Genomic DNA, 55,092 nt, shown 5'->3' with positions numbered 1-55,092 from the left:
CGCGGGGGATGGCGATGGGCGTGGCCCCGCGGTTGCGCCTGCCGCTGCCCATGCCGCCGGCGGTGGACGTGAGCCTGCTGCAGTACGCCGAGACGCACGCGGGGCCGGAGGACGACCGGTATCGCTACCTCGACCTGCCCGAGGGACAGCTCGCCGAGCACGGCGAGGCCCTGCCGCTCGGGGCGGTGGTGCTGCTCGAACGTGACGAGCGACTGACCGAGGCCGAGCTGGTGCCGCTCGCGCCGGGCGACGGATTGACGCGGCTGTTGCGCCAGCACTTTGCCCACGACCTGCCCAGCGAGGCCCTGATGGCGCGCTTCCTGCCGTTGATGCAGTCGCTGCCGTGCCGGTTGCTGCGCTACCCCGAGCCGCTGGCCGCGACGCGACGTCTGCTTGCCGCGATGCCCGGCGTGATCGACGGCGTGGAAGAGGCCTCTCCGGCGGCGGCCGGGGTTTCCGGTCCCCGGCGGCAAACCGCCGCCGTGGACGCCGACGATCGCTGGCAGGCCGCCACCGCCGTGCGCGAGTACGAGCTGGAGGCCGATCGCTTCCTGATCCATGTGCCCAGCGGGGCGATCTACCGCCTGAACGCCACCGGTCAGCTGGTGTGGGGCCTGCTCAAGGAAGAGGCCATCAGTGGCCGGGAGATCGCCGGGCTATTGGGCGAGCTGCACACCACCGTCCCGTCGAGCCAGATCCGGGTGGACGTGCAGGCGCTGCTGGCCGACCTGGTCCATGCGGAGCTGGTCGTGCCCGCGTGAGTTTGGCGGGGAGATGGGGTCAGAACTATTTTTTGATGCGCGATTTCCTATCACGATCAACCGGGTGGCCTACGCTGTCGTCTATCCGCACACATCGGTAACGAGTGGACATGGCACGACATCCCCGGCGTGGTTCCTGGCGGTCGGCTTGCCTCGCCCTGTTGGGTGGGGTGGCGTTGTTGATGGGCGGATGCACGACAACCATCGTGGCGCCTGCGTCGGTGGAGCGTCCGCAATCGGTGTTCGTGCTGGACCACGGTCGTCATTCGAGCCTGGTGCTGCCGCACCCGCAGGGTTTCGTTCGCTATGCCTACGGTGACTGGGCCTGGTATGCCGAGGTGGATACCGGATGGATGCAGGCCATTGATGCAGTGCTGTTTCCGTCACGTGCCGGTCTGGGGCGACGCCAGACCGACCGGCCAGCGACCCGAGAGGGACTGCGTGAGGGGTCGCGGGTCGGTATCCAGGCGATCCACGAGGTCGAGGTGGATGCCGATCGGGTGACCGCGTTGCGGGATTCGCTCGAAACCCATCACCAAGAGAACCTCGCAAGCGTGAAGGAGAACCCCACCTACGATCTCGCCTTCGTCGAGTACCCGGAGCCCTACGCGTTCTGGCACAACTCCAACCACAAGGTGGCCGATTGGTTGCGTCGGCTGGGATGCACCATCGAGGGTACGGCGTTCTGGGCACAGTGGCGGGTGATCAGGTCCGAGGATGGGCGAGGGCGAGTCCTCGGCGACTGAGCGGGTCGCAACGGTATCGTCGGCGGGGTCGGTGAGGCGCGACGGGGCCGCTTTCGTGCTACGGCCTCGTTGGCTCTCGGTCGGTCTTTAGTCAGTCCGACACCATCGCCCGTCCCGGCCGGTGAAAACCCGCTACGCTCTGTGATCGGGACGCCGCCGGCCGTTCCCTGCTCGGAGCGTCGAGGTGTGGCAATGGGAAGACGGGTGCTGATCTACTACGACGCGCGGATGCTGGGTCACGACCCGGCCGGCTGGGACGTCGAGCACCCCGAGTGGAGCGAGGCGGTCAAGGCGATGATCGCGCACCAGTACCCCGATGCCAGCTTGGATACCTACCGTTATCCCGAGGGCCCCAGGCGGTTGACCGCGATCATCGATGCCCTCGAGGACCAGCCACTGGGCGGGCTCGACTGGCGGCCGGTCACGGCCGCCTCCACGACGCAGTTGCAGCGCGTGCACGCCGGCCCGTATCTCTCCTACATCGATTCGCTCGTGGGCCAATCGGGTTGGCTGGCCCAGGACACCACGGCCGTCTCGCCCGATAGCGTGGCTGCCGCACGCCTTGCGGCGGGCGCCGGCGTGGGGGCCTGCGAGGCGGTTGCCGCGGGGGAAGGCCGGTACGCCTTCTGCATCGTCCGCCCGCCGGGGCATCACGCCCTGGTGGACCGCCCGATGGGCTTCTGCCTGTACAACAACATCGCCGTGGCCGCCGCCCACGCCCGGGCCTCGCTGGGCTACCAGCGGGTGATGATCTGGGACTGGGACATGCACCACGGCAACGGCACCCAGGCATTGTTCTACGACGACCCCGCGGTCCTGGTGATCGACAGTCATGTCGAGGCGCCGTTCTATCCCGGGACGGGCCACATCGAGGAGATCGGCGCGGGGGCCGGCCACGGCTACCACCTGAACGTGCCGCTGCCGCGGGGTTGCGGCAATGCAGCCCTGCTGGACGTGTTCGAGCACGTTGTACGGCCGGCGGCACGAGCGTACCGGCCAGAGCTGATCCTGATCTCGGCGGGGTTCGATTGCCATTATCTCGACCAGACCTGCGCGATGGACGAGACCGGCTATGCCGCGCTCGCCGCGCGGGTCAGCGCGCTGGCGGAAGAGTGCTGTGACGGGCGTCTGGTGATGATGCTCGAGGGCGGTTACAGCCCCGAGGGACTCTCGTCGAGCGTCTACGCGGTGATCGATGCCCTGGCCGGGCATGCCGTCGATACCGTCAACGTCCTGCCCGAGGACCTGGGTTGCGCCGCCGTCGCCCGGGCGGCGCGTTTCCATGCCGACACCATTGCGGCTATCGCGCGTCATCCGTAAACGGGGTCAGAACCCTTTCGGGGCGGGCCGTTGATCGACCGACGCCCCACGGCCCGCTAGAGGAGATCATCGCGGTGCCGGCAGGCGAGCGCGAAGCGATGGGAGAACACGACCCTTGCTCGGTGCCGTGATGCCGGGGCGTGGGTGGTGGGTCAGCGCTTGCCCGATAACGCCCCGAGCAGGCCGCGCACCAGGTGCCGACCGAGCTGGGTGCCGAAGCTGCGTGCGGCGCTCTTGAGGAAGGCTACGCCGGCCGAGTCGCCTCGGGAGGTGGATTTCCCCTTGGTCGTCGGCTGGGCGTCGGCCTGCTCGTCCAGGGCCTTCTGGCGTGCCTCGGTGCGCCGTGCCAGCTCCTCGTAGGCCGAATCCCGGTCATTGACCGTGTCGTACTGCCCGGCCAGTGGCGAGCGCGACAGCAGCTCGGCGCGTTCCGCGGCCGACAGGGGCCCCATGCGCGAGCGGGGCGGCACGATCAAGGTGCGTTGCACCGCCTGCGGTCGGCCCTTGGTATCCAGGACCGAGACCAGCGCCTCGCCGATGCCCAGGTCGGTCAGGGTCGCCTCCACGTCGAGGCCCGGGTTGGCCGGGAAGTTCTGCGCCGCCGCCCGGATCGCCTTGCGGTCCTTGGGCGTGAAGGCGCGCAGGGCGTGCTGGAGCTTGAGCCCGAGTTGCCCCAGTACCGCCTCGGGCACGTCGGTGGGGCTTTGCGTGACAAAGTAAACGCCCACGCCCTTGGAGCGGATCAGGCGTACCACCTGCTCGATCTTCTCCAGCAGCGCCGGCGTGGCCTGGTCGAACAGCAGGTGGGCCTCGTCGAAGAAGAACACCAGCTTGGGTAGTGCGGCGTCACCGGCCTCGGGCAATTCCTCGAACAGCTCGGCCAGCAACCAGAGTAGAAACGCGCTGTAGAGCCGCGGCGACTCGCGGTAGAGGCGGGTGGCGTCCAGCAGGCTGATCACGCCGCGCCCGGAAAAGTCCGTGCGCATCAGGTCCTTGAGTTCGACGGCTGGCTCGCCGAAGAAATGGTCGCCACCTTGTTCCTCGAGCACCAGCAGGCGGCGCTGGATGGCCCCGAGGCTGGCCGGCGCCAGGTTGCCGTATTCCTGCGAGAGCTCGCTGCGATGCTCGCCCATCCAGTTGAGCATCGAGCGCAGGTCCTTGAGGTCGAGCAGCAGAAGACCCTCGTCGTCGGCGATGCGGAAGGCCGCGTAGAGAACGCCCTCCTGGGTGTCGTTGAGTTCGAGCAGCGAGCCGAGCAGCAACGGCCCCATTTCCGAGACGGTGGTGCGTATGGGATGGCCGGACTCACCGAACAGGTCCCAGAACAGCACCGGCGAGGCCTCGGCCCGGTAGTCCGGCACCGGGATGCGTTCGACCCGTTCGTCCACCTTGGGGTGGGGCGTGGCGGCGGCCGCCAGTCCGGAAAGATCGCCCTTGATGTCGGCGGCGAAGACCGGCACGCCCAGCCGGGAGAAGCTCTCGGCGAGGATCTGCAGGCTGACGGTCTTGCCGGTGCCCGTCGCCCCGGCGATCAGGCCGTGACGATTGCTCATCCGGCCCAGTTGGTTCACGGCGTGACCGTCGGCCCCGCCTACCAGTACGTGTTCGCTCATCGCCGTGGCTCCCTGTCGACGCCTGCAATGCCATCGAACATACACCAGCGCCCCGGGGCAGGCCATCGGTCTCGATCGCCCTTGCGCCTGCGGCTGACACGGCCGCGACGGGTGCCTAAATGTAGTCGTCTTCGGGGCAAGCCCCGGAATCGCGATGGCTGGAGATGACGTGCCCGCCAACACGGAAAACCGGTTTTCCCCGGGCCTGTGGCGTGCGAAGTGGCCGGGCCGCGCGGCCGTTCTTCACTCGCCTGAGCTGACCCAGACGCTGACTCAACGACAACGGCCGCCGTGCCGAGGCCGGATCAACCGGACGATTGCTCGATCAGATTCCGGAGATCCTCGGTGATATTGGCGGTCTTGGCCTGCTCGTCGATCAGCAGGCGGACCTTGCCCTGCGGATCGAACACGAACACCGCGCCGCTGTGGTTGACGATGTAAAACCCGTCCTCACGCGGCTTTTCGTAGCTGAAGGCAACGCGGTAACGCTTGGCGACGGCTTTGAGTTGCTTCTGGGTGCCGGTCAGGCCGACGAGGTCGGGGGTGAATTCGGTGACGTAGTCGTCGAGCACCTTCTTGTCGCGCTTGGGGTCGACCGCCACGAAGAGGATCTCGACCTTGTCGGCCTGGTCGCCCAGCTCCCGGGTTGCGGCGGCCAGCTTGCTGAGGGCGACCGGGCAGACATGCTGGCAGCTGGTGTAGCCGAAGAACATCAGGGTGATCTTGCCGCGATAGTCTTCGGCGGTGACCGGTTGGCCGGTGTGGTCGGTCAGCTCGAACTCGAGGTCCGGCATGACGCCGGTGATGTCATGACCGTGCCACTGGTTGGATGCCTCCCCGCTGCAACCGAGCAGGAACAGGGGAAGTAGCCAAAGGATCAGGTGTTTGGATTGCGACACGATCTCACCTCGCACAACGAAGGGTGGGGGAAACGGGTTTCTCGACGTGACGGCTCCGGCGGTTCCATCGATGCACTAGCACCAGCCCACCGACAAAGCTCATCATCGCCGCGGGTACCCAGGTAAGCAGGCCGCCGATCGCCTGGTCCGTCAGGGGGGTGATCGGCAGGATGCGGCCGCAGGCGGCGTAGATGCCGAACAGGTCGTGATCGCTCAGGGCGATGTACGCACCGAGGGCGATCTGCGGAAACATCACCAGGAACAGCACCAGCAGGCGGTAGCCGTAATGGCGCATGTCGCTCGCGCCCGGCGCGCGCAGGTTGAAGATCATCCACCAGAACAGCAGCCCGTCGATCGCCATGCCCCAGTTCATCGTGTTGTAGAGCGGCACGTTGAGCATGGCGTAGAAGTGCACCGAGGGGATCAGCCAGAAGTAGATCAGGCCGACGAAGATCGCGCCGGCCACCAGCGGCTCCTGGATCGCGGCGTAGACGTGGCGCAGTAGCCAGTTGCGTCGCAGCGGCGTGACCACGTAACGATGGATGGGCTCGGGCAGGCCGGCTGCCAGAATCGCGGCCGGCGCCGAGACGGCAATCAGGAACGGGGCGACGTGGTGCAGCACCAGGTGCTGCAGGCGATGCATGAAGAAGCTGTGCTGGCCGTAGTAGTCGAACTGGGTCTGCAGCACGACATAGATCGCCACCAGCCCGATCCAGAACATCACGGCCTGGCCCAGCCCGCCGCCTGCCTTGCGCCAACCCCGTTGGTAGAGCAGGCCGGCCCCGATACAGACCAGCAGCACCGTTGGCGAGAAGTCGTACGGCAGGAGGAAGGCGACGCTCTGCTCGAGGATGGTTGGCAGCGTCATGATTTCCTCCCCCGCGGTCGGTCAGGTTAACCAAGCACTGCCGGCAAGGAACCGAGCGGCAGGTAGTGATCGGCCAGCATCAGGGCGAACAGCGCGGTCAGGTAGGTGATCGAGAAACCGAACAGCTTCATGGCCTGCCGGTCGCTGTCGACGTGCAGCAGCCGCCAGGCGCGCAGGATGAAACTGCCACCCAGCAGCGTGGCACCGACCAGGTAGACCGGGCCGCTCATGCCCACCAGCACCGGCAGCAGGCTGACGGGCAGCAGGGCGATCGCGTAGTACAGGGTTTGACGCTTGGTGTACGCCACGCCGTTGGTGACCGGCATCATCGGCACCTTGGCGGCGGCATACTCCTCGCGTCGGGCGATCGCCAGCGGCCAGAAATGCGGCGGCGTCCAGACGAAGATGATCAGGAACAGGGTGATGGCCTCCCAGCCGACCTGGCCGGTGACGGCGGTCCAGCCCAGCAGGGCCGGCGCCGCGCCCGAGGCACCGCCCAGCACGATGTTCTGTGGCCCGATCCACTTTAGATAGCGCGTGTAGATCACGGCGTAGCCGATCAGGGTGAACAGGGTCAGCACGGCGGTGAGCGGGTTGACCACGAACCACAGCAGGGTCAGCGACGCCGTGCCGAGCAGGCTGGCGAAGATGGTCGCCGCGCTTCTCGAGATGTCGCCGGTGGGTAGCGGCCGGGCCTTGGTTCGGCCCATTTCCGCGTCGATCTCTCGGTCGGCGATATGGTTGAACGCCGCCGCCGAGAAACCGGCGAGGGTGATGCCGGCGGTGCCGGCCAGGAGCAGCGTCCAGGGCAGATCTCCCGGCGGCGCGGCCAGGAGCATGGCAACCAGTGCCGTGAACACCACCAGCGAGACGACCTTGGGCTTGCACAGCTTGACATAGCTGTGCCACGGGAAGGCGCCGATCGCGGCAACCGTCTGGGCTCGAACGTTCATGTGCACACTCCCTTCGGTGCCTGACCCATCGCGGGGGTCAGCGGATGATTGAGGTGGTGATTGAGCGCGAGAACCGCCAGCAGCAGTAGCGCGGCGACCGCGTTGTGGGCGTCGGCCATCACCAGGGGCAGGCCGAACAGCACATTGGCCACGCCGATGGATATCTGCAGCCCCAGCAGGGTGCCGATGGCCACGGCCACTCGCGGCGCCACTGGGCTTGCCTTGATCGTCAATGTCAGCAGGGTGATGAACACCACCAACGCCCCGAGTCGATGCAGCCACTGGGTGGCGATCAGGCCGGGGCCGTGCAGGTCGTTCACTTCGTGCAGCCCGAAGACCGAGCCGTAGTCCGCATCCGGCCACCACTGGCCGTTGCAGGTGGGGAAGCCGCTGCAGGCCAGCCCGGCGTAATTGGTCGAGGTCCAGCCGCCCAGGAAGATCTGGCCAATCAGCAGCACCAGGCCGATCGCGGCGAACCAGCGCATGCCGGGGCTTATCGTCGTTGACGGCAACGGCGTTGCCCCGGCCTCACGCAGACATCGGTGGCGGTTGTCGAGCCATATCCACCAGAGCATGGACAACACGGCCATGCCGCCCAACAGGTGGGCGGTTACCACCACGGGCTTGAGCAGCATGGTCACGGTCCACATGCCCAGCAGGGCCTGGAACACGACCAGCGCGGCGAGGGTGGACAAGAGGGCCCGATGGCGCTTGTACCACCAGCCGATCGCCACCAGCATCACGATCAGCAGGCCGAGGGTCCCGGCGGCATAGCGGTGCACCATTTCGTTGAGGGCCTTGCCGGCCTCCAGGGGCTGGTCGGGGTAGAGGGCGTTGACCTGGCTTTCATTGGCCTGGGCCGAGCTGACCGTCAGATGGCCGTAGCAGCCTGGCCAGTCCGGGCAGCCCAGGCCGGCATCGGTCAGGCGCACGTAGGCGCCGAGCACGACCACCACCAGGGCCAGCACCGTGGCCAGGTAGGTCAGGCGACGGTAGACGTGGCCGGAACCCGTGCTGTTCACACGTTGCTTTACCGGTTTGAGGTTCATCCCGTTAACCCTCCCCGGCCAGTCGCAACAGGCGTTCCAGGTCTTTCAGCAGCCCCTGCGGATCGAATCCGGCGTCGTAGCGCAGCACCAGGTAACCCTGTCGATCGACGATATAGACGGACCCGCGTGCCAACGGCCATTGGTTGCTTTCCAGCACCTGCAGGCCCTGGTCGAAATCCGCGGGTCGGCCTGTGCCTGCCGGTTCCAGCAGGACCCGTTGCACGGCCCGCATTCCCTCGTCCTGCGCCAGGCGAACCCGGCGGAGGGTGTCCATGAGCGCGCGGCAATCCGCGTCGCAGCCGGCCTGGTTCTCGCCGGCGGGCACGTGATAGAGCAAGGTCCATTTTCCCTGGAAAAGGCTGGCGTCGACGGGCTCACCGTCGAGCGTGCTCAACCCGGCCACCGGCACCTTCTCGACGGGGGTGATCAACTCCCCGTGTTCGAGTCCGCCCCGTTTCTCGAACGGCTGCAGGGTGTACATGGTCCACGAAGCGGCCAGCGGCAGGATGAAGATCGCCGCCAGGTTCAGAAGAATGATCCATTGCCGTCGATTGGCATTCGTCATTACTGCGTCCAATTTGCGTTTCTCCCTTGTTTGCCCCGGTGCAGGCCGTGCCACAGGTAAACAATCATCAGTATCACCGCGAATCCGAACCACTGTGCCGCGTAGGCGTGATGCCGCGACGGGCCGAACTCATGCATCGCCTCGACCCGGTGCGCCGCGACCTCCGAGCCGTCGGGATAAAGCACGACCGGCCGCAACCGGTAGCCCAGTTCCTTTTCCAGCGTCCCGGGTAGCGCGGTCTGCACCACCTTGGGCCAGCCGGCGGCGAAGGTCTCGCGATCGGACAGTTCGAACGGTGGTGGCTGGGGCGTCATGGCCAGACCGGTAACCTGCACCGTTCCGGTTGGCGTCCCGACCGTGGGCAGTTGCCCGCGGCTTTCGCCTTGCGCTACCCAGCCCAGGTTGACCAGTACCGCCTCGTCGTCCGTGATGCGCAACGGTGCCAGCACCTCGTAGCCGGCGCGGCGATTCCGGACCCGGTTGTCCAGCAGGAACAGGTGCTCGTCGTACCGGCCGCTGGCCCGGGCGTGCAATGGCACGCTGGTGGGGCCGAGTGAGCCGACTGGCACCGGCGAGGCTTGCGTCGCCGCCGACTCGGCTTCGAGCAGTTGCTGCTTTTCCGCTGCCCGCTGTACCTGCCAGGTGCCCAGGCCGAGAAAGACCGGCAGCAGGACCAGGGTCGCGAGGCTTTGCACCAGGGCAGGTCGGAATCGAGGCCCGCCGGGAGCGGCGCCTTTCGCCGATGCAGCCACTTCGCTGAGGTCAGCCGTTCGGTTGTCCCTGGCCGTTGCCATTGTCGCGCCTCGCCTTGTCGTGCTGCCGCGCGCGTCTGTCACTGGTGACGAGATTCCGTTCATGGCGCGCTGCGGCCGAGTCGTCTCACGTTCGCCTCAGTGGTAGCCGTGCGGGCCTTCCTCATGAATCGTCTGGCGCGACGGTGGCTCGGTGAACGTGTGGTACGGCGGCGGAGAGGACAGGGTCCATTCCAGGCCTTTTGCACCATCCCAGGGGCGGTCGCCCGCCTTCTTGCCGCCACGGATCGTCTGGATTACCAGCCAGATGAACAGCAGCTGGGAGAAGCCGAAGACGAACGCCCCCACGGTCGAGATCATGTTGAAGTCCATGAACTGCAAGGGGTAGTCGGGAATCCGGCGAGGCATGCCGGCCAGCCCGGCGAAGTGCATGGGGAAGAACGTGACGTTGACCGAGATGGCCGACAACCAGAAGTGCCACTGGCTGAGCTTCTCGTTGTACATGTGGCCGGTCCACTTGGGCAGCCAGTAATAGACCCCGGCGATGATGGCGAACAGCGAGCCGGTCACCACCACGTAGTGCAGGTGCGCCACGACAAAGTAGGTGTCGTGGTACTGGTAGTCGGCCGGCACGTCGGCCAGCATCAGTCCGGAAAAGCCGCCGATCGTGAACAGGAAGATGAAGGCGAGCGCCCAGAGCATCGGCGCCTCGAATGTCATCGACCCGCGCCACATGGTGGCGACCCAGTTGAATATCTTGATGCCGGTGGGGATCGCGATCAGCATCGTGGTGTACATGAACAGCACTTGTGCCTCGACCGGCAGGCCCACGGTGAACATGTGATGCGCCCAGACGATCGCCGACAGGAAGGTGATGGCGATCACGGCCCAGATCATCGACGTGCGCCCGAAGAGCGGCTTTCGGCTAAACGCCGGCACGATCTCCGAGACCACGCCGAAGGCCGGCAGGATCATGATGTACACCTCGGGGTGACCGAAGAACCAGAAGATGTGCTGGAATAGCACCGGGTCGCCGCCGTTCGTGGCATCGAAGAAGGCGGTGCCCAGGTGCCGATCGGTCAGGAGCATGGTGACCGCGATGGCCAGTGTCGGCATCGCCAGCAGCAGCAGAAAGCCGGTGATCAGCCAGGTCCACGTGAACAGCGGCATGTCCCAGAGTCTCATCCCCTTGGCGCGCATCTTCAGGATCGTGAGGATGATGTTGAGTGCCCCGAGGATCGAGGAGATGCCCATGATGTGGATCGCCATGATCACCCAGTCGATCGACGGCGGGGCGTAGGTCGACGAGAGCGGCGCGTACAGGGTCCAGCCGCCGCCGGGCGCGCCCTGGGGCATGAAAAAGCCGATCCACAGCATGATCGCCGCCGGCGGCAGCATCCAGAAGGCCCAGTTATTGACCCGCGGCCAGTACATGTCGTCCGCGCCGACCTGCAACGGCACCATCCAGTTGGCCAGCCCCGTCAGCCCCGGCATGATCGCCAGGAAGATCATGGTCAGGCCGTGCATGGTGGTCAGGGAGTTGAAGAACTGCGGCTGGGTCAGTTGCAGCCCCGGCTGGAACAACTCGGCCCGGATGACCAGCGCCATGACGCCGCCGACGAGCAGCGCCACCAGGGCGAGCACCAGGTACATGGTGCCGACGTCCTTGTGATTGACGGTCAGCAGCCAGCGCAGCGGGCCTTTTCTCGGCCCGTGATGGCTGTGCTCGTGTTCGATCTGATCGACTACAGAATCCGCTGTTTGATTCATCGTGCCGCCTCCACTGCTTCCGGGGTGACCAGGTCACCGGTGTCATTGCTCCAGGCATTGCGCTCGTAGGTGACCACGGCCGCGATCTCGCGATCGCTCAGCTGGTCGCCGTAGGCCTGCATGACCGGGTTCTTCTCGCTGCCGTGGATCACGATGTTCAGGTGTCCCTCGACAGGACCGGTGGTGATCTCGCCGCCTTCCAGCGCGGGGAAGGTGCCCTCGATGCCCTGGCCATTGCTCTGGTGGCAGGAGGCGCAGGCCGATTCGTAGACCTTCTTGCCCTGCGACATGGCCACCTCGCGGCTATACGGGGCGGAAGCCTTCTCCGCCTCCTGCGCCGCGGCCTGTTTCTGCTGAGCCACCCACTCGGTGTAGGCCTCGGGCGATACCGCTTCCACGACGACGGGCATGTAGGCATGCCCCGAGCCGCATAGCTCGGCGCACTGGCCGCGGTAGGTACCGGGTTCCCCGATGTGGACGTCGATGTTGTTGAACTGGCCGGGGACCGCGTCTTTCTTGAAGCCCAGCTGCGGCACCCACCAGGCGTGGATTACGTCGTCACTGGTGATGCGTAGACGAACGTCCTTGCCTGCCGGTACAACCAGCGGGTTGTCGACATCCAGCAGGTAGTTGGGGGCATCGGCGGGGGATTCCTTGGCGCCCAGCTGACTCGCATCGCGGCTGGCCGACGACAGGTTGCTGAAAAAGGAGATCCCCTCATCGGGATAGACGTATTCCCACTTCCACTGTGAGCCATGGACATCGACCACGACGTCAGGATTGGGCGACTCCGCATTGGTCTTCAGGAGGAGTGCCGTTGCCGGAACGGCCACCCCGACGAGGATCAGTACCGGGATGACGGTCCAGACCACTTCGACCACCGTGTTTTCCGAGAACTTGGCGGCCTTTGCGCCGCGAGATCGTCGGTGACGGATAAGCGACCAGGTCATGACGCCGAACACGCCAACGCCGATTGCCACGCAGATCCAGAAGAGCAGCATGTGCATGTCGTAGGCGTCGCGGCTGATCTCGGTGACACCGCGGGTCATGTTGAAGGCGCTTGGTTCTTCCTGCGCAGCGGCAATGACCGCCGTGGACAGGGTGGTCAGAGCCAATAGCAGTTTTTTCCAGATCATCACGGCCCTCCTTGGCTTGAAAGCCTTCGGTATGGGATTGGCGGAATCAGAAACTGTTTCTGGTAATTTAGAAGTCCATGAAATACTTAAATGTTTGGTTTTCTCGAAAAGCGTTCGTTACAGAAATAGCACAGTTATTGGTTATTAGTACAACAGACGTTCCACGGCCACAAAATCCCCGACCGTTTTTCGTGGTTTCAGAAGCCCGGATTGGCGTGACGCGATGATCACGGCAGCCCGGTGAGAGTGCGCTTGCGGGGTGGGGCGTCGGTCCGGTTCGGATCGGCGCAGTACCGTGCTGGAGCCATCCGTCTGGCCAACAATGGCGGTGAATCCGGCGTGAATTTTCCCTGTTGGAGCGCGTGGCGGTGATGGGTTGTGACTAAAGGTCGGGAGTGGATGGTTGGTATTTCGCGAGAAACCGCGTGGTTTATGAGGTCTTTTGCCCCGGGAAATTCCACGCTGTCATTGGGGGTATTTGCCCGAGTGCCGCATGGGTATGACGATTGGTCTTTGGGAGAGTACGCCTGGTTTCACCTGGCATGGCGAAACGACGTGTCGATTTATTCGGATAATATCTGAGGCGGGTTATGTTCCCGCTGGCCGAATCGGTTTCCCCGATTGCTGTGGAGCGTCGAGCGCCTTTGTGCCCGGAGGGCGAGGGGGCGTCAATTGCCGGTTTGGCGTCTGTCCCTTACGAGAGAATACGGGTTCATGTGCCCGGGTCCTGGGACGCCCTGTCGGCGGACTATGCTGCGGGAATAGACAGGGCCAGATTGGCTGGTGGGTGGCCGGAGTATGCCCCGGCTCGTGAGGGAGGGGCGGCGCTCTTGAGCAGGGACGTGAGTCAATCGAGCCGCGGACGAGAGCAGGAGCGGAAGGCGGTAGCGCACTCAGAGCGTGTGCTCGAACGCCTCGACCTGCTTGCGTGCCTCGTCCTTGCCGATGCCGTATCGCTCCTGCACCTTGCCGATCAGGTAGTCACGGTGACCTTCGGCCTCGTCTAGGTCGTCATCCCTCAGATCTCCCCATTCCTCCTTGATACGGCCCTTGATCTGTTTCCATTTGCCTTTGATGCGGTCCGAATCCATGAGAATTCCTCCCGGTGAATATGAAAAGGCCTGCCAAGCGCGCTCGCGTCGCGGAGCGCCACATGAACGTAGTATGGATTTCGCGTGGCGATCACACGCGGCAAGAACGCGCTATCGACGAGCTGCGCATCCGTCTCCTTTGTGCCACCCATACACGTCGTTGCCGTTGCATGTTTCAACTCGGGAGAGACTGAGCCATGACCGCCAATCTGTTTGAAAACCTGCCCGCGCATCTGGCGGAAGAATGCTTCGACACGCTGCTCGAGGCCGAGCACGTGACGATCGAACGGATCGTCTCGCATGGTCATGTCTCGCCGGCCACCGGCTGGTACGACCAGCCCCGCCACGAGTGGGTGGTGGTGCTCAAGGGCAAGGGCATGGTGGCATTCGAGCACGGCGAGGACGTCCCCCTGGGTCCGGGCGACCATCTGACCATCCCCGCCCACACCCGGCACCGCGTGGCCTGGACCGATCCGGATGAGGACACGGTCTGGCTGGCGGTGCATTACGACTGAGCCCGGAATGGGCCCGCCGAGGAGGCTGCCCCGTGAACCCGGAATCGATCGAGATTCGTGCGGCTCGCCCCGATGATCGGCCGGCCATTCACGCGCTCCTGACGGCCGCGTTCGGCGCCGAGGAGGCGCCCCGGATCGTCCAGCTGGTGGACGAGGCGCTCGAAGATCCGAGTGCCCGGCCGCTGTTGTCGCTGGTGGCCGTGGACGGGACACGGGTGCTGGGCCACATCCTGTTCACCCGCGCCGAGGTCGACACGGGGGGCGAGCCGCTCGCGGCCAGCCTGCTCGCGCCGATGGCGGTGCATCCCGAGGTGCAGGGCCAGGGCATCGGAGGGCGCTTGATCGCCGCGGGCCTCGAGGCACTCGAGGCCATGGACGTCGGGCTGGTGTTCGTTCTCGGCCACCCCGGCTACTACCCGCGTTCGGGTTTCGAGCCCGCCGGCCGGCATGGCTTGTCCGCCCCGTACCCGATTCCCGACGAACACGCCGCGGCCTGGATGGTGAAGGTGTTGCGTTCCGGCCTGCTGGGGCAGGTAACGGGGCGCGTGCGTTGTGCCGCGGCGCTCGACCACGGCGATCTTTGGGTGGAGTAGGTCCGCCGCAGAGGCGGCGGTAGACGGGGTGTCGCATCGACTGATGCAACGCGCCCGTCGGGTTCGGTGGGTCGGCCGCCGCGCTGATCACGAACGCAGGCGGAAAAGGCGGGTCCCGGTTGTTTCCGGGGCCGCGCGGCCTATGCTCGGTGATGGGCAGGGTGGCGCGAGACAGGGGTGATCAGCCGCAAGACCGCACCACGATGCCGGACGCATGGACCGTCGTGGAGGGTCAGTGCCATGAAATCGAGTTGGGCAGCGTTTGCCACCGGCCTGGTGGCGTCATTGGGTGCGATTGGCCTGTGGGGGCCGTGGTCGGCGGCAATCGCCGGTGAGCCGACCTTCGAGCAGGGCCGGACGATATTCATCGAGACGGGGGTTGAGGCCCCGGATCGCGAGCCGACCTGGTACGCCTCGATGGTGGCCAAACCGCACGCGCCGGTGTTCGAGATGCTGGCCACTCGGGGCACGCAGGGGCGCTACTACCCCTACACCTACCCGGTCACGCTCAAGGACCTGGTGCGCTTTCATGGCCACGACTGCGAAGGCACCACGCACGCGGCCAACGCGGCCTGGGTGGCCTTCCAGACGTTATTCCCCGACGGGATCATCGATCGCAGCGTGCTGCGGGGCATCAGCGGTACCTCGCCGTGCTGGTCGGACGCGGTGGCCTACCTGACCGGGGCGCGCCTGCAGTACGGCACGCTGGGCTTTTTCAAGGACACGCGCTACAGCCACGCCATCCTGCTGTACCGCGAGGACACGGACACGGCCGTGCTGGCAACCTGGAAGCAGGGCATCAACAACATCCCGGGCGAGCCGGTCATGCTGCCGGGCACGATCGACTGGGAGCCCACGGTGTCGATGGAGAAGGTCAATGCCCTCAAGGCGGTGGTCAAGCAGGCCGGTGGCAACCCGACGCCCTACCAGGTCGACCTGATGCGCCACTACCAATGGCAGCACATCAACGACATCCTCGAGCACCCGCTCGAGCAGAGCTACCAGGCCAAGGTGATCGAGGACTTCCGGTGGGAGGAGTGGGTCGACCCGGGGAAGACCATTGCCGAGCCGCACCCGCGCGGCGACACCAGGCTGAAGAACTATCCCTACCGCAGCCGGCCGGTGGTGCCGGAAGACGAGGCGGCAATGCCGGAGTAGGGCAGATCACCTTCCCTAGAAAAAGTACTTGCGGATCTGGCGCTCGAGCAGCTCGCGTGAGCGGCGGGCGTCACCGCCGAAGTGCTGCTCGTGCAGACGGCGGGCGATGGGGCGAAAGGCCTCGACCACCGCGGGATCGAAGTGGCTGCCGGCATCGTCGCGGATGATGCCCCAGGCCGTCTCGAAGGACATGGCCTCCTTGTAGGGGCGCGGCGAGCACAGGGTGTCGAAGACATCGGCCACGGCGAAGATGCGCGCCGTCAACGGGATGGCCTCGCCGGCCAGCCCGCGCGGGTAGCCGCTGCCGTCCCATTTCTCGTGGTGGCAGGCGATCACGTCGCGGGCCTGGTCGAGCGAGGGGATGCCGGCGACGATGTCCTCGCCCTGCGGGACGTGCGAGCGCATCAGCGCCATCTCGTGGTCGTCGAGCCGACCGGGCTTTAGCAGGATGCGATCCGGCACGCCGATCTTGCCCACGTCGTGGAGCAGGGCGCCGGAGAGCAGGCCGCGCATGGCCGTCTTGCCCAGGCCCATGCGCCCGGCGATCGCCATGGCGATGTCGGTGACGCGGTAGTTGTGATCGCCGGTGTCGGAGTCGCGCTTGGCCACCGCCTTGCCCATGGCCTCGAGCAGGGCGACGTGGGAGCTGAGCAGGTCGCGGGAGTGGTGATCTTGCGCGTCGTTCAGGCGTACCACGAACGGGTAGATCAATGCGCCAGAGGCGATCGCGGCCAGTGCGGCGATCAGACCGGCGCTCAGCGCACCATCGCCCGGCACGGTCCACCACGCGACGATACCCGCGACGAGGGCAAGCGTGACGCTCACCACGGCGATCAGGATGGCTGCCTTGCGTCGGTAGGAATTCATGCCGCTTCCGTTGCGAAAAGACCCGTCTGGGGCAGGGGGCTATCTTCGCATGTCTTGGTCGTGCCGTGGATGCGTGGTCGGCCGGCATCGGCCGGTATGCCTGTGCCACACTGCGCCTCGGATCGAACCGGATTCGTTCACGAGGACCTCTAGATCATGGCCACAGCCGGACTGCTCGCGCTACTCGACGACATCGCCACGCTGCTCGATGACGTGGCCGTCTATTCCAAGGTCGCCGCCAAGAACACCGCCGGCGTGCTGGGCGACGACCTCGCCCTCAATGCCCAGCAGGTCAGCGGCGCCGGCACGAGCCGCGAGTTGCCGGTGGTCTGGGCGGTGGCCAAGGGCTCGTTCCTCAACAAGTTGATCCTGGTGCCGGCGGCCTTGCTGATCAGCGCCTTCCTGCCGTGGCTGATCACTCCGCTGCTGATGCTCGGCGGGCTGTTTTTGTGTTTCGAGGGCGCGGAGAAGATCGCTCACAAGTGGCTGCACAGTCCCGAGGAGGACGAGGCGCACCGCAAGGAAGTCCTCGAGGCCGCCGTCGACGGGAAGAAGGACATGAAGCAGGCGGAGAAGGCGCAGATCAAGGGCGCGATCCGCACCGATTTCATCCTTTCGGCCGAGATCATCGTGATCGCGCTGGGCGCGGCGAGCGCGGCGGGCATCTGGACGCAGACCGTGGTGGTCTCCCTGGTGGCGCTGGTGGCGACCGTGGGCGTTTACGGGCTGGTCGCGGGGATCGTGCGCTTCGATGACTGGGGGCTGGCGATGGTGAAGGGTGCCGGAGGCGATGCCTGGGGACGGTTCAAGGAGGCGGTCGGGCGCGGCATCCTGGTGGCGGCACCGAAATTCATGCGCGGGTTGTCGGTTGTCGGCATGGTGGCGATGTTCCTGGTTGGTGGCGGCATCCTGGTCCACGGCCTGCCGTTCCTGCACCACCTGCTCGAATGGATCGACCCCGGCGTCGAGGGGGGCGTCGGGTGGCTGGTCCCGATGCTGTTCAACGGGATCGTGGGGCTGATCGCGGGGGCGATCGTGCTGGCGGGCGTGACCGGTTTCCAAAGGGTTCGCCAAGCGTTGTAAGGCTGGACCCTAGGCCCTGACGCAAAACGCCCGCCGTGATGGCGGGCGTTGTCGTTCGATCGCGGTGAACGCGGTCGGCGTCAGTCGGTCGGCATCATCGAGGAATGGTGATGCACGATCAGCCAGCGGCCGTCGCGGTTCTCGTAGACGAAGGTGTAGCGGGCCGGGACGTCGCGGGTCTCGTCGCCGTCGGTGACGCGGAAGGTGTAGGTGCCGGCGTCGGTCAGCTTGTTGCAGCCGAGCTTGACGTTGCGCGTGTTGATGGTGCCGACCGGGTGCTTTTCCAGGAAGTGCTCGAAGTAGTCCTGGATTTCCGCGTGGCTGGTGCGCGGCACGTTGGAGACGGTGGGCAGCAGCACGCCGTCTTCGGCGTACAACTCGGTGACCTTGGCGGCGTCACCGGTCTGCAGGGCCGCGTTCCACTGGTTGAACAGGTCTTCGGCCAGGCGTCGGGTCGCCGGGGCGCAGATCACGCAGCTCTCGTTGGCGGGCACGTCGATCGCGTCGTAATGGCTGCCGGTGCCGGTGACCGAGCGGTAGGCATCGCGGTGGGACGAGCCCAGGCTCAGGCGCGAGTTCGGCGCATCGTCGGCGCTGAGAAAGCGGGTGCCGCTGATGCGCGGGCGATTGCTGTTGGTCACTGGTCGGTCTCCGTCACGAATCGTTGGGCCGGTGGAGCGCTCGGGGGCACGGCCCGGAAAGGGCGTCATTGTAGGGATTTGCATCGGTCCTGTCATGCCGGGAGGGCATGGCGTCGCTATCTCGTGATCCGTTGCGCTTCGATCATTTCGAAATCTCCGCCCGGCCCGCTTGCCCGCATGTGGGCGGGGCTCGCGACGGCGGATCCACGCCGCAATCGCAAGCTCGGCCGCTTCGATATTTTTCCATGACATATCGATGACGACTGGCCTACAGTGGACGAGTGGGCGCCCCGGGGTTCTCCGGGGCTGTCACTCACCACGGCCGGCCGCCGTCCCGCGGCCCGGCCCGATCACGACAAAGGTGTGATGCTCATGGCAGAGAAGATGGACGCGGAACGCGGTTTCTACCGCAACGGCAACATCCTGGTTGAACAGGCCACCGACGGCATGTACCTCGTGCAACGACCTGCCCGTCGCCCCCGCAAGGGATCGACCAACGGTCGCATGACGGTGCCGGGTGACATGGAGACCCTCTACGAGACCACGGTGTTCGATGACGCGGTCGATCGCGCCCGCGACCTGGCCCGGGACCTAGCCAGGGCAAGCTGACGCCCCTTCGGGTCGCCTTCGCGGCCCTAGGACGACGAAGCCCGGATCGATCGATCCGGGCTTTTTCGTGGGCTCCGAGACGTGGGACGGTGAGTCGCCACGGGAATCAGCGCATCTTGCGCGTCTTGTCGACCATGCGCAGGGTCGAGCGGCTGTTGTTGAGCCGCGTGACCATGGAAACGGGGACCCAGCGCAGCTCGAAGGACTCCTCGTTGCCCGGCACGGGCACGTTGTCGTCGATCTCGACCAGGTAGCGCACGTCGATGTGGTGGTGCGGCTGGGCGTCCGGGTGCGGCTCCTGGGTGGCGTGGATATCGACGTCGAAGATCTCGTCGCAGACCAGGCGAATATGCTCGGGCGAAACGCCGGTCTCCTCGACGCACTCCTTGAAGGCCACCGCGCGCATGTCGGTGTCGCCGTCGGCGTGACCGCCGGGTTGCAGCCAGCAGTCGAGCTTCCGGTGGTGCATCAACAGCACCGCCGTGCGCGAGGGGTTGACCACCCAGGTGGACGCCGAGACGTGGGCCGGCAGGTGGTCGCGGTAGAAGGTGTCGGGGTGAGTGGCGACGAACTGCCGTGCGCGCTGGACGAAGGCGGCCTCGTCGAGGTAGCGCGTCTCGTAGCGGGCAAGTTGTTCGAGCAGGTCGTTGCGATGCATGTGCTTAGGTGAACGCGGGGTTCTTCACGGCAGCGATGGCCGCGCGGGCGGCCTCGTCGACGTTGCCCTCGGTGCCGGCGATCGTCAGGCGGCCGTACTTGCCCACCGCGCGGACGTCGATCAGCGAGATGTTGGCTGCCTTCTCCGCCTGATTGGCCGCGTAGACCACGTAACCGGCCGGCTCGACCTCGAGGATGAACATGCTCTGGTCGGGCAGGATCATGTTGCCGCGGCGGTTCTGACGGTTGATCAGGACGGTGTGATCCGGCGTCATGCCGCGGATGATCTCCTGCCAGGCGATCTCGCAGGGCTGGCGCTCGGTCTGCTCGCGGCCGAGGTATTCCAGGATGGTGTTGCCGGCCTGGACCACGTCGCTCTGCACGCGGTGGTGGATGACCATCGAGCCGAAGGCCCGCTCGACCACCTGCTGGGCCAGGCGCACGCTGGAGGCCTTGAGCGCGATGTCGGTCAGCCGGTGGACGGCCATGCCCGGCGAGACCTCGACCCACAGGCAGGCGTCGCCCGGGACCGGCAGAAAGCCCTGGGACGCCGTCGCCATGTACTCCGCCACCTGGGGCTGGAGCGAGTCGATAAAGACGTACGTCCGGAGTTCGATCATCGAGCGGGGACCTTGGCGCGGGCCATTTCAAGTATCAGGAAAGGTCGAGTGGCGGCGAGTCTACCATCAGGAAGAACCGGGAGGAATTGCGATCCCTTATGGTTGCCATACGGTCGAGCGTAGCGCGGCTTGATGAGCCCGGCTGGATGCATGCGAATGAGATGCGCAGGGCGTAAGCTTGACCGCTACACTCGGGATTCCGGTCGAATGGTCAACCATCGACCCGTGTCAAAGGCTGAGGGCCTTGATCCATGACCAATGATGCCGCCGACGTCCTGCCGTTCGGGGATTTCGATGCCGCCTGCCGGGCCGTGCTGGCGCACTTGAGCGAACGCACGGGCCTCGGCTTGTGGATGATGACGCGCACCGAGGGCGAGGACTGGATCGTGCTGCAGGCCGAGGGCGATGACGAACGGTACTCGGTTGCCGGCGGGGACGTGCTGCGCTGGGCCGATTCGTTCTGTTCGCTGATGGTGGGGGGCAGGGGGCCGCAGGCGGCACCCCGGGCCGCCGAGGTGGCCGCCTACCGTGACGCCCCCATCGGTCGTCAGGTGCCGATCGGGGCCTATGTCGGCGTGCCCGTCATGCGCGCGGATGGCGAGTTGTTCGGCACCTTGTGTGCGATCGATCCCGACCCGCAGCCGGAGGCGCTCAACGCCGAACTGCCCCTGGTGCGCCTGTTCGCCCGCCTGCTGGGCAGCATCCTGGAGACCGAGCTGCGTGGCGTGGAGCTGGCGCGCACCCTCGAGACCGTCCGCGCGGAGGCGAGCCTCGACCCGCTGACCGGGTTGCTCAACCGCCGAGGCTGGGAGGAGCGCGTCGAGATCGAGGAGCGTCGCGCGCGGCGCTATGGCAGCCCGGCAACCGTGTTCATCATCGACCTGGACCGGCTCAAGGAAATCAACGACAGCCTCGGCCACGATGCCGGCGACGACTTGCTCATCCGCGCGGGCCAGGCCCTGCGGACGGCCATGCGGGAGACCGACGCGGTGGCGCGCATTGGCGGCGACGAGTTTGCCGTGCTGTGCATGGAGAGCGGGACGGACGGTGGCCGATCGATCGAGGCCAAGGTACGCCGGGCGCTGGCCGAGGCGGGCGTCGAGGCGTCCGTGGGCTGGGCGGCCCGCAACCCGCGCCAGGACATCGAATCGGCCGTGGTCGAGGCGGACCGAGAGATGCTCGACGAGAAACGGGCCGGACGAAAGCAGGAAGCCGACGAGTGATGCAGGGGGCAGGGCGAGTGATTCGATGGCTGCTGGCCGGGGTTCTGCTGGGCCCGGTCGTGCTCGGTCTGGCGGGTTGTGGCGAGCCGGCACTGGAGCCCTTGCCCCGGGGCGCGATCATTCTCGCCTTCGGTGACAGCCTGACCGAGGGGGTGGGGGCATCGGAGGAGGCGGCCTATCCCGAGCAGCTGGCCCGGCTGACGGGGCGGGAGGTGGTCAATGCCGGTGTGGCTGGCGAGACGACCGCCGATGGCGTCGAGCGCCTGCCCGAGGCGCTGGAGCGTCACGCCCCGACGCTGATGATTCTGCTGATGGGCGGCAACGACGTGCTGCGCAATCAGGATCTGGCGGAGGCCAAGCGCAATCTCGCCCGGATGATCGAACTGGCGCGCCAACGGGACGTGGCCGTGTTGCTGGTGGGCGTGCCGGAAAAATCCCTGTTCTCGCAGTCGGCGCCCCTCTACCGTGAATTGGCCGACGAGCACGACGTGCTGCTGGTCGACGACCTGGTCGCCGGGCTGCTGCGCCGGCCGAGCTACAAGTCGGATGCCGTGCACCTGAACGCCGAGGGCTACCGCGCCATGGCCGAGCGGCTTGCCGAGGTGTTGCGCGACGAGGGGGCCCTGTAACGGCTCCGGGCGGCTGAACGGTGGACATTGCCGGGTCCGCGCGGCACGATCAATGGCAGGTAACCGGTCGTCGAAACAAGGAGCAAGACATGACCTTCCATATCGAAATCGTTCCGCTTCTCTCCCTGGTCGCGGGCATCGCGATCCTGATCGTGCCCAAGCTGCTCAACTACATCGTGGCGATCTACCTGATTGCGCTGGGCGTGCTGGGTCTCTTGGGACACGGTTTTTAACCCTTTGCCGATTTCATGGAGGCAGGTATGTACGACTGGGGTTACGGCTGGATGCCGCATGGCGGCATGTACGGTCTGGGATGGGTGCTGATGGTGCTCTTCTGGGTCCTGCTGATCGTCGGCATTGTCGTGTTGATCAAGTGGCTCATTTCCTCGGGCCAGCCGCGGTCATCCGAGCCGCGTGAGGGTCGGCGCACGGCACTGGACATACTCAAGGAACGCTATGCGCGTGGCGAGATCGACCACGAGGAATTCGAGGAGCGTCGACGACGACTGGATGATTGAGCCCGGTCACACCGTATTGATCGAGACAAAGTAAGAAAGGCCGCCCGTTGCATGGGCGGCCTTCTGGTTTTCGGTCGGCGTGGTTGGCCTCGGGCTTACTCCTGTTCCAGGGCCTCGCGCATGCGCCGGTGCATCTCGATGCGCTCCTCGGCCATCTCCTGCTGGAGCTCGCCGATTTCGCGCGATTTCTTCTTGATGGCGTCGTAGTCCGGCTCGTCGGCCAGTTGCAGGCGCTGGAGTTCGCGCTGGCGTTCCTGCATTTGCTGCATGCGCTCCCAGTGCTCCTTCTGCTCTTCCTGCTGAAGCTCACGCACCCGTTCGCGCTGCTTTTCCGAGAGCGGCTGGCCGCCCCATCCCGGGCCGGAACCGTTCATCATCGGTCCGTAGCCAGCGCCGGGGCCCATCATTCCAGGGCCCATCATTCCGGGACCCATCATTCCGGGGCCGTAACCGGGTCCCATCATGCCCGGGCCGTAACCGCCTCCGTATCCGCCATAGCCGGGCCCCATCATTCCGGGTCCCATCATGCCGGGACCATAACCCGCACCTGGCGTACAGGGCGCGCCGTTGGCCATGCCGTAGCCGTGGCCGTATCCCTGGCCATAACCGTAGCCAGGGCCATACGGGCCGGACCCATCCATCATGCCCGGGCCAACCATGCCGCGGCGCGGCTGGTCGTCGTCGGCGGCGAGGGCCGCGGGCGCGGTCGTCACCATGGTGGCGGCAAGACCGCAGGCGGTCAGTTCTCGCAAGAGTCGTTTCCTGATCATGGCGCTTCTCCTCCCTGGTTGGAATGAAGGCCTCGGACCACGGGTTCGATCCGCGCGTCGGAAACAAGCCGATGCCGCGCGGCATTCCCCGTGGTCCGTTTCGAGGTGCGTCGGGCGGGGCTGGTGTCGACCCGCTCGGCGAATTCCCCGTGTTGCGATTCATCCGCTGCTGCGGATGTCCCGGAACGCGGTCGACTCGGGCGAAGGCGATGCCCACAGCGATCGGTAACCTCATCACTGGGGCTTGCTGCTTGAGCCGGCCCCGGAGCCGAGTGATCCACGTTCCAGTGAAAACATAGCACAGCGAACCACCTCCTTATCGTTCGCAACCTACTGTTTGGGCGTGAAAAATCCGCTCCTGGGGCAAGCGTTCGGGCACTGAATGGCTATAGTCATGTCAGGTGCGACGAGTGGATTGCCGACACGGGGTGTGATGGGAGGTAGCCATGCGGTTCAGCGATCGACGTGAAGCCGGCCGCCAGTTGGCCGAGGCCCTGGAGCGCTTTCGGGGGCAGCCGGGTGTGGTCTACGCGCTTCCCCGCGGCGGGGTGGCGCTGGGGGTGGAAGTGGCGCGGTACCTCGACATGCCGCTGGACGTGCTGATCCCGCGCAAGATCGGTCACCCGATGCAGCCGGAATACGCGATCTGCGCGGTGCCGGAGCAGGGCGAGCGCGTCTGCAACCCGCGCGAGGAGGCCGCCGTCGATCCCGGCTGGCTGGCGGATGCCGAGTCGCGCGAGCGGGTCGAGGCCTCCCGGCGACGGGCGCTGTACGGGCGCGCCGACGCCCCGTCGGTGGACGGCAAGCTTGCCATCATCGTCGACGACGGCATCGCCACCGGCCTGACAATGCGCGCGGCGATTCGCGATGCCGATGCACGCGATCCGGCGCGGGTCGTGGTCGCCATCCCGGTGGTGCCGGCTTCGACGGCAGCGACGCTGGAACGGGAGGCCGACGAGCTGGTCGCCCTCGAGATCACCGACCAGTACCTCGGCGCCGTGGGGGCCTACTACGACCATTTCCCGCAGGTCACCGACGACGAGGTGATCGGCATGCTGCAACAGGCGGTCGGCCGGGAGGCGGGCCGCGGGGCGATGGGTCATGGGGGAACGGACCATGGGTACTGATACCGAGTGCAACGTCGAGATGTGGCTGGGCGGGACGATCCACGAGGGCATCCTCGGGATGCCGGCCGAGCCACGCGGCCTGGTGGTGTTCGCCCATGGCAGCGGCAGCAGCCGTCACAGCTCGCGCAACCAGTTCGTGGCGCGGCAATTGCGCGAGGTGGGACTGGCCACGCTCTTGTTCGATCTGCTGAGCGAGGCCGAGGACCAGGTCTACGAAAACCGCTTCGACATCGACCGGTTGGCCGAGCGCCTGGTGCAGGCCTCCGACTGGGTGGCCGGTGAACCGGAGCTTGCCGACCTGCCGCAGGGCTATTTCGGCGCCAGCACCGGGGCCGCGGCGGCGTTGAATGCGGCCGCCCAGTTGCCCGACACGATCCGTGCAGTGGTCTCGCGGGGCGGTCGGCCGGATCTTGCCGGCGAGGCGTTGCCCCGCGTGGCGGCACCCACCCTGTTGATCGTCGGCGGGGCGGATACCCAGGTGCTCGGGCTCAATCGTTGGGCCCGCGAGCGCATGCAGGCGCCCACCGAGCTTGCCGTGGTGCCCGGCGCAACCCACCTGTTCGAGGAGCCGGGCACCCTGTTCCAGGCCGCTCGGCTGGCCGCGGAATGGTTTAGCCGCTGGCTTGGCCGGCCGTGAGTGTGGTCGAGGCGTTGCATGTCAGTCGAGCCGCTTGTCGAACCCCTTGATACGCCCATTGCTCAGCATGTTTGGGCCAGTCGCTATCGCTATGGTGACGAGCCGGGTATCGACGCCACCTGGCAACGGGTGGCCCACGCGCTTGCGACGGTCGAGGCCGAGCCGGCCGTCTGGGAGCGACGCTTCGCCGAGCTGCTGACCGATCTGCGCTTTCTGCCCGGTGGCCGCATCCTCGCCGGCGCGGGCACTCCGCGCCAGGTGACGCTGTTCAACTGTTTCGTCATGGGCGCGATCGAGGATTCGATGGACGGGATCTTCGAGGCGCTCAAGGAAGGCGCGATCACCATGCAGCAAGGGGGTGGCGTCGGCTACGACTTCTCCACCCTGCGACCGGCCGGCGCGGTGGCGCATCATGCCGGCACGATCGCCTCGGGGCCGGTCTCGTTCATGCGTATCTGGGACAGCATGTGCGCGACCATCCTGTCGACCGGTGCCCGCCGTGGCGCGATGATGGCCACCCTGCGCATCGATCACCCCGACATCGAGGCGTTCATCGACGCCAAACATCGCTCCGGCGAGCTGACGCATTTCAACTGCTCGGTGCTGGTCACCGATGCCTTCATGGCCGCGGTGCACGCCGATGCCGACTGGCCGCTGGTCTTTCCCGCCTCGGCGATGGACGGGGCAGTCGACGGGGCGAGCGGAGAGGGCGAGACGCTCCGGCGCGACTGGCCCGGCCACGAGGCGCCCGTGGTCTGCCGAGTGGTTCGGCGTGTGCGCGCCCGCGAGCTCTGGGAGCACCTGATGCGGGCCACCTACGATCACGCCGAGCCGGGCGTGCTGTTCGTCGACCGGATCAACCAGTGGAACAACCTCGGCGATCGCGAGCGCATCACCGCCACCAATCCCTGTGGCGAGATCCCGTTGCCGCCTTACGGGGCCTGCGATCTGGGCTCGATCAACCTGACGCGATTCGTGGCCGACCCGTTCACGCCGCGCGCGAGCCTCGACCGGGACGGGCTGGCCGCCACGACGCGGCTGGCGGTGCGTTTTCTCGACAACGTCATCGATGCCTCGTCCTACCCGTTGCCGGCCCAGGCCGAGCAGGCGCGTGGCAGTCGGCGGATCGGACTGGGCGTGACCGGATTGGCCGACGTGCTGGTGATGCTGGGACTGCACTACGACAGCCCCGAGGCACGCGAACAGGCTGGAGCGGTGATGCAGACGATCACGCATGCCGCCTACCGCGCGTCGATCGATCTGGCACGGGAAAAACGACCGTTTCCGTTCTTCGAGGCCGCCCGTTTTCTCGACCGACCGTTTGTCCGCGCCCTGCCGGGCGACATCCGCGCCGGGATTGCCCGCGATGGCATCCGCAACAGCCACCTGACCGCGATCGCCCCCACGGGCACCATCAGCCTGCTGGCCGGCAATGTCTCCTCCGGGATCGAGCCGATCTTTCGTCGCGAGCTGTGTCGCTCCGTGCTGACGGGGGGCGGTGAGCGCGAGTCGTTTCGCCTCGAGGATCACGCCTGGCGCCGGTGGCGGGGTCGGCACCCGCACGGGACGCCGCCCGACACCTTCGTCGAGGCCGAGGCCCTGTTGCCCGAGGCCCACCTGGCCATGCAGGCCGCCTTGCAGCCCTTTGTCGACAGCGCGATCTCCAAGACCATCAACGTGCCCGAATCGATGCCGTTCAACGACTTCGCGGCCATCTACCAGCGCGCCTTCGAGCTGGGCCTGAAGGGCTGCACCACCTACCGGCCGAACCCGGTCACGGGGGCGGTGCTTGAAGGGGTGGACACGGCGACGCCTTGCTGCGGGATCGAGCGCGAATCGGATTGAGCGGGCGCTTACTCCTCCCAACGGCAGGTCAGGTGGGCGCCGGAATCGATGACCCGTCCACCAAAGCGTTGCGCCTGTCGGTCGATCACGCCCAGCAGCCAGTCCCGGTCCGGTGGTATACAGGCCTGCAACTGCAGGCGGCGGATCGCGAACGGATCGAGTTCGAGGCGCTCCAGGCGTCCGCGGCGCAGGGTGGGCCGATAGAGCAGGGCCAGGTCGGATCGATACGGGGTGGTCTCGCCGATGCCCTCGTAGTCGTTGATCAGATCGCCGCAGCCGTAAAGGATCAGGCGATCGTGGTGCACTTCGAACGCTCGCGGGTGGTGCGAGGAGTGGCCGTGGACCAGGTCGACGTGCGCCTCGTCGACCAATGCGTGGGCAAACCGCCGATGCGCCTCGGGGATCGAGTAGCCCCAGTTGCTGCCCCAGTGGATCGAGAACACCACCGTGTCACCCGGTTGGCGATGGGCGTGGATGAGGCGCGCCAGTCGCTCGATCGCCGCCTCGTCAAGCGCGGGCAGGTATTGCACGCCGGGGTTCGATTCGCCGGCCGCCCAGTCGGCCGGGACGCCGCTGTCGCCGTGACCGGCGGCGAACACGAGCAGGCGTGCACCGTGTCCGTCGGAGAGGATGGCGGGACGCTCGACCTCCGCACGGTCGCGGCCGGCGCCGACCGAGGCAATGCCGGCGGCATCCAGGGTGTCGAGCGTCTCGACCAGTCCAGCGCGCCCCCAGTCGAGCACGTGGTTGTTCGCCAGCACGAGGCAGTCGGGGGTGATCTCGGTCAGGCAGCCGATGTTTGCCGGATTCAGACGATAGTGGATGCCTTTCCCCGGCCACGGCGTGTCGTTGGTGGTGATCGCGTTCTCAAGGTTGAGGATGCGTCGTCGCGCCCTGTCGGCGAGCATCTCCCGCGCCGCGCCCCAGACGTAGCGGGCGTCGACGCCACGGGGCACGGGGCCGTTTTTCCGCTCGGCCAGCCGGACGTACTCGCGCGCGTCTCGCACGTAGCCCTCGAACAGGATGGGATCGGAGGGCGTGGCCAGGATCTGGTCGATGCCGCGCCCGAGCATGACGTCCCCGCCCAGCAGCAGCGGCAAATCGGCAGGCGCATTCGTGGAGGATGGATGGCTCATCGTGACACGTGACCGACCTCCTCGAGCGGCAGGAAACGGTTCGGCCGGTCAGGCAAGTAACACCCTTGGCCGGCTCGAGGTCGACTCGTGGATACTCTCTCAGGCGGCCAACGCCGCCGGCCGCTCCTAGCGGCAGAGTTTGCTGGTGATCTCGGCCACGTGCCGGCCCTGGTAGCGAGCAATGGTGAGTTCGCGTTCGCTCGGCTGACGGCTGCCGTCGCCGCCGGCCAGTGTGCCGGCGCCGTACGGGCCGCCGCCGCGAGCCTCGGAGATATCGAACATTTCGGGGATGCCGTAGGGCGTGCCGACGATCACCATGCCGAGATGGGCCAGCGTGTTCCAGGTGGAGGTGATGGTGGTCTCGTTGCCCGCGCCGGTGCCGGTGGAGGTGAACACGCTGCCCACCTTGCCGATCAGCTTGCCCTCGGCCCACAGGCTGCCGGTCTGATCGAGAAAATTGCGCATCTGTGCGGCCATGTTGCCGAAGCGCGTGGGCGTGCCGATGATCACGGCGTCATAGTCATCCAGCTCCTTGGGGTCGGCGATCGGGGCGAACTGGTCGAGCTTGGCCCCGGCCTTCTTCGCCGTCTCCTCGTCCATCAGCTCCGGCACGCGCTTGATGGTGACGTCGGTGCCGTCGACGTCGGCGGCGCCGCTGGCAACCGCCTGCGCCATGGTCTCGATGTGGCCGTACATGGAGTAGTAGAGAACGAGAACCTTGCTCATGCATTCACCTCGGTTGGTGGTTGACGTGGAGGACGGTTCATCGACAGCCCGGCGACGGCTTGAACCGAATGTCCGCAAGGGTAGACCACGAGGACGCGCCCTGGGTGATGGGGTTGGGTGCAGGGATTGGCCCGGGCGCTTATTTCCGCGCAGATCAAGGGGTTATTAATCCATCACGGCATGCTAATGTTCCGCGTCAAAACGCATATAAGGACGGGAACAGGGATGAGTTTCTACCGATCAAAGCATGTCTTTCGCGCGTTGGCCTGGGGCATGGTGTCCTTGGGGGTTCTCACCGGCGCGATCTTTCCGCTGGTGGCCGTTGAACTGGGCGTGTCGGCCGAGCTGGCACTGTCGCCCACCTTCGTCGGCACCACGTTGGCGGCCGGTCTGATCGTCGGCGGGCTGAACTTCGCGCTCGCCAGTCGGATCGTCCGTCCCCGCCTGCGTCGGTTGACCGGCAAGATGCGCCAGGTCCGGTCGGCGATGGATCAGGCCACCTACACGGGCGACTGGTCCGAATGCGACCCGGCCGTCTGCCAGTTGAAGGAGCAGGCCGAGGATGAACTCGGTGACGTGGCCGACAGCTACAACGCCCTGTTGCAGGCGCTTCACGCGGCCCACCGCGTCGAGGAGCGCATCCAGAACTTCAACAACACCCTCTCCAGCCAGCTCGACCTGCATGATCTCAGCGAGCAGGCCCTGTCGCTGTTGATCGAGCATTCCGAGGCCGACGGCGGCGCGATCATCCTGGAAAAGCAGGGCGAGTGGACCATTCCCGCGTCCACCGGCCTGATCGAGCCCGAGGCGATCCTCAAGAGCCCCGCCTTGCAGGCCGCCCACGAGCAGGCCGAAGTGCGCCGTTTCGACCTGCCCGAGGAGGTCCGGGTCGATGCGGTGCTTTCGCACTTCACGCCCAGCGATGTCCTCCTCTTGCCGATCAAGCACCATGGCCTGCTGCTGGGCTGGGTGGTGCTGGCCGCAGCCTCGCCGTTCAGCGACAAGACCACTCGCCTGCTGCCCCTGATGATCCAGGGCCTGGGCCTGGCGCTGAACAACGCCCTGCTGCACGACGACCTGCAACGCGTCGCGGCGCTCGACCCGCTGACCGGTCTCTACAACCGCCGTTTCGGCATGAAGCGACTCGAGGAAGAGCTGGCCCGCATCCAGCGCAACCAGACGCCGCTTTCCCTGATCATCGTCGACCTGGATCACTTCAAGCGTCTCAACGACACCTATGGTCACCTGGCGGGCGACAAGGTGCTGGTCCGCGCGGCAAGCGTCATCCGCGACATGCTGCGCAAGGGCGACGTGGTCATGCGCTACGGCGGCGAGGAGTTCATCGCCATCCTGCCGGGCTCGGATATCGAGGACGGCGCGGACATCGCCGAGCGCATTCGCTTTGCCCTGGCGCAGAGTCGGGTCGAGGTCGCCGGCCATACCCTGTCGGTGACCGCCAGCATCGGCATCGCCTGCACGGCCGATGACCGTCTCAGCAGTGCCGAGCCGCTGATGAAACTGGCCGACTCGCGTCTGTATGCCGCCAAGTCCGGCGGTCGCGACCGGGTCATTGCCGAGGGGGCCGGCGAGGCGCTTGCCAGTTAGGGAAGCTCTGCGCGATGCGATGGCATCCCTGGCTGGCGGATTTGTTCGCAATCAAGGCGCCGGACCGAAGACGGGCCCAGGGTAATCACTCGGGCCCGTCGCGGGGCGGAAACGCCGAGTGCGAGCAACCCCGCGAGCCCCGTTCGGGCGGGCCACCAAGGGCCATTTTCGGCGTCGCGGGTTTCGCCCGTGAACCCCGCCCTTCGGGTCGGCTCGCGCCGGCCGGATCGGCGTCCTGCCGATCCGGTTCAGTCCTTGCAAAGGGCGACGGCCCTTCACGGCGGGCTGCGCCTTGCATCTGGAGCCCTTGGAGGTCCCGCCGAGACGCCATCGAATCGTGCAGCGCTTCCTTGGGTTTCTTAGGTTCGGACACGACGGCCCTAATCACGCCCCATTCCCGTCACGGGGGTGGGGCGCTTGCGTTCGTGCCCGAGTCCCGTTCGACCCGGTGACGGTTGGCGTGGCCTCCTGGTCGATGCGAATGGCGTCGCGTTGCTCGATCAGCCAGTAGACCGCCCCCAGTGCCACCACCCCCACCGACAAGGCCAGCAGCATCATCGGCGTCGTACTCGACATGTCGAGAATGATGAACTTGCGGGCCAGGGCGAGCAGGGCGATCAGGATGACGATCTTGGTCTGGATGATGTGCTCGCGCCTTTCAATGACCTTGATGATCGAGTGTTGGAATTCCATCGCGATCAACAGGGTCAGGATCGCGCCGAACAGCTTCTGGAACACGCTGTGATCCAGCACGTTCTGGTGCTGAAGCACGAGCGTGTTCACCACGAGTCGCAATAACTCCCAAAGCGCCAGCAGGATCACCACCGCAACGATCACGCCCAGTACGGCGGCGATGACCTGTTCGAATCGCTCGGACAAGGTCATGACCTTCCAGTAGCGCCGCAGGTCCGAGGTGTGTCGGGTTCGACGAAGGTGAATATGCGCCATGTGATTACCCCCTGGCGGATCGATGAGGAGAGCCTGGCGATTCCACGCCTATCTCACCGCGAACAGTGGGGGCGTGTCGTTGTCGATTCAAGGTCGTCTACCCTCGAACGACACGCAATCGACGAGGGCAAGGCATGGCGCTCTACATCGGCACCTCGGGATGGAATTACCCGCATTGGCGTGAGGCGTTCTACCCGGCCGGGTTACCCTCGACCGACTGGCTGGACTTCTACGCTCAGCGGTTCTCCAGCGTCGAGATCAACGCCAGTTTCTACCGCCTGCCCAGCCCGACAACCGTGGATGCCTGGCGTGAGGCGGTCGGCCCGGACTTCCGGTTCGCGGTAAAGGCCAGCCGATACATCACCCACCTCAAGAAACTCAACGACCCGGCGGCGAGCACGGCCGACTTCGTCGAGCGCATCGATCGCCTGGGAGAGCGACTCGGGCCGATCCTGTTCCAGTTGCCGCCCCACTGGCACGTCAATGTCGAGCGTCTCGCCGCGTTTCTGGAGGCGTTGCCCAGCGGGTATCGCTACGCCTTCGAGTTTCGCGACCGCAGTTGGTGGGACCCGGCCGTCACCGACCTGCTGGCCGCGCACGGGGCCGCCTTCTGCGTCTTCGACCTCGACGGGCGGACCACCCCGTTCCTGGAAACGGCCGATTTCGTCTACCTGCGCTGGCACGGGGCCGACGGGGCGTATCGCGACGGTTACGGCGAGGCCCGACTCGAGGCGCTGGCCCGCCGGATCCGGGCCTGGCGCGATGACGGGCGGGATGTCTACGCCTATTTCGACAACGATGCCGACGCACAGGCACCGAGGGATGCCGCCCGGCTACGCGAGCTCCTCGGTTGCGATCGGGCGTGATGGTCGCCTCATCGCCCCGGGTGAGGCCGGAGACGACCCACGCGTAGCGTGAGTGGCCATTGCACCGGTCTCGGCTTCGAGGGAGGTCCCCATGGCGGGGCGATCCGTTCGGCCAGGTCGGTGACGGGGTCGTGACCGGTCGCCTGTCGGTAGCGTGCCGTGGCCGACCAGCTGCGCAGGTAACCCAGCAGATCCTCGAGGGTCCATGCCGCTTCCATCGAGAATGCCGGTGCGGGCGTGCGCTCGAACGGGAAGTGCAGGTCTCGATAGCCGGTTTCCACGTGGCGGCGTTCGGGTGGCCAGTATGGACCGACCACGTCCCGGTAAAACGTCGAGATTTCGGCGTCGATCGACGCCACGCCGGTTTCCATCCCTCCGTAGCACCACTGCGCCATCAGCCCGTCGGGGCGAAGCACGCGCTGTGCTTCCCGGTTGAAGGCCTGCACATCGAACCAGTGCAACGCCTGTGCGACCACCACCAGGTCCACGCTCGCGGTGGCCAGCCCGGAGGAATGGGCAGGGGCCCGGCGAAAGGCCACCCCGTCGAGGGCGGGCGCCTGGGCCAATTGCGCGGGGCTGATGTCGGTCGCGACGACCTGATCGACGTGCGGCGCCAACAATCGGGCCACCTGTCCGTTGCCGGTGCCGCAATCCCAGGCAAGCCTGCGGCCCGGTGCGCGATCCACCAGCCAATGGATCAGCGTCTTCGGGTAACCGGGGCGGTGACGCGCGTACGTCGACGCAATCGGGTCGAAGTGGCCACGCGTGGACGATGTCGGTGGCGAATCAGGGGGGGAGTTCCGCGTCATTCTGCACTCCGTATAAGCCAGAACACATTGAAATCAAAAGATTCAATATAAGAAACGCCGCTTTTCCATCGCCGTGGGGTCTATAACCATGATACTGAGTCCAGAAGAGGGGCGACATTTATGAGTTTGGTAAGCGATCTGATGGGCCAAACCGGGGTCGTGGCGGCCGGCAACTTCGCCTACCGTGGTGACCAGTATTACCACCACAAGGGCGATCTGTCCGAAGTGGAGACCAAGCTGGTCTCGACCCTGTGCCGGGCGAATACGGCGGCCGTGCGCATGGAAGGCGACATGCTGGCGTTGTTCTCCCGCGTCTGTCAGCCCAGTGCCGGCGGCTGCGGTTTCGAGCCGACCAAGGGCTGGGTGGTACACGGCAAGTCGCGCAGCATCTGCGTAATCTCGAACGTCTATTGCGTGCTCGACAACGAACGGGCCTCGTTGACCAAGGTGCTCGGCCTGATGCGCGAGCGTCTGGCGAATGCCCCCGATGTGCTGATCTGATGACGGCGGGCGACCGTCCCACCAAGGAGGAATGACCATGTCCGATCTCAAGACACTCAGTTCGATGCCCGGCGCGGTTGCCGCCTTTCAGTTCGACGATGACGGCCGTCTCGAGGACGCCGTGATCACCGACGAGGCCGCCATCGATCGAGACACCCTCGACCTGCTGGGTCATCTATGCATCGCCAACATGGCCATCGGTGCCATGCAGGCGCGTGGCTGGGAAGGCATGAGTGACGTCAAGGGCTTCTACCCGGTCGAGGGCTTCACCTTCGTCGGGCTGGATTGGTCCGCCGTTTCGCGAGGCCGGCAAGGTGTCGTGTTGTCCAATGACCGGGCCGACTACGACGCCGCCTACAAGGCCCTGGCGGGGTGAGGAGGATGTCATGCTCAAGCAACTGCTCGATATCAAGGGCGTGGAGGCCGTGGCCCATTTCCGCGAGGAATCCGGCGAGCCGTGGCAGGTGCACGGCGACTTGTCCGAGGCCGAAGCCAACCGCCTGACTCGCCTGGCGCACGACTTCAAGCGCATGACACAGGGGCATGCTGACCAGCTGGCCCTGTTCGTCAACCAGCCGGGCTGGACGCCGGCCAATGGCTGGATCGTCCATGGCGGCCAGCGCACCGTCTGCGGCGTGGCCAGCATGGTCGCGGTGGTCGACAGTGCCGAGGCCAATCTCACCGAGGTGATGAAGGGGCTGGCCCGCGAGGCCTTCTTCCTCTGACGCCCAGGCGACGCCCAGGAGCTTGCTACCGGCTCGACGTGATAACAAGAAACCCCGTGCATCGCTCGATGCACGGGGTTTCTTTGGTCAATGACGTTCCGACCGACAGGGGGTGTGTCAGTGATTCCGGGTCAGGTGTTCTGGCGGATGCCGGCGATCAACCAGTTGGCATCCTCCTCGTCGAGGTGGCGGGTCACGAGCCAGGTCTCGTCGAGTGCCTCGGCGCTTGCGTCACGCGCCTCGCGCACCTGCCCGGTAAAGCGCACGGCGGCGACCAGCTCACGGCCTTCCTCGCCCAGGTCTTCCAGCGAGACGTCGAGGTCGACCACCTCGGTCACGTTCTCGGCATCCCCCAGGGCGGCGCGTTCGCGGACCAGCTCACGGAACAGCTCGGGCGTGACGAATTCGCGGATCTCGTCCATGCGGTTCGCGTCCCATGCCAGCTGCAGGTTGGTGAAGTGGGTGCGCGCCGCGCCGAGAAAGCGGGTCTCGTCGAACCAGGCGGGCGGCTGGTAGTCGCCCGATCCACCGAAACGGAACTCGTCCATCAGCGATCCCGGACGCACGCCTTGCGTGCCCGTGCTCGAACGATCGAATGCCTCGTTGCGGGTCCGGGCCTGCGCGAGTGAATCGTCGGTCGGCGCCGGGTCGTTGCCGCCGGCATAGGCAGGACGGCCGCGCGCCATTCCGTTGGCCCCGCCACGCAGGTGACGGATCAGGAGAAACGCGCCGACGGCCAGCAACAGGATCAGCAGGAAGTCCATCGGCTGAAGCCCCTCGAAGGCACCGCCCATGAACATCCACGCCAGCAGGCCGCCGGCGGCCAGCCCCGCGAACATGCCGCCCAGGCCGGCGCCCGGGCTGCGGGTGGCCTTCTGGTCGGTCGTGGCCTGACGCTGCGTGGTGGTCTGCGAGCTCTTCTGGCCCTGGAAGCCGAAGCTCTTGCCGCCACCGAAGCGCTTGGCCTCGGCCGGCGAGCTGAGCGTCACGGCCAGCAGGGCGCTGACCGCGAGCAGAACCAGGGTGCGGGCGAGGGATTGGCTGGACGTCATGGGGTCTCCTGCGATCCGGGTGATGGGCCGGGGATGAGCCGGGGGTGTTGGTCACTGACTCACGCGGCAAGGCCGCGTGTCGGCAGCAGGGGATGCTACCACGCGGCTTGTCGGTCGGTGCCCGGTTTGCGCGCCGCGACGAGCCCTATACCGGGGCAGACGGGACCAGGATCACCGGATGGTGGATGTCGGCAATCAGGTCGGCCAGCGGTCGGCCAATCGTCGCACCGGCGTCAGCGGCGAGGACCACCACCGACGCCCGGGTTTGCTGCAGGGTGCGCAGCAAGGTTGGGTCGGGTGCCGATTCGACATCGGCCGATGGGGCATCGATCAACTCCAGGACCAGCGGCGGTTCGCCCTCCTGGCGCCAGGCAACCAGCGACGGCAGGGTGGCCGGGTCGATGCCCGGGTGCATGAACAGGTGGCAGGGGCGGTCGGTGGCCACGGCGATGGCGTGCGCGGCGAGGACTACGGTCTCGGCGGCCGATTGGGAGGTCAGCAGGGCGACAACCGGCGCACGTCGCTCCTCGGTCCGTTGCGGGGCGCGGGCGGTTGTCGATCGGCCTACCGGGTGGGCGGCGGGTCGGACGATCCGCCGGACCGGTTTCATCTCGCTCTCGGTGGTCGCCTGCCAGAGCAGCAGCCGGCGACACCCGCTTTCCAGCAGGCGCCGGGCAACCGAGCCCAGTCGTGCCCCGTGGCCGGCCGACCAGCCGGTCTTGCCCATCACCACCCAGTCGGCGGTCTGCGCGGCGGCGCGGACGCTCTCGAACACCGGGCCGGTGACCACGTCCAGGCGCCAGCGCAACGGGGCATCGCGGTCGAGCTCGGTCAGCATCGTCTCGATCTGGTGGCGCTGCTGGGCCAGGCGCGTAAGCAGTGTCTCGCGGTCGAAGGGACGCGACTCACCCGACAATGCGCTGATCTCGCGGGTGAACGGGTGGCCGGCCGAGGCGTGCAGGTCCTGGTCCTCGACGAACAGGGCGATCAGTTCGCCGTGCTGCTGCCGTGCCAGTCGGGCGGCGCTGGTCAGCGCCGCCCGACTGGTCGGCGAGGCGTCGATCAGTAACAGGACTTGCGGGCTGCTCATCCCGGCCCGGTCCCGTCAGGCTCGTGTCGATCCCGCCCGCGATCGTGACGCGTGGCGCGGGCGAAGCGAGCGAGGCGTTCGACCACGCGGCCATTGAGGCTCTCGGGCGGGAAGTTGCCGTGTGTATCGCGTTCCCCCGGCTCCAGCCCGGTGAGTAAGTCGAGGGCCTGCTCGACGTGCTCGATCGCGTGGATGGCGAAGCGACCGGCCCCGACCGCGCTACGCACCTCCGGGTCGAGCATCAGGTGCGGCCGGTTGCTCGCCGGGATAATCACCCCGTGCGAGCCATCGAGCCCTCGGTCGCGGCAGATGCGGAAAAAGCCCTCGATCTTCTCGTTGACCCCACCGATGGCCTGCACCTCGCCGAGCTGGTTGATCGAGCCGGTCACCGCGAATGACTGGCGGATCGATACCCGAGCGATCGCCGAGACCAGGGCGGCGACCTCGGCCACCGAGGCCGAATCGCCGTCGATCGAGCCGTACATCTGTTCGAAGGCGAGGCTGGCCGACAGGGACAACTCGCCGTCCGGGGCGTAGCGGCTGGCGAGATAGCGCGAGAGGATCATCACCGCCTTGGCGTGGATGTTGCCGCCGAGCTTGGCCTCGCGTTCGATGTCGACCACCTGGCCGCGGCCCGGGCGGGCGGTGGCGGTGATGCGCGTGGGCAGCCCGAAACGGAATCCCCCCAGCTCGCTGACGGCAAGCCCGTTGACCGCGCCGACCCGTTCGCCCTGGGTGGGCACGTTCAGCGTGCCGCGCAGGATCGCCTCGACCGCCCGCTCGCGCAGCCGCTCGGCGCGCTGCTCCTGGCGGCGGATGGCCATCTCGACGTGGTGACCGGCGATGTGGTTGGCGTGACTGGTGCCGGCCAGGTGGTTGGCCTCCGCGAGCAGGTCGGCCATCGGGCGGGTCCCGGCGGCGAGCTTGTCGCGATCGTCGGCCAGGCGGCTGGCGTGCTCGATGCTGCGGGCGACAGCGCCCCGGTCCAGCGGCTTGAGACCGTCCCGTCGGGCGATCGCGGCCAGCGTGCGGGCGTAGTCCATCTCGCTCTCGGCGGCGCGGGGCAGGGTGTCCTCGAAGTCGGCCTGGACCTTGAACAGCTTGGCGAAATCCGGGTCGTACTCGGCCAGCAGGTAATAGAGCAGGCGGTCGCCGATCAGCACCACCTTGACGTTGAGCGGGATCGGGTCCGGCTCGAGCGTGATCGTGGTGAACACCGCGTAGAGCTGCTCCAGCGACTCGATCCGGACCTGCTTGCCGTAGATCGCCCGCTTGAGCGTTTCCCAGGCGAATGGCTGCATCAGGATCTGGCGGGCGTGCAGGATCAGGTACCCACCGTTGGCCCGGTGCAGGGCGCCGGCCCGGATCAGGCGGAAGTCGGTGAGCAGCGCGCCTTCCCGGAAGTAGTGCTCGATGCGCCCGATCAGGCGTGCGTGGGTAGGTAGGTCCTCGTAGATCACCGGCGCGCCGTGCAGCTCGGCGTTATCGACGATCAGGTTGATCTGGTACTGGTTGAGGATCTCCTCGGGAACGGCGCTGCTGTCGTCCTCGAGGTCGTTGACGTGCGAGATGATGTCGTCCCGGATCGAGCCGATGAACCGGGTCACGTCGGGCAGGCGCGCCCAGCGTTCCTCGAGGGCCTGCAGTTGCTGACCAACCGCCACGCGCAGCATCTCCTCGTTAAGCGCCTGCAGGCGCTCGCGCGCCTCCTTCTGCCATTTCGGGATCTGCTGCAGCGTCTGTTTGAGTTTGACCTCGAGCTCGTCGATGGCCGCCTGCCAGGCCTTCTGCTCTTCCTCGGGCAGCTCGCTGAACGCCTCGGGGTCGAGGATCCTTCCGTCTCGATAGGGACCCAGCGTGAAACCGTTGGGGGTGCTGACCATCGCGATATGCCGCGCCTCGGCCTCCTTGCTGATCGCGGCGATGGCCTCGTGCTGGCGGCGCTTGTAGGTTTCGCGCAGTTCCTGGATGCGGTTGTGGTACTCGTCGCTCTCGAACACCGCCGGAATGGCCGTGCGGAACTCGTTGACCAGGTTGTCCAGCTCCGTTTGCAGGTCGCGCCCGGCCCGGGCGGGCAGTTTTAGCAGGCGGGGCTTGTCCGGGTCGTCGAAGTTGTACACGTAGGCCCAGCTCGGCGGCGGGGCATCCCGGCGCGCGCGCTGCTCGAGGAAGTCGCGCACCACGGCGTACTTGCCGCTGCCGGTCGCGCCGAGGGCATAGAGGTTGAAGCCCCCGTCAGCGATCTCGGTGCCGAAGGTCAGGGCCTCGAGCGCCCGCTCCTGGCCCGGCGGGGCGGCCGGCGGATCGAGCTCGGCGGTCGTCTCGAACGGCAACGAGCTCGCCGGGCAGGGGCGGTAGAGTTGATCGGCTTCCAGCCGGGTAGGCGCGTCGGCCATGAGTGCCTCTCGAGTCCGTGGGGACGATGCAACCGAGACTAGCATGCGCTCGACACCGTGGTAGCGGTCAAACGGGCGTCAGGTGCCCATCGCACTGGCATATCGGCGGGAAAACCGGTTAGGGTTTGCAGCTATTGCGCGCGAACCACCCACGCGAAATCACCAAAGGGAGTGAGCAGACACGATGGACGCAGTGACCGAGTTTCTTGGCAGCATCAGTGGATTCGTCTGGGGGCCGGTGATGTTGGCCCTGTTGCTCGGCACGGGGGTGTATCTCACCGCCGGGCTGCGCGGCATGCCGATCCGTCGCATCGGCTACGGCTTTCGCCAGCTGTTCCGTGGCCGTCACGCGGGCAAGGACGACCGGGGCGACATCACCCCCTTCCAGGCCCTGGCCACGGCGCTCTCGGCGACCATCGGCACGGGCAACATCGCCGGGGTGGCCACCGCGATCGCCCTGGGCGGGCCCGGCGCGATCTTCTGGATGTGGCTGACCGCGCTGGTGGGCATGGCGACCAAGTATTCCGAGGCCGTGCTGGCGGTGCGCTATCGCGAGGTCGACGAGCGCGGTCGCTACGTGGGCGGGCCGATGTACTACATCAAGAACGGCATGGGCGCGAAGTGGAAATGGCTGGGCGCGGCCTTTGCCCTGTTCGCCATGATCGCCGCCTTCGGCATCGGCAACACCGTGCAGGCCAACTCGGTGGCCGACGTGCTCGAGTCCAACCTCGCCATTCCCGACTGGGCCACCGGTCTGGTGCTGGCCGCGCTGGTGTTCGTGGTGATCATCGGCGGCATCCGCCGCATCGCGCACCTGGCCGAGTACCTGGTGCCGTCGATGGCGATTCTCTACGTCGGCTTTGCCCTGGTGATCATCCTGCTGAACATCACCGACGTGCCGGCGGCCCTCGCGCAGATCGTCAGTGACGCCTTTACCGGCACGGCGGCGACCGGCGGGTTCGCCGGGGCGGCCGTCTGGGCGGCGATCCGCTTCGGGGTCGCCCGCGGCATCTTCTCCAACGAGGCGGGCCTGGGCTCGGCGCCGATCGCCCACGCCGCGGCACAGACCAACGACCCGGTCCGCCAGGGCACCATCGCGATGCTGGGCACCTTCATCGACACCATCATCATCTGCACCATGACCGCGCTGGTGATCGTGCTTTCCGGTGTCTGGGAGACTGGCGAGAGCGGCGCGGCGCTCACCTCGGCGGCCTTCGCCCAGAGCCTGGGCGGGGGTAACTGGGTGGTCACCGGCGGGCTGGTCCTGTTCGCCTTCACCACCATCGTGGCCTGGAGCTACTACGGTGAGCGAAGTGCCGAGTACCTGTTCGGCGTGAAGGTGATCAAGCCATACCGCTACGTCTGGGTGGGGGCGTTGTTTATCGGGGCGATCGCCAACCTCGAGCTGATCTGGCTGGTGGCCGACATCCTTAATGCCCTGATGGCCATCCCGAACCTGATCGCGTTGATCGCCCTGTCGGGCACCGTGTTCGCCATCACGCGCGAGTACTTCGCCCGCGCCGAAAACCGGGAGACGAAACCATGAATCGAGTGGTGACCGGCCGCCTAGCCGTCAGAGGGGCGATCCTTGCGGGGTTGGTGTTCCTTGCCGGCTGTGCCATGACGGGTCCGGGAGGCGATCAACGCACGGTCATCATCCACCCGGGCGGTGATCCCTCGCTCACCCCGGTGAGCATCCCGGCCGGCCATCTGCCGCCACCGGGCGAATGCCGTATCTGGTACCCGGATCGCAGCCCGGGCGACCAGCCGCCGCCGGGCAATTGTCGCGATCTTCAACACCACGTGCCGCCCGGCGCCGTGCTGGTGCGCGGCTGATCGGGGGTCATGCACGGGTTCGATGAGCCATCACGTCAGCTGGCCACCGGGCCCGGACGGGGCGGCGCCGATTGACTCGCCCCCGTGGAGATCGTGTAAGGCCGAATCGTCCGCGTGTCGCGACGTTGCAACGGTTGCTTAACAACCTAATCGACATTTCACCTCATCAGGCGTATCTAAGTGGGCATACAGGCGAGTGATCCATGAAGGGATCCGTCATCTCGACCGCCTGCGCAGAAGGAGGTCTGCCATGTCCACACGCCTTTCCCGGTCGATTGCCATCGCCCTCGGCGCGGTGTCCGTCGGTCCGCTGACCGTTTATGCCTAGGACGCGGCTCCACTACCGGCCAAGCCCGGTGCGTCGGCAGCGGAAAACGCGTCGAGTGAAACGCCGTCCAGTGGCCACGCCCTGGGCGGTTTTCTGTTCTTCCCCCAGCTGACCGTGACCACGCTGTACGACACCAACATCTACGGCGTGAACGGGTCGGTGCCGGTCGACAAGGACGACCCCCGGGGCCCGATCGAGGACGAGACCGCGGATACTGTCGGCATCCTCTCGCCCAGCCTGGCGGTGCGTTCGGACTGGGACAGCCACGAGCTGAACTTCAACGCCGGGGCCGACCTCGCGCGCTACCGCGACAACAGCGACGAGAACTACGACGACTTCTGGCTCAATGCCGATGGGCGCTACGACATCAACACGGTGTCGAACGTCTTCGGTGGCCTGGGCTATACCCGGACGCACGAGGATCGCACCTCGCCGGAGGGCGCGGCCGGGATCGAGCCGGTGACCTACGACAGCCTGGATGCCCACGGCGGTTACGCCCGGCGCATCGGCCGGACCGTGCTGCGCCTCGGCGGCACCGCCCAGCGCCTCGACTACGACAGCGGTATCACTGTCGACGGTGTACCGATCAACCATGACGACCGCGACCGGGATATCTACGCCCTCGGCGCGCGACTGACCTACCTCCACTCCCCCCGGGTGCAGCCGTTCGTCCAGGCCTCGACGGAGACCCGCCGTTACCGGGATTCACGCGACGACCTGGATTACCGCCGTGATTCGGATGGGCAACGGCTTGCCGTGGGTGCCACCTTCGATTCCGGTTCGGGGGTCAGCGGCGAGGTATACGGCGGCCTGCTTTACCAGGATTATGACGACCCGCGTTTTTCCTCGATCACGACGCCCGACGTCGGAGCGCAGGTGAACTGGCAGGTCACGCCATTCACTCGCCTGCGCGGTGCGATCGATCGGTCTCTCGAGGAGACCACCTACTGGCAGATCGAGGATGGGGTGCCGGTGGTGTCGTCTGGCTACCTCTACAGCCGCGCCGAGGCCAGTGTCGAGCACCGCTTGACGCCCCGCACGACCCTCTCCGCGCTGGCCTCCTACGGTCAGGTGGACTACCAGGAGGTCGATCGCACCGACGACCTGATCAGTGCCGGGGTGGGTGTCGAGTACCGGCTGACCCGGAACCTCCTGCTGCAGTTCGACTACCGCCACTTCCAGCGCGACTCCGATTTCCGCGCCCCGTTCAATGAAAAGCAGGATCAGTTCAACGGCGACCTGTTCGACGGCAACTACCAGCGTGACCAGTTCTACCTGCGCTTGAAGGCATTGCTCTACCCGGTGCGTGAGCCGGCGGTCGTTGCGGGCACGTTCTCCGGGTTGGCCGACACGCGCGGTTCCGGACTCGGCGGCGGTTTCTACGCCGGTGCGCAGGCCGGGGTGAGTGGCATGGCTACCGACACCACCGGCCCGCGCGGCGAGCAAGGCACCGATACCGCCACCATGGTCGGCAACGGCTGGAACACCGGCTTGTTCGCCGGCTGGGGCCTGACGACCGCCAACCACTGGTATGGCGGTATCGAGATCGAGGGCGCCCGCAGCGGTGCCGACTGGGATCATGCCAAGGACAAGTCGACCAGCCGCACCTTTTCGTTGGACATGAACGACAGCTGGGGGGCGAGTCTCCGCGGCGGTCGAGTGCTGGCCAACGGGGCGCTGCTTTACGGGCAGCTCGGCATGGTCCGTAGCGAGTTCGACACCTTCTACCAGGCCAACGACGCCCCGCAGAACGCCGCGGACGAGTCGGACGACCAGACCGGCACCAGCTACGGGGTGGGTGTCGACGTGCCGGCGGGCAAGCACCTGTTCTGGCGCATGGGTTACAGCATCACGGATTACGATGGCTACGACGTGGTCTACAACACCACGCCCGACGGCGTGGAGCGGTTCGAAACCCGGGAAGGGCTGTTCCGCCTCGGCCTGGGTTGGCGCTTCGGCGCCCAGGACTACGCACCGGTTGATCCGACGGAGGGCGATATTGGTGGCTTCTACGCCGGTGCACAGGTCGGGCACACCCTGCTGCGCTCCGATCTCGATGCGATTCATAACGACGGTGGCTCCAACCCGGGCCGCTCTCGCCTGCAGGCCAGCTTTGGCAACGACGGCGTAAGCACCGGCGTGTTTACCGGTTACGGCTGGCAGTGGGATCGGATCTATCTCGGCCTGGAACTGGACGTCGAGAACAGCGGCGCGGAATGGGAGCACCTACGCGAACCCACCGGTCGCGATTTTTCCGTGGAGCAGAAGGGCGGCCAAGCGCTATCGGCGCGGTTGGGTTACCAGCTGGACAACGGCACGCTGCTCTACGCCCGGCTGGGCAAGGCGCGTAGCCAGTTCAACTATCGCTATCGCAAGGGCGAGAACCCGGACAACGACATCAATCGCGATGTCAGCGAGATCGGCACGCGCATCGGCCTGGGTGCCGAGCTGCCGCTGACGCCCAACACCTTCGTGCGGCTGGACTACAACCGCACGGACTACGGTGACATCCGGTTCGCGACCACCCACGACAATACCGACACGGTGAAAGTGGACAACGAGATCGATCAGTTCCGGCTCGGGGTAGGCTTCCGTTTCTAGCCCGTTTCCGCCCTGGGGCGGTTCCATTTGACCGCGCAAAAATAACCCCGCCGTCGAGCGGGGTTTCGTATTTCCGGGGGATGTTGGGCGCTGAGTCCTCAGGTGAAAACGGCGGTGGAGGGCCCAAATGGCGCCAGTCGCGCGATCAGGTAACCGACTGTTTTTCTGTGGATTTATTCGGTAGTTGGTTTGATAAATCCGTGTTGGTCTGGTCTGTAAAATTTGATGGGCTTGCCACCTTGTCACAAGAAGTTTATGGGCATATGAGTGAATTGGGAAAGCTGAGAAAGGAGGCTCCCTCATGAACACGAAATCGCTTTTTAATACCAACCGCAAACGCCTGACCGCGAGCCTGGTGGCGGCCGGTGTGTTGGCAGTGCCGATGCTGGTCGGTAACACCTACACGCACAACCTCATGCCGATCTCGTCGGTTCATGCGGCTTCCGACCACGGTCAGGGTGGCCAGGGTGCCGGTGGCGCCATGAAAGGTCAGGGTGGCATCGGTGGCGCCGGGGGTATCTCCGGTGGCCAGCAGAGCATGGATGTCAACGACGTGCTGCGTGGTCAGGGGGCTGGCGGTCGTGATGCCGTCGGTGGAAGTGGTCGCCCGGACGACAAGGGGCCGCCGGAAGGCGATGGTCCGAGCACGGACATGGGTGGAGGCAACCCGAACGCCGGTGACCGCATGGGTGACTTGTACGGGGATCTGTACGTCGTCCTGCGCGACCCGCTCACGGGGGCGCCGATTCTGGATGACGAAGGCCGCGTGCAACTCCTCGATGCCGAGGGCAACGTGATTCCGTACCTCTCCGATGATCCGGAAGACGAGGGCTTCACGGAGGTGGCCGACGAGTCTCTGCTTCAGGAAGTCGCGTTTGACCGCCTGAACCTCGCCCGGTCTCCGCAGGCGGTGCTGAGCCACTCGCTTGACACGGCACTCGAGACGATCGCGCTGGATGCCGATGGTGTGTTCGAGTTCGACGCGGCCGGTCGCATCGTGATCGAGGACGCTGACGGTGTGGTTTACACCATCGACTCCCCGCTCGAGAACCTGGCGCTCTACCAGGACGCGATTATCCGCCTGAACGACGACATCGATGGCAACGAGACGTTCACCCTGGACCAGACCGACTCCCTGCTGGCCGCCGCGGCGAGCAAGTTCGGCAACGTGACGCTCGACATGGTGGTCTACCTGAACACCATCCTCGGCCTGAACCAGGAGGTCACGGATCCGGACACGGGCGCCACCACCATGGATTGGGTCGACCTGGCGAGCTTCACCTACGATCGCCTCGAGGCGTATGACGGTGTCATGGTGAGCTACCTGACCGATCCGGAAGGTGACGGGACCTACATCACGGTCACCGAGCCGCTGGTCGATGCCGTGTTCGATGGCGAAGCCGCCACTGGCGAGGGCGCCACGGGCTACGCCTTGTCCACGGACGACGCCGTGCAGGTCATCGAGTTCATCCACGAACCGATTCACTGATTCGCCTGGTGAGGTGGAATGGCTGGTAGCCATCTTGAAGACCCCCGTACACCGGGGGTCTTTTTTCGCCATTGCTCTCAAGAAAGACGAGCAATCAGCACAAACGGGTAATCCCGAGGGGATTCAAATGACGATCACGAATTCGGTCAAGACCACGTATCGACCGTTGTTTGCCAGCCTGGCCGTCGCCGGGCTGGTTTCGGGGTCGATGTTCATCGACAGGGGGCCTGCCGCGCCGTTTACCGCCGTCCCGGCCGTTCAGGCGGCCGAGGGCGGTCATTCCGGGGGGCATGCCGGTGGCGGGCATTCGTCCGGCGGCGGCCACGATACCGGCACGACGCACACCGATGACCACACGGACGATCACGCCGACAGCGACCATGGAAAGAAAGGTCCGGGCGGCAAGGGTGGCACCGGGGGCAAGGGCGGCGGCCATGCCGGGTCCGGAAGTCAGCACCTGGTCGATAGCGTGTTCCGCGGCCAGGGGCGAGACAGCCTCGATCGCATTCAAGGCGGTTCGGCGGGCAAGGGCAGCCTGTACGGGGATCTCTACGTGATCCTGCGGGAACCCGACGGCTCGCCCGAGCTGGACAACCTGGGGCGGGTGCAGTTCGTGGATGCCGACGGCAACGTGATCCCCTACGCCTCCGACGACCCCGAGGCGGAAGGCTTTACCGAGGTGGTCGACGAGAACGCGTTGCAGGAAGTGGAGTTCGAGCGGCTAAACGTCGGCCGTGCCCCGCCATCCGTGCTGGACCACGCGTTCGAGGAGGCGCTACGCACGCTGTCGCTGGATGCCGATGGCGAGATCGAGACCGATGCCGCCGGTCGGTTCCTGGTGGTGGATGCCGATGGCAATGAACTGACCATCGACTCGCCGCTGGCGAACCTGTCGCTGTACCGGGCCGCGCTCACCGAGGGCAGCTGGACGTTGCAGGAGGCCGCCGCGTTCCTGGGGGGCGCCGCGTCCAAGACGAAAGCGATCACGGTCGATACGGTGGTCTACCTCAACACCATTCTCGGTATCAACAATGCCGAGGACGGCTATTACGATCTATCCGGGTTCGCCTATGATCGAACCGCGATTCACGGCGGCAGCGTGACCTACCTGACCGACCCGGACGGCGACGGCGTCTTCGTGGAGCGGACCGAATCGATCATGGATGCCGTGTTCGGTGGTTCGACCTACAGCGGTACCGGCGCCGATGCCTTTGCCCAGGCAGCGGATGACGCCCGCGCCGTGATCGAGTTCACCCACGAACCGATCCACTGAGAACGGCGACGACCGCCAAGCCATCGTGCCCCGTAGGAGCGCCTTCAGGCGCGATAGCTTGATGTTGCCACCTGTGCGTTTCGCGGCCAACAGCCGCTCCTACGGCGACGGCTGGCCTTCCAGCCGCCGAATCCGTTCGTCGAGCGGCGGGTGGGTGTCGAACAGGCGGGCGCCGCCGGCGCGGAACAGGAAGGCGTGGTTCATCTCCGCGGCGGCGTCGGACTCCACCCGGGAGGAGGCGCCGCCCTTGAGTTTCTCGAAGGCGCTTTTCAGGCCGTCGGGATAGCGGGTGAACTGCACGGCGGAGGCATCCGCGAGGAACTCGCGCTGGCGGCTGACGGCCGCTTGCAGGATGCGACCGAAGAACACGGTCAGCAGCCCCACCAGCGCGATGGCCGCCGCGCCCACCAGCATGGCGATGCGCAGGCGGGCGTCCCGCCGGCCCGGGCCCACGCCGACGTGGAACCACCAGCGGGCGACGAAGAACAGAAAGGTAAAGCCGAACACCATCGCCGCCACGCGCACGGAGAGCTTGATGTCGCTATTGGCGATGTGGCCGAACTCGTGGGCGACCACCCCGGCCAGCTCGTCACGACTCAGGTTGTCCAGCGCGCCCTGGGTCACGGCCACGGCGGCGTTCTCCGGTTTCGTGCCGGCGGCGAAGGCATTGATCCCGGCCTCACGGTCGAGCACGAACACGCGCGGCCGGGGCAGGGCGGCCGCGATCGCCATCTCGTCGACCACGTTCAGGTACTGGCGTTCGGCCGGGCTGAGATTGGTTTCGCCCGCGCCGGTGAGCTCTCGCCCGCCGAGCGACTGGGCGACCTTGGCGCCGTCCGAGCGCGTGAACCACCGAAACAGGGTGACCAGGAGGATGCCGCCGCCAGTCAGGCCGGCCGCCCAGGCGACGGCCTGCCACGTGGCGTCGGTCGGCAGGCTGGATACGGCACCCGGCTGGTTGGCCTGGGCCTGCTCGCCGAGTGTCAGGGCGAGCCAGACCAGCCCGCCCACGGCCGCCGCCGCGACGATCAGCAGGAGCACGTACAGTCCCACGAGTATCCGTGTCTGTCGCCGCGCCAGGTCCTGTTGTTCGCGAAAATCCATCGTCGGTCGACTCAGAAGCTGACCTCAGGGGCCTTCTGGATGGCCTCGCTGTCCTCGAACTCGAGCAACCGGGCGTCTTGGCCGTGGCCGACCAGCTTGCCGATCATCACCGGCGGGAAGGAGCGGCGATACTCGTTGTACTTCTGCACCAGGTCGTTGTAGGCCTGGCGGGCGTAGGCGACCCGGTTTTCCGTGGTGGCCAGTTCCTCGGAGAGCTGGCGCATGTTGGCGTCGGCCTTGAGATCCGGGTAGGCCTCGAAGGTGGCGTTCAAGCGGCCCAGACCGCTGTTGAGCGCGGATTCGGCCCGGGAGAGCAGGTCCATGGTCTCCGGGTTGCCCGGGCGGTCATGCGCGGCCTCGACGGCCTTCTCGGCCGCGGCGCGCGCCTCGGTCACCTCCGTGAGTACCGAGGCCTCGTGCTCGAGGTAGCCCTTGGCCGTGTTGACCAGGTTGGGAATCAGGTCGTGGCGGCGCTTGAGCTGGGTTTCGATCTGGGCGAAACCGTTCTCGTACTGGGTCTGGTACGAGGTCAGCTTGTTGTAGACGTGGATGACGTAGACGACGGCGATCGCCACGATGCCGATCACGATCCAGGTTTCAGTTCCCATGGCGGCAGTCTCCCTGTTGAGCGCGACGCGGGTCGCGGGCCGTGTGGATCCGGGGTGGATGGACCCGCCCGAGTGTACCTGTCTCGCGGGACGGTTGGGATGGGATTCGGGCATCGATCCGCCCCGCCGGGCGGGGGTGGCATGTCAGCGGGACGTCGGAACCTGGGCGGTGGCAGGACCAGGCGCACTCGTTTTTGGCACACTGCACGTTCGGTTCACTAATGGGATGACGCATGTCCTGGATTGGAAAGCTGGCGGGGGCCGGCATCGGCTACTGGATCTTCGGGTGGATTGGCGCAGGCATCGGGCTGTTGCTGGGGCACTTTCTCGATCGTTTCGTCGGCCGGATCAAGCGCGTCGGCGGGCGACTGCTCGAGGTGCAACAGACCTTCTTCGAGACCACCTTCACGGTGCTCGGTCACGTCTGCAAGGCCGACGGCCAGGTCACGCAGGCGGAGATTCGTGCCGCCGAGCAAATCATGACGCAGATGCGCCTGACCAAGGGGCGTCGCAAGCGGGCGATCGAGGCGTTCAACCGCGGCAAGGCGCGTGACTTCGACCCCGACGAGAGCATCCGTCGCTTCGTGCGCGTTTGTGGCAGCCAGCCGACGCTGCTGCGCGTGTTCCTGGAAATCCAGATCCAGGCGGCGTTCGCCGACGGTCAGATCGCGCCGGCCGAGCGCGAGGCTTTGTTGCGCATCGCCCACGCCCTCGGCGTCTCGGATGCGGACTTCTCCCGGCTCGAGGCACTGTTGGCCGGACATTACCAGCGTGGCCCGGGGGCGCCGACCACGGCCGCGGCGCTGGAAAACGCCTACCAGGCGCTAGGCGTGACGCGCTCGGCGACCGACGCCGAGGTCAAGCGTGCCTATCGGAAGTTGATGAGCGAGCATCACCCGGACAAGCTGATCGCCAAGGGGCTGCCCGACTCGATGGTGGAGCTCGCCAAGGAGCGCAGCCAGGAAATCCAGAACGCCTACGAGACCGTCCGTCGGTCACGACAGGCCAACACCTGACACGACCCCATAAACGCAGAGGAATGACGACATGACCGGTTTGCTCAAGGTAATCCATCTGTTGGCCGCGGTCCTTTGGATCGGCGGCGTGTTCTACGCCTACGTGATTCTGCGCCCGTCGGTGGGCTTTCTCTCCGGCCCCGAGCGGGTCTCGCTCTGGGATCGGGTGTTCACTCGTTTCTTCCGCTGGGTGTGGGTGCTGATCGCCGCCCTGTTGATCAGCGGCTACGGCCTGCTGTTCTCCAGCTTCGGCGGGTTTGCCTCGCCGGGCTACCTGCACGGCATGCAGCTGTTCGGCTGGCTGACCATCATCGCCTTCGTGGTGCTCGCCTTCGGGCCGTACCGGCAACTGCACCTGGCCGTGGCCGCCGAGGACTGGTCGCGTGCCGGGGAGATGATCCCGCGGATCCGCCGGCTGGTGCACATCATCATGTGGCTGGGTCTGGTGAGCATCGCGATCGGCGGGGGCGGTGCGTACCTCTAAGGTGGCGCGTGGCGCGTGGCGCGTGCCGGATTGAAAAACCGGCCCGCGAGGGGCTATTGTCTCGGGAAACTCTTCACGATTCGATGACGTCTCTGCGGGACCTCCAAGGGCCCAGATGCAAGGCGCAGTCCGCCGTGAAGGGCCGTGGCCCTTTACAAGGGCTGCAACGCCGCAGATGGGCCCTTGGAGGCCCGCCCGGACGGGGCTCGCGGGTTTGTTCGCACTCGGCGTTACCGTCCCTCGACGGGCAACGAGCCCGTCTTCGGTCCGGTGCCTTGATTGCGGACAAACCCGCAAGCCAGAGATGCCATCGAATCGTGAAGAGTTTCCCTAGGGCGGTCACTTTTCACGACACGATTTCATTCACGGAATCAAGGAGTTCGCGCATGACCATGTATCGTCCCGAGAAGGCCGACGAGTTGATCCAGACAGCCAAGGCGATGGTCGCCCCCGGCAAGGGCATACTGGCCATCGACGAAAGCAACGGCACCTGCAACAAGCGCTTCGAGGCCGTCGGCATCGAGCCCACCGAGCAGAAGCGGCGAGAGTACCGCGAGCTGCTGCTGACCACGCCGAACCTCGAGGAATACGTCAGCGGGGCGATCCTCTACGACGAGACGATTCGCCAGTCCACGGCGGACGGCAAGTCCTTCATCGACGTGATGCGCGAGCGAGGCCAAGTGGTCGGCATCAAGGTTGACACCGGTGCCAAGCCGCTCGCCGGTTCGGACGGCGAGAAGGTCACCGAGGGCCTCGACGGGCTGCGCGAGCGCCTCGCCGAGTACTACGAGATGGGCGCGCGCTTTGCCAAGTGGCGTGCGGTGATCGCGATCGACACGGCGAAGGGCCTGCCGACCCGTGGCTGCATCGAGGCCAACGCCCACGCCCTGGCGCGCTACGCTGCGCTGTGCCAGGAGGCGGGGGTGGTGCCGATCATCGAGCCCGAGGTGCTGATCGACGGCGATCACGACATCACCACCTGCGAGCGGGTCACCGAGGAGGAGCTCAATGAGGTCTTCCGCCAGCTCTATCACCAGAACGTCATGCTCGAGGGCGTGATCCTCAAGACCAGCATGGTGATCTCGGGCAAGGGCGCCTCGAACCGTGCCGGCGTCGACGAGGTGGCCGATCGCACCGTCGAGACCCTGCGTCGCACCGTGCCGGCCGCACTCGGTGGCGTGGTGTTCCTCTCCGGTGGTCAGGGCGTCGAGGAATCCACCGCGCACCTGAACGCCATGCACACCCGCCACGGCGATCGCCTGCCGTGGCCGCTGACCTTCTCCTATGCCCGAGCCATCCAGGGCCCGGCGCTCAACTACTGGAAGGGCGAGCCGGGCAACGTGGCCGAGGCACAGCAGCGCGCCTTGACGCGGGCGAAGTACAACGGCCTGGCGAGCCTCGGCAAGTACAGCGAGGACATGGAAAGCGCCTGATACGGGCGGTCCCTCAACTCAATACGACAATCCCGCCATCTGGCGGGATTTTTTTGGTCTGCGCAACGGCTTTCCTGCGCGTGTCTGGTGGGGCGGTCAGGGGTGCGCCTCGACCGGCCGCTCGCGGATCACCACCAGGCCCGCGGCAACGATGATCAGGCCGCCGAGGATCGTGAAGGCATCCGGCCATTCACTGAAGATCAGCCAGCCGAGCAGGGTGGCGCCGAAGATCTCGAGGTACTGCAGCGGCGCGAGCAGGCTGGCGTCGCTGCGGGCGAAGGCCATCGCGATCAGCACGTGGGCAAAGGCCGCGAGCACGCCGGCGGTGGCCAGCCAGACCCATTGTGAGGGGCTGGGCATCGCCCAATGGGTGAGCGACCAGTCGAAGCCCTGGCCGAACAGGATGAAGCCCAGCATGATCGCTGATGCGGCCGCGCCCACCCAGAATTGCAGCACCAGGGCATCCCGCGGGCGAGGGGCGCTGGCCCAGGCGCGGGTGGCGGTCAGATAGCCCGCATAGCAGGCCGCCGCCGCGATGGGGAGCAGGGAGGCCAGCCCGTAGGCGCTCCAGTTCGGACGCAGGATGACCACGGCACCGGCCAGTCCGCCCAGTACCCCGATCCAGCGCCGAATGGTGATGCGCTCGCCCAGGAACAGGGCGGAGAAGATGACCAGGATCAACGGCTCGACAAAGAACAACGCGATGTTGTTGGCAAGCGGCAGGTGGGCCAGCCCCCAGAACAGAAACAGGATCGAGGCGGCAATCAATGTGCCGAGCAGTAGATGGAGGGCCCGAAGGCGACCGCCGGCCCGATAGATGGCGAGGAACGGCAGCAGGAAAAGGGTCTGGAACACGAATCGCAGCCAGGCGATCTCGCCGACCGACAGCTCGGCCGAGAGCCACTTGGCGATGGTGTCCGACATCGGGATGGTCAGGACGGCGAGGGCCATCAGGATCAGGCCCAGCCGATGGTGGTGTTGTGTTTCGGTCATCGTGCACCTCGGTGTACGGAGAGCGGCACGACTTCAATATCACTGGGGCCAACGAAGGGAATGAGTGGCCGCGTCGTGCCGCAATTGTTTAGATAGCTATACAAACTAACACGCCGTGTCGAATAAGGACAGCGATGGACGAGGGCACTGCCGTTGCCTACAGTCCGGTGACGTTGTTGCCGCCCCGAATTGGGCGGCGCGTCCCGAGTTTCGACGTCGACGAGGTAAGAAACGCATGAGCGAACTGGCAGCGAACCACTGCGAGGCCTGTCGGGCCGATGCGCCCACCCTGGACGACAACGAGATCGCCTCGTTGCAGAAGGAGTTGCGGGATGACTGGCAGGTGGTCACACGCGACGGGGTACGGCAGCTCGAGCGCGTGTTCCGTTTCGACGACTTTGCGAGCGCCCTGGCGTTTACCAACGCCGTGGGCGAGATCGCCGAGTCGGAGGGACACCATCCCGCGTTGCTGACCGAGTGGGGCCGGGTGACCGTCACGTGGTGGAGCCACAAGATCCGCGGCCTGCACCGCAACGATTTCATCATGGCCGCGCGCACCGACAAGGTGGCCGCCGAACAGTAGGGCGGTGGAGGGCCTGATCGACGCACGAAAAAACCGGCCCCCAGTGCGCAGGGCCGGTCGGTCCTTTCGCTTCGCCTTTTCGCTCAGTCGAGCTCGAAGGTGATCTTGGCGTTGATCCGGTACCTGGTGATGCGGTTGTCCTCAACCTTGGCCTCGAAGTCCTTGATGTAGATCGACTTGATGCCGTGGATGCTGCGGCTGGCCTTGGCGATCGCCTGGTTGGCGGCGTCTTCCCAGGACTGCTCGGATTCGGCCAACACTTCGATGACCTTCAGCATGTCGTTGCTCATGGCTCACCTCCTTTCATGTGGGTTTGGCGAGTACCATCAATAGCTTAGACGACAAGGCGGGATCACGTGCGTGGCCGGTCGTCGTAACGCGTCGGGCTGCTCGGCTATGATGTTGACGAACTAGGGGAGGGATCGGATGCGCGGCGAATGCCGGTGTGAAACCAATGCAGGGCAGACGGTGTGATCGACTGGCTTCTCGCGCCATGGCAGGCCTTTCTGAACGCCTCGCCGATCATGCAGGCCCTGGTCGCCACGCTGTTCACCTGGGGCATGACCGCGGCCGGCGCCTCGCCGGTGTTCTTTACCGACCGGGAAAACCGGCGTTTGCTCGACATCCTGCTCGGTTTCACCGGGGGGGTGATGATTGCCGCCAGTTTCTGGTCGCTGCTGGCGCCGTCCATCGAGATGGCGGGCGAGCTTGCCGTGCCGGCGTGGTTTCCGGCGGCGGTCGGCTTTGCGCTGGGGGCGGCGTTCCTGCGTGGAGCCGACTGGATCCTGCCCCACCTTCACCTCAACGCCCCCATGCACGAGGCCGAAGGCGTCCCCACCACCTGGCGGCGAACGACCCTGCTGGTGCTGGCGATCACCCTGCACAACATCCCGGAGGGGCTGGCGATCGGCGTGGCCTTCGGCGCGCTCGCCCACGGACTTGACCAGGCCAGCCTCGGTGGTGCGATTGCCCTGGCCGTGGGCATTGGTATCCAGAATTTCCCCGAGGGCATGGCGGTTGCCATGCCGCTGCGCCGCGAGGGGATGAGCCGGAGAAAGAGTTTCTGGTACGGGCAGCTGTCCGGCGTGGTCGAACCCATCGCGGGGGTGATCGGCGCGGCCGCGGTGCTGTTCTGGCAGCCCATCCTGCCGTACGCGCTTGCCTTTGCCGCCGGGGCGATGATCTTCGTGGTGGTCGAGGAGGTGATCCCCGAGGCGCAGCGCAGCGGCCACGCCGATGCCGCCACGCTGGGCGTGATCGGGGGGTTCATCGTGATGATGGTGCTGGACGTGGCGCTGGGTAGCTAGTAGGGAAACTCTGCACGAATGGCACGCCGCTCTGCGTGCCTTGATCCGGCCAGATGCAAGGCGCGCCCTATGGGGCCTGTCGAGCCGCCATTTTCCGCGTTGCGTCGCCTCGATGTGGCCACGGAGCGTACCGGCGACGACTCGTCTTGTTCTTACAACGGCTCGCCAGGCCAGAGTGGTATGGCATTCGTGCAGAGGTTCCCTAGAACCAGCGGCGTCGCTTGAGCCACACGCCCAGCCCGACCCCGATCGCGGCGATCAGCAGCACCACCCACCAGAAGCCCATCGGGGTCTCCACCCAGGGCATGCCGCCCACGTTGATGCCGAACAGCCCCGTCACGAAACCCAGCGGCAGGAAGATCGCCGCCACGATCGACAGGATGTACATGCGGGTGTTGAGCTGATCGGACAGCCGCGTGAGCAGTTGCTCGTGGATCATGGCGCCGCGCTCGCGGGCCATGTCCAGGTCCTCGACCAGGCGCGTGAGCGCGTCGGCCTGTTCGCGGATGCGGCCGCGATCCAGCGAGGCGAGAAGGGGCCGGTTGATGGTCGACAGGCGGGCCAGCGCGTCCCGCTGCGGCGCGAGATAGCGGCGGATGACGATGATGCTGCGGCGGATCTGGCCGATCCGGCCGCGCAGTTCGCGGTCGGCGCCGTCGAGCAGTTGCGCCTCGAGATCGTCGATTTCCTCCTCGATCGACTCGATCAGCTCGTCCGTGCGCTCGGCCAGGCCCTCGACCAGTTCCATCAGCAGGTCGGCCAGCGTCGTGGGCCCGGTGCCGCGCTCGAGCTGGTCAATGATCCCCTCGACGGTGCGCAGCGGATAACGCGAGGTGCTGATCAGCCGCTCGCCGTCGAACCACAACCGCAGCGAGATCATGTCCTCGGGACGGCTGCCGGCATTGAGGTTCACGCCGCGCAGGATCAGGATCAGGCCGTTGTCGTGCTCGACCACGCGCGGGCGCGTGTCCTCGGCGAGCAGGCTGTCGGCGACCAGCTCGTCGACACCGGCCTCGTCCTCGAGCCAGGCCCGGTCGTCGGCGTCCTCCCAGTTGAAGCGCACCCAGGTGCCGGCCGGTTGCTGCTGCGGGCCGGCCCGACCGCCGCTGCCATCGAGGCGAATACTCTGACGCGTACTCATCGGCGTTTCTCCCGAATGCGCGAGGGG

Annotated in this window: 57 protein-coding genes (1 of these 57 cut by a window edge); 30 read left to right on the top strand and 27 right to left on the bottom strand. The window is 66.3% G+C overall.

The genetic code is table 11. The features are described 5' to 3' along the window. From LV475_RS11110 to LV475_RS00775, 3 genes are all read left to right on the top strand, one after another. On the top strand, positions 1-761 hold the 3' portion of the coding sequence (locus tag LV475_RS11110; RefSeq protein ID WP_136867176.1) for a PqqD family protein. It extends 469 nt beyond the left edge of the window; only the last 761 of its 1,230 coding nucleotides appear in the window; the start codon falls outside the window, past its left edge; its stop codon occupies positions 759-761. 110 nt (positions 762-871) lie between these two features. After that, entirely contained in the window at positions 872-1,507 is a 636-nt protein-coding gene (locus tag LV475_RS00780; RefSeq protein WP_250105551.1) for a DUF2459 domain-containing protein, read from the top strand. Between the two features lie 192 nt (positions 1,508-1,699). Continuing rightward, positions 1,700-2,827: a histone deacetylase gene (locus LV475_RS00775; protein WP_136867175.1), complete on the top strand. Its 1,128-nt coding sequence runs from the start codon at positions 1,700-1,702 to the stop codon at positions 2,825-2,827. Positions 2,828-2,979: 152 nt separating this feature from the next. On the opposite strand, the gene LV475_RS00770 is transcribed toward LV475_RS00775, so the two are convergent. The 10 genes from LV475_RS00770 to LV475_RS00725 form a co-directional block, all read right to left on the bottom strand. After that, positions 2,980-4,440, bottom strand: a complete 1,461-nt coding sequence (locus tag LV475_RS00770; protein WP_250105550.1) for a helicase HerA-like domain-containing protein — start codon at positions 4,438-4,440, stop codon at positions 2,980-2,982. A gap of 305 nt (positions 4,441-4,745) precedes the next feature. Continuing rightward, positions 4,746-5,339, bottom strand: a complete 594-nt coding sequence (locus LV475_RS00765; protein WP_247709512.1) for an SCO family protein — start codon at positions 5,337-5,339, stop codon at positions 4,746-4,748. 4 nt (positions 5,340-5,343) lie between these two features. Continuing rightward, complete coding sequence (locus LV475_RS00760; protein ID WP_136867173.1) at positions 5,344-6,207, bottom strand: cytochrome c oxidase assembly protein; 864 nt, start codon at positions 6,205-6,207, stop codon at positions 5,344-5,346. 26 nt (positions 6,208-6,233) lie between these two features. Beyond that, the gene (cyoE, locus tag LV475_RS00755; RefSeq protein ID WP_136867172.1) at positions 6,234-7,160 is read right to left on the bottom strand and encodes a heme o synthase; all 927 of its coding nucleotides are present in this window, start codon (positions 7,158-7,160) and stop codon (positions 6,234-6,236) included. Then, positions 7,157-8,209 carry a COX15/CtaA family protein gene (locus LV475_RS00750; protein WP_156574255.1) on the bottom strand — a complete coding sequence of 351 codons (1,053 nt, stop codon included), beginning with the start codon at positions 8,207-8,209 and terminating at the stop codon, positions 7,157-7,159. Before LV475_RS00750 ends, cyoE begins: the two co-directional genes overlap by 4 nt. Before the next feature lie 4 nt (positions 8,210-8,213). Then, positions 8,214-8,774 (bottom strand): hypothetical protein, encoded by a 561-nt coding sequence (locus LV475_RS00745; protein ID WP_250105549.1) that lies wholly within the window; start codon positions 8,772-8,774, stop codon positions 8,214-8,216. Then, complete coding sequence (locus tag LV475_RS00740) at positions 8,774-9,469, bottom strand: SURF1 family protein (protein WP_250105548.1); 696 nt, start codon at positions 9,467-9,469, stop codon at positions 8,774-8,776. The genes LV475_RS00745 and LV475_RS00740 overlap by 1 nt, the downstream gene beginning before the upstream one ends. A 195-nt stretch (positions 9,470-9,664) precedes the next feature. Then, positions 9,665-11,296: a cytochrome c oxidase subunit I gene (gene ctaD, locus LV475_RS00735; RefSeq protein WP_136867168.1), complete on the bottom strand. Its 1,632-nt coding sequence runs from the start codon at positions 11,294-11,296 to the stop codon at positions 9,665-9,667. After that, positions 11,293-12,432, bottom strand: coding sequence for a cytochrome c oxidase subunit II (coxB, locus tag LV475_RS00730; protein WP_250105547.1), 1,140 nt, complete (start codon positions 12,430-12,432; stop codon positions 11,293-11,295). The genes ctaD and coxB overlap by 4 nt, the downstream gene beginning before the upstream one ends. Before the next feature lie 893 nt (positions 12,433-13,325). Then, on the bottom strand, positions 13,326-13,523 hold the full coding sequence (locus tag LV475_RS00725) for a CsbD family protein (protein ID WP_136867166.1): 198 nt from the start codon (positions 13,521-13,523) through the stop codon (positions 13,326-13,328). Between the two features lie 197 nt (positions 13,524-13,720). Between LV475_RS00725 and LV475_RS00720 the strand changes: the two genes are divergently transcribed. From LV475_RS00720 to LV475_RS00710, 3 genes are all read left to right on the top strand, one after another. Then, positions 13,721-14,038 carry a cupin domain-containing protein gene (locus LV475_RS00720; RefSeq protein WP_136867165.1) on the top strand — a complete coding sequence of 106 codons (318 nt, stop codon included), beginning with the start codon at positions 13,721-13,723 and terminating at the stop codon, positions 14,036-14,038. Positions 14,039-14,070: 32 nt separating this feature from the next. Continuing rightward, positions 14,071-14,631 (top strand): GNAT family N-acetyltransferase, encoded by a 561-nt coding sequence (locus LV475_RS00715; protein ID WP_247709511.1) that lies wholly within the window; start codon positions 14,071-14,073, stop codon positions 14,629-14,631. A gap of 240 nt (positions 14,632-14,871) precedes the next feature. Then, positions 14,872-15,789, top strand: a complete 918-nt coding sequence (locus LV475_RS00710; RefSeq protein ID WP_136867164.1) for a formylmethanofuran dehydrogenase subunit E family protein — start codon at positions 14,872-14,874, stop codon at positions 15,787-15,789. Positions 15,790-15,804: 15 nt separating this feature from the next. On the opposite strand, the gene LV475_RS00705 is transcribed toward LV475_RS00710, so the two are convergent. Then, positions 15,805-16,656: an HD-GYP domain-containing protein gene (locus LV475_RS00705; RefSeq protein ID WP_136867163.1), complete on the bottom strand. Its 852-nt coding sequence runs from the start codon at positions 16,654-16,656 to the stop codon at positions 15,805-15,807. Between the two features lie 156 nt (positions 16,657-16,812). On the opposite strand from LV475_RS00705, the gene LV475_RS00700 reads away from it, so the two are divergent. Beyond that, a complete protein-coding gene (locus tag LV475_RS00700) occupies positions 16,813-17,739 on the top strand; it encodes a DUF808 domain-containing protein (protein WP_136867162.1) in 927 nt (308 codons plus the stop codon). Between the two features lie 80 nt (positions 17,740-17,819). On the opposite strand, the gene LV475_RS00695 is transcribed toward LV475_RS00700, so the two are convergent. After that, complete coding sequence (locus tag LV475_RS00695) at positions 17,820-18,380, bottom strand: SgcJ/EcaC family oxidoreductase (RefSeq protein ID WP_136867161.1); 561 nt, start codon at positions 18,378-18,380, stop codon at positions 17,820-17,822. A 372-nt stretch (positions 18,381-18,752) separates the two neighbouring features. Between LV475_RS00695 and LV475_RS00690 the strand changes: the two genes are divergently transcribed. Beyond that, the gene (locus LV475_RS00690) at positions 18,753-18,989 is read left to right on the top strand and encodes a hypothetical protein (protein ID WP_136867160.1); all 237 of its coding nucleotides are present in this window, start codon (positions 18,753-18,755) and stop codon (positions 18,987-18,989) included. Positions 18,990-19,095: 106 nt separating this feature from the next. On the opposite strand, the gene LV475_RS00685 is transcribed toward LV475_RS00690, so the two are convergent. Further along, positions 19,096-19,647 carry an NUDIX hydrolase gene (locus tag LV475_RS00685; RefSeq protein ID WP_136867159.1) on the bottom strand — a complete coding sequence of 184 codons (552 nt, stop codon included), beginning with the start codon at positions 19,645-19,647 and terminating at the stop codon, positions 19,096-19,098. A gap of 4 nt (positions 19,648-19,651) precedes the next feature. Further along, the gene (locus tag LV475_RS00680) at positions 19,652-20,266 is read right to left on the bottom strand and encodes a BMC domain-containing protein (protein WP_136867158.1); all 615 of its coding nucleotides are present in this window, start codon (positions 20,264-20,266) and stop codon (positions 19,652-19,654) included. Between the two features lie 251 nt (positions 20,267-20,517). Between LV475_RS00680 and LV475_RS00675 the strand changes: the two genes are divergently transcribed. The 4 genes from LV475_RS00675 to LV475_RS00660 all read left to right on the top strand — a co-directional run bounded on the left by LV475_RS00675 (position 20,518) and on the right by LV475_RS00660 (position 22,636). Then, the gene (locus LV475_RS00675; protein WP_136867157.1) at positions 20,518-21,489 is read left to right on the top strand and encodes a sensor domain-containing diguanylate cyclase; all 972 of its coding nucleotides are present in this window, start codon (positions 20,518-20,520) and stop codon (positions 21,487-21,489) included. Positions 21,490-21,506: 17 nt separating this feature from the next. Then, on the top strand, positions 21,507-22,118 hold the full coding sequence (locus LV475_RS00670) for an arylesterase (RefSeq protein ID WP_211238807.1): 612 nt from the start codon (positions 21,507-21,509) through the stop codon (positions 22,116-22,118). A gap of 89 nt (positions 22,119-22,207) precedes the next feature. Next, positions 22,208-22,351: a DUF3096 domain-containing protein gene (locus tag LV475_RS00665; protein WP_136867155.1), complete on the top strand. Its 144-nt coding sequence runs from the start codon at positions 22,208-22,210 to the stop codon at positions 22,349-22,351. A 27-nt stretch (positions 22,352-22,378) separates the two neighbouring features. Beyond that, the gene (locus LV475_RS00660) at positions 22,379-22,636 is read left to right on the top strand and encodes an SHOCT domain-containing protein (protein ID WP_136867154.1); all 258 of its coding nucleotides are present in this window, start codon (positions 22,379-22,381) and stop codon (positions 22,634-22,636) included. A 95-nt stretch (positions 22,637-22,731) separates the two neighbouring features. On the opposite strand, the gene LV475_RS00655 is transcribed toward LV475_RS00660, so the two are convergent. Then, a complete protein-coding gene (locus LV475_RS00655) occupies positions 22,732-23,406 on the bottom strand; it encodes a Spy/CpxP family protein refolding chaperone (RefSeq protein WP_169303621.1) in 675 nt (224 codons plus the stop codon). Between the two features lie 446 nt (positions 23,407-23,852). Here LV475_RS00655 and LV475_RS00650 point away from each other — a divergent pair, with 446 nt between their 5' ends. From LV475_RS00650 to LV475_RS00640, 3 genes are read left to right on the top strand one after another with little or no spacing between them, the layout of a single operon-like run. Then, positions 23,853-24,533, top strand: coding sequence for a phosphoribosyltransferase (locus LV475_RS00650; RefSeq protein ID WP_136867153.1), 681 nt, complete (start codon positions 23,853-23,855; stop codon positions 24,531-24,533). After that, positions 24,523-25,170 (top strand): dienelactone hydrolase family protein, encoded by a 648-nt coding sequence (locus LV475_RS00645; protein WP_136867152.1) that lies wholly within the window; start codon positions 24,523-24,525, stop codon positions 25,168-25,170. Before LV475_RS00650 ends, LV475_RS00645 begins: the two co-directional genes overlap by 11 nt. 18 nt (positions 25,171-25,188) lie before the next feature. Then, the gene (locus tag LV475_RS00640) at positions 25,189-27,015 is read left to right on the top strand and encodes an adenosylcobalamin-dependent ribonucleoside-diphosphate reductase (protein ID WP_136867151.1); all 1,827 of its coding nucleotides are present in this window, start codon (positions 25,189-25,191) and stop codon (positions 27,013-27,015) included. Positions 27,016-27,023: 8 nt separating this feature from the next. Here the strand turns inward: LV475_RS00640 and LV475_RS00635 are convergent, their stop codons facing one another. Continuing rightward, positions 27,024-28,151, bottom strand: coding sequence for a CapA family protein (locus tag LV475_RS00635; RefSeq protein ID WP_136867150.1), 1,128 nt, complete (start codon positions 28,149-28,151; stop codon positions 27,024-27,026). 126 nt (positions 28,152-28,277) lie between these two features. Then, positions 28,278-28,877, bottom strand: a complete 600-nt coding sequence (gene wrbA, locus LV475_RS00630) for an NAD(P)H:quinone oxidoreductase (RefSeq protein ID WP_136867149.1) — start codon at positions 28,875-28,877, stop codon at positions 28,278-28,280. 225 nt (positions 28,878-29,102) lie between these two features. Between wrbA and LV475_RS00625 the strand changes: the two genes are divergently transcribed. Beyond that, positions 29,103-30,482, top strand: a complete 1,380-nt coding sequence (locus LV475_RS00625) for a GGDEF domain-containing protein (protein WP_136867148.1) — start codon at positions 29,103-29,105, stop codon at positions 30,480-30,482. A 384-nt stretch (positions 30,483-30,866) separates the two neighbouring features. On the opposite strand, the gene LV475_RS00620 is transcribed toward LV475_RS00625, so the two are convergent. After that, the gene (locus LV475_RS00620; protein WP_136867147.1) at positions 30,867-31,430 is read right to left on the bottom strand and encodes a phosphate-starvation-inducible PsiE family protein; all 564 of its coding nucleotides are present in this window, start codon (positions 31,428-31,430) and stop codon (positions 30,867-30,869) included. A gap of 134 nt (positions 31,431-31,564) precedes the next feature. Here LV475_RS00620 and LV475_RS00615 point away from each other — a divergent pair, with 134 nt between their 5' ends. Further along, positions 31,565-32,296: a DUF72 domain-containing protein gene (locus LV475_RS00615; protein WP_136867146.1), complete on the top strand. Its 732-nt coding sequence runs from the start codon at positions 31,565-31,567 to the stop codon at positions 32,294-32,296. An 8-nt stretch (positions 32,297-32,304) separates the two neighbouring features. On the opposite strand, the gene LV475_RS00610 is transcribed toward LV475_RS00615, so the two are convergent. Beyond that, positions 32,305-33,105, bottom strand: coding sequence for a class I SAM-dependent methyltransferase (locus tag LV475_RS00610; RefSeq protein ID WP_136867145.1), 801 nt, complete (start codon positions 33,103-33,105; stop codon positions 32,305-32,307). 120 nt (positions 33,106-33,225) lie between these two features. Here LV475_RS00610 and LV475_RS00605 point away from each other — a divergent pair, with 120 nt between their 5' ends. From LV475_RS00605 to LV475_RS00595, 3 genes are read left to right on the top strand one after another with little or no spacing between them, the layout of a single operon-like run. Next, a complete protein-coding gene (locus tag LV475_RS00605) occupies positions 33,226-33,606 on the top strand; it encodes a DUF2173 family protein (protein ID WP_136867144.1) in 381 nt (126 codons plus the stop codon). Between the two features lie 37 nt (positions 33,607-33,643). Further along, positions 33,644-33,982 (top strand): DUF2173 family protein, encoded by a 339-nt coding sequence (locus LV475_RS00600; RefSeq protein WP_136867143.1) that lies wholly within the window; start codon positions 33,644-33,646, stop codon positions 33,980-33,982. Positions 33,983-33,992: 10 nt separating this feature from the next. Continuing rightward, positions 33,993-34,331, top strand: coding sequence for a DUF2173 family protein (locus tag LV475_RS00595; RefSeq protein ID WP_169303620.1), 339 nt, complete (start codon positions 33,993-33,995; stop codon positions 34,329-34,331). 131 nt (positions 34,332-34,462) lie between these two features. On the opposite strand, the gene LV475_RS00590 is transcribed toward LV475_RS00595, so the two are convergent. From LV475_RS00590 to LV475_RS00580, 3 genes are all read right to left on the bottom strand, one after another. Beyond that, positions 34,463-35,383 (bottom strand): Tim44 domain-containing protein, encoded by a 921-nt coding sequence (locus LV475_RS00590; RefSeq protein ID WP_136867141.1) that lies wholly within the window; start codon positions 35,381-35,383, stop codon positions 34,463-34,465. A gap of 145 nt (positions 35,384-35,528) precedes the next feature. Next, positions 35,529-36,473 (bottom strand): universal stress protein, encoded by a 945-nt coding sequence (locus LV475_RS00585; protein WP_250105546.1) that lies wholly within the window; start codon positions 36,471-36,473, stop codon positions 35,529-35,531. Beyond that, positions 36,470-38,869, bottom strand: coding sequence for a Lon protease family protein (locus tag LV475_RS00580; protein WP_250105545.1), 2,400 nt, complete (start codon positions 38,867-38,869; stop codon positions 36,470-36,472). The genes LV475_RS00585 and LV475_RS00580 overlap by 4 nt, the downstream gene beginning before the upstream one ends. A 184-nt stretch (positions 38,870-39,053) precedes the next feature. On the opposite strand from LV475_RS00580, the gene LV475_RS00575 reads away from it, so the two are divergent. The 5 genes from LV475_RS00575 (at position 39,054) to LV475_RS00555 (ending at position 46,396) form a co-directional block, all read left to right on the top strand. Continuing rightward, complete coding sequence (locus tag LV475_RS00575; protein WP_136867138.1) at positions 39,054-40,415, top strand: alanine/glycine:cation symporter family protein; 1,362 nt, start codon at positions 39,054-39,056, stop codon at positions 40,413-40,415. Further along, a complete protein-coding gene (locus LV475_RS00570; RefSeq protein ID WP_136867137.1) occupies positions 40,412-40,705 on the top strand; it encodes a hypothetical protein in 294 nt (97 codons plus the stop codon). The genes LV475_RS00575 and LV475_RS00570 overlap by 4 nt, the downstream gene beginning before the upstream one ends. Positions 40,706-41,114: 409 nt before the next feature. Continuing rightward, positions 41,115-43,634, top strand: a complete 2,520-nt coding sequence (locus LV475_RS00565) for an outer membrane beta-barrel protein (protein WP_282097230.1) — start codon at positions 41,115-41,117, stop codon at positions 43,632-43,634. Positions 43,635-43,935: 301 nt separating this feature from the next. Next, positions 43,936-45,123 carry a hypothetical protein gene (locus tag LV475_RS00560; protein WP_136867135.1) on the top strand — a complete coding sequence of 396 codons (1,188 nt, stop codon included), beginning with the start codon at positions 43,936-43,938 and terminating at the stop codon, positions 45,121-45,123. 127 nt (positions 45,124-45,250) lie between these two features. Beyond that, positions 45,251-46,396, top strand: a complete 1,146-nt coding sequence (locus tag LV475_RS00555) for a hypothetical protein (RefSeq protein WP_136867134.1) — start codon at positions 45,251-45,253, stop codon at positions 46,394-46,396. Positions 46,397-46,495: 99 nt separating this feature from the next. On the opposite strand, the gene LV475_RS00550 is transcribed toward LV475_RS00555, so the two are convergent. Together LV475_RS00550 and LV475_RS00545 are read right to left on the bottom strand one after the other, a co-directional pair. Continuing rightward, the gene (locus tag LV475_RS00550) at positions 46,496-47,500 is read right to left on the bottom strand and encodes a M48 family metallopeptidase (protein ID WP_136867133.1); all 1,005 of its coding nucleotides are present in this window, start codon (positions 47,498-47,500) and stop codon (positions 46,496-46,498) included. Between the two features lie 11 nt (positions 47,501-47,511). Further along, positions 47,512-48,108: a LemA family protein gene (locus tag LV475_RS00545; protein ID WP_136867132.1), complete on the bottom strand. Its 597-nt coding sequence runs from the start codon at positions 48,106-48,108 to the stop codon at positions 47,512-47,514. Between the two features lie 233 nt (positions 48,109-48,341). Between LV475_RS00545 and djlA the strand changes: the two genes are divergently transcribed. From djlA to LV475_RS00530, 3 genes are all read left to right on the top strand, one after another. Next, on the top strand, positions 48,342-49,124 hold the full coding sequence (gene djlA / locus LV475_RS00540) for a co-chaperone DjlA (protein ID WP_136867131.1): 783 nt from the start codon (positions 48,342-48,344) through the stop codon (positions 49,122-49,124). Between the two features lie 31 nt (positions 49,125-49,155). After that, positions 49,156-49,608: a CopD family protein gene (locus LV475_RS00535; RefSeq protein ID WP_136867130.1), complete on the top strand. Its 453-nt coding sequence runs from the start codon at positions 49,156-49,158 to the stop codon at positions 49,606-49,608. 392 nt (positions 49,609-50,000) lie between these two features. Beyond that, positions 50,001-51,041 (top strand): class I fructose-bisphosphate aldolase, encoded by a 1,041-nt coding sequence (locus LV475_RS00530; protein WP_211238811.1) that lies wholly within the window; start codon positions 50,001-50,003, stop codon positions 51,039-51,041. A 96-nt stretch (positions 51,042-51,137) separates the two neighbouring features. Here the strand turns inward: LV475_RS00530 and LV475_RS00525 are convergent, their stop codons facing one another. Then, a complete protein-coding gene (locus tag LV475_RS00525; RefSeq protein WP_136867128.1) occupies positions 51,138-52,034 on the bottom strand; it encodes a DMT family transporter in 897 nt (298 codons plus the stop codon). 235 nt (positions 52,035-52,269) lie between these two features. Between LV475_RS00525 and LV475_RS00520 the strand changes: the two genes are divergently transcribed. Then, complete coding sequence (locus LV475_RS00520; protein WP_136867127.1) at positions 52,270-52,617, top strand: 4a-hydroxytetrahydrobiopterin dehydratase; 348 nt, start codon at positions 52,270-52,272, stop codon at positions 52,615-52,617. A gap of 83 nt (positions 52,618-52,700) precedes the next feature. Here the strand turns inward: LV475_RS00520 and LV475_RS00515 are convergent, their stop codons facing one another. Further along, complete coding sequence (locus tag LV475_RS00515; protein WP_231505741.1) at positions 52,701-52,907, bottom strand: dodecin family protein; 207 nt, start codon at positions 52,905-52,907, stop codon at positions 52,701-52,703. 180 nt (positions 52,908-53,087) lie between these two features. Here LV475_RS00515 and LV475_RS11105 point away from each other — a divergent pair, with 180 nt between their 5' ends. Next, on the top strand, positions 53,088-53,924 hold the full coding sequence (locus LV475_RS11105; protein WP_211238806.1) for a ZIP family metal transporter: 837 nt from the start codon (positions 53,088-53,090) through the stop codon (positions 53,922-53,924). Positions 53,925-54,126: 202 nt separating this feature from the next. On the opposite strand, the gene LV475_RS00505 is transcribed toward LV475_RS11105, so the two are convergent. Beyond that, a complete protein-coding gene (locus LV475_RS00505) occupies positions 54,127-55,065 on the bottom strand; it encodes a zinc transporter ZntB (RefSeq protein ID WP_136867552.1) in 939 nt (312 codons plus the stop codon). Positions 55,066-55,092 lie beyond the last annotated feature (27 nt).

Origin of the sequence: Guyparkeria hydrothermalis (assembly GCF_023555375.1) — a bacterium.
Lineage (GTDB): Bacteria > Pseudomonadota > Gammaproteobacteria > Halothiobacillales > Halothiobacillaceae > Guyparkeria > Guyparkeria hydrothermalis.
This window is presented reverse-complemented; position numbering and strand designations above follow the sequence as displayed.

Bases quoted from the DNA above. Each gene is read 5' to 3' on its own strand.
- LV475_RS00780 (WP_250105551.1), top strand. From the start codon at position 872: ATGGCACGACATCCCCGGCGTGGTTCCTGGCGGTCGGCTTGCCTCGCC.
- LV475_RS00775 (WP_136867175.1), top strand. From the start codon at position 1,700: ATGGGAAGACGGGTGCTGATCTACTACGACGCGCGGATGCTGGGTCAC.
- LV475_RS00770 (WP_250105550.1), bottom strand. From the start codon at position 4,440: ATGAGCGAACACGTACTGGTAGGCGGGGCCGACGGTCACGCCGTGAAC.
- LV475_RS00760 (WP_136867173.1), bottom strand. From the start codon at position 6,207: ATGACGCTGCCAACCATCCTCGAGCAGAGCGTCGCCTTCCTCCTGCCG.
- cyoE (WP_136867172.1), bottom strand. From the start codon at position 7,160: ATGAACGTTCGAGCCCAGACGGTTGCCGCGATCGGCGCCTTCCCGTGG.
- LV475_RS00750 (WP_156574255.1), bottom strand. From the start codon at position 8,209: ATGAACCTCAAACCGGTAAAGCAACGTGTGAACAGCACGGGTTCCGGC.
- LV475_RS00745 (WP_250105549.1), bottom strand. From the start codon at position 8,774: ATGACGAATGCCAATCGACGGCAATGGATCATTCTTCTGAACCTGGCG.
- ctaD (WP_136867168.1), bottom strand. From the start codon at position 11,296: ATGAATCAAACAGCGGATTCTGTAGTCGATCAGATCGAACACGAGCAC.
- coxB (WP_250105547.1), bottom strand. From the start codon at position 12,432: ATGATCTGGAAAAAACTGCTATTGGCTCTGACCACCCTGTCCACGGCG.
- LV475_RS00725 (WP_136867166.1), bottom strand. From the start codon at position 13,523: ATGGATTCGGACCGCATCAAAGGCAAATGGAAACAGATCAAGGGCCGT.
- LV475_RS00720 (WP_136867165.1), top strand. From the start codon at position 13,721: ATGACCGCCAATCTGTTTGAAAACCTGCCCGCGCATCTGGCGGAAGAA.
- LV475_RS00710 (WP_136867164.1), top strand. From the start codon at position 14,872: ATGAAATCGAGTTGGGCAGCGTTTGCCACCGGCCTGGTGGCGTCATTG.
- LV475_RS00705 (WP_136867163.1), bottom strand. From the start codon at position 16,656: ATGAATTCCTACCGACGCAAGGCAGCCATCCTGATCGCCGTGGTGAGC.
- LV475_RS00700 (WP_136867162.1), top strand. From the start codon at position 16,813: ATGGCCACAGCCGGACTGCTCGCGCTACTCGACGACATCGCCACGCTG.
- LV475_RS00690 (WP_136867160.1), top strand. From the start codon at position 18,753: ATGGCAGAGAAGATGGACGCGGAACGCGGTTTCTACCGCAACGGCAAC.
- LV475_RS00685 (WP_136867159.1), bottom strand. From the start codon at position 19,647: ATGCATCGCAACGACCTGCTCGAACAACTTGCCCGCTACGAGACGCGC.
- LV475_RS00680 (WP_136867158.1), bottom strand. From the start codon at position 20,266: ATGATCGAACTCCGGACGTACGTCTTTATCGACTCGCTCCAGCCCCAG.
- LV475_RS00675 (WP_136867157.1), top strand. From the start codon at position 20,518: ATGACCAATGATGCCGCCGACGTCCTGCCGTTCGGGGATTTCGATGCC.
- LV475_RS00665 (WP_136867155.1), top strand. From the start codon at position 22,208: ATGACCTTCCATATCGAAATCGTTCCGCTTCTCTCCCTGGTCGCGGGC.
- LV475_RS00660 (WP_136867154.1), top strand. From the start codon at position 22,379: ATGTACGACTGGGGTTACGGCTGGATGCCGCATGGCGGCATGTACGGT.
- LV475_RS00655 (WP_169303621.1), bottom strand. From the start codon at position 23,406: ATGATCAGGAAACGACTCTTGCGAGAACTGACCGCCTGCGGTCTTGCC.
- LV475_RS00650 (WP_136867153.1), top strand. From the start codon at position 23,853: ATGCGGTTCAGCGATCGACGTGAAGCCGGCCGCCAGTTGGCCGAGGCC.
- LV475_RS00645 (WP_136867152.1), top strand. From the start codon at position 24,523: ATGGGTACTGATACCGAGTGCAACGTCGAGATGTGGCTGGGCGGGACG.
- LV475_RS00640 (WP_136867151.1), top strand. From the start codon at position 25,189: ATGTCAGTCGAGCCGCTTGTCGAACCCCTTGATACGCCCATTGCTCAG.
- LV475_RS00635 (WP_136867150.1), bottom strand. From the start codon at position 28,151: ATGAGCCATCCATCCTCCACGAATGCGCCTGCCGATTTGCCGCTGCTG.
- wrbA (WP_136867149.1), bottom strand. From the start codon at position 28,877: ATGAGCAAGGTTCTCGTTCTCTACTACTCCATGTACGGCCACATCGAG.
- LV475_RS00625 (WP_136867148.1), top strand. From the start codon at position 29,103: ATGAGTTTCTACCGATCAAAGCATGTCTTTCGCGCGTTGGCCTGGGGC.
- LV475_RS00620 (WP_136867147.1), bottom strand. From the start codon at position 31,430: ATGGCGCATATTCACCTTCGTCGAACCCGACACACCTCGGACCTGCGG.
- LV475_RS00615 (WP_136867146.1), top strand. From the start codon at position 31,565: ATGGCGCTCTACATCGGCACCTCGGGATGGAATTACCCGCATTGGCGT.
- LV475_RS00610 (WP_136867145.1), bottom strand. From the start codon at position 33,105: ATGACGCGGAACTCCCCCCCTGATTCGCCACCGACATCGTCCACGCGT.
- LV475_RS00605 (WP_136867144.1), top strand. From the start codon at position 33,226: ATGAGTTTGGTAAGCGATCTGATGGGCCAAACCGGGGTCGTGGCGGCC.
- LV475_RS00600 (WP_136867143.1), top strand. From the start codon at position 33,644: ATGTCCGATCTCAAGACACTCAGTTCGATGCCCGGCGCGGTTGCCGCC.
- LV475_RS00595 (WP_169303620.1), top strand. From the start codon at position 33,993: ATGCTCAAGCAACTGCTCGATATCAAGGGCGTGGAGGCCGTGGCCCAT.
- LV475_RS00590 (WP_136867141.1), bottom strand. From the start codon at position 35,383: ATGACGTCCAGCCAATCCCTCGCCCGCACCCTGGTTCTGCTCGCGGTC.
- LV475_RS00585 (WP_250105546.1), bottom strand. From the start codon at position 36,473: ATGAGCAGCCCGCAAGTCCTGTTACTGATCGACGCCTCGCCGACCAGT.
- LV475_RS00580 (WP_250105545.1), bottom strand. From the start codon at position 38,869: ATGGCCGACGCGCCTACCCGGCTGGAAGCCGATCAACTCTACCGCCCC.
- LV475_RS00575 (WP_136867138.1), top strand. From the start codon at position 39,054: ATGGACGCAGTGACCGAGTTTCTTGGCAGCATCAGTGGATTCGTCTGG.
- LV475_RS00570 (WP_136867137.1), top strand. From the start codon at position 40,412: ATGAATCGAGTGGTGACCGGCCGCCTAGCCGTCAGAGGGGCGATCCTT.
- LV475_RS00560 (WP_136867135.1), top strand. From the start codon at position 43,936: ATGAACACGAAATCGCTTTTTAATACCAACCGCAAACGCCTGACCGCG.
- LV475_RS00555 (WP_136867134.1), top strand. From the start codon at position 45,251: ATGACGATCACGAATTCGGTCAAGACCACGTATCGACCGTTGTTTGCC.
- LV475_RS00550 (WP_136867133.1), bottom strand. From the start codon at position 47,500: ATGGATTTTCGCGAACAACAGGACCTGGCGCGGCGACAGACACGGATA.
- LV475_RS00545 (WP_136867132.1), bottom strand. From the start codon at position 48,108: ATGGGAACTGAAACCTGGATCGTGATCGGCATCGTGGCGATCGCCGTC.
- djlA (WP_136867131.1), top strand. From the start codon at position 48,342: ATGTCCTGGATTGGAAAGCTGGCGGGGGCCGGCATCGGCTACTGGATC.
- LV475_RS00535 (WP_136867130.1), top strand. From the start codon at position 49,156: ATGACCGGTTTGCTCAAGGTAATCCATCTGTTGGCCGCGGTCCTTTGG.
- LV475_RS00530 (WP_211238811.1), top strand. From the start codon at position 50,001: ATGTATCGTCCCGAGAAGGCCGACGAGTTGATCCAGACAGCCAAGGCG.
- LV475_RS00525 (WP_136867128.1), bottom strand. From the start codon at position 52,034: ATGACCGAAACACAACACCACCATCGGCTGGGCCTGATCCTGATGGCC.
- LV475_RS00520 (WP_136867127.1), top strand. From the start codon at position 52,270: ATGAGCGAACTGGCAGCGAACCACTGCGAGGCCTGTCGGGCCGATGCG.
- LV475_RS00515 (WP_231505741.1), bottom strand. From the start codon at position 52,907: ATGAGCAACGACATGCTGAAGGTCATCGAAGTGTTGGCCGAATCCGAG.
- LV475_RS00505 (WP_136867552.1), bottom strand. From the start codon at position 55,065: ATGAGTACGCGTCAGAGTATTCGCCTCGATGGCAGCGGCGGTCGGGCC.